Consider the following 57131-nt stretch of genomic DNA (forward strand, 5'->3'; position numbering starts at 1 on the left):
TGGATGGATAAGGAAACAAATAAGCCATTCATGGTTGACGGAAAAGAAGTAACAGTAGAAAAAGAATTCGTAGCAGAGCAAGAAAATGGAGAAGTAGAATTAAGTACAACTGTGGATGCTAAACATTTTGAAAAAGATACAACACTAGTAGCTTTTGAAGAAGTGTATAAGGATAATACTTTAGTAGCATCACATAAGGATATTAATGATGCGGATCAAACAGTAAAGGTTAAACAACCAAAACCAGAACTAAAGACAGAAGCAAAAGTTAATGGAAAGAAAGAGGCAGATTTAGAAAAAACATTGACTTTAACAGACTATGTTTACTACAGTAATTTAGTTGTTGGTAAGGAATATACAGTTAAACTAGTATGGATGGATAAAGAAACAGGAAAGCCATTCTTAGTAAATGGGAAGCCATTAACTGTAGAAAAAACTTTTGTTGCTGAAAAGAGCAGTGGAAAAATAGAGTTAAGTGTAAATGTTGAGGCAAAAGATTTGAAAGGTGGAAAACTTGTAGCCTTTGAAACACTTTATGAAAAAGGTGTAGAAATAGGTTCTCATAGAGATATAAACGATCCTGCTCAAACAATATCGTTGAGAAAACATAAATTGCCTAAGACAAATATATCTTCAAACTTATATTTTGTAAAAATGCTATTAGCATCAGGAGTTATACTTTACCTAATTGATTCTAAACGTAAAAAGATAGAAGGATAAATATAAAAAATGAAGGTCAAATGACCTTCATTTTTTTTGTATTTGAATAGAAACATTTCACGTCATAGCCCTTTAAAGAGAAATGTTCTCAACACGTCATCTCGACAAAAACCAAGTGAAGCTGAGTGCAGTGGATCTAGCCCTAACTTTGTTTACTTTAAACAAACAAAAGTAGGTTTGTTGGGTAGTTATAATAGAGATTTCCTAAATCTAATTTTCTATAAAAATTTCCTAAATACAAAAAAAGAAGGCATTTCAACCTTCTTTTTGTCTTTTATAATGCTTTTTTCTTTATTTGTCCCATATTTCTTGGAAAATTATCCGGAGTTTTTCCTATCTTTTTAATAATCAAAATATTTCTTTCTGAAATTTCTCCACTTTGCTCAATTTTAAAATTCAAAACATTCTCCAATTTGCAGTTTAGTTTTTTAAAAGCATTTTTTGAGGTTTCAACTTCTTCAAGATATGAAGGCCCTTTCATTGCAAGAAAAAGTCCGTTTACTTTTAAAAATGGAATTGTAAATTCCAAAAGTAAAGATAGGGAAGCGACTGCTCTTGAACTCACTATATCAAAACTTTCTCTAAAACCTTCTTTTCTTCCGACTTCTTCTGCACGTCCATGAATAGCTTTTATATTTTTTAAATTCAAATCGTCAATTACGATATTTAAAAATCTTATTCTCTTATTTAAACTGTCGAGCATTGTTACTTTTAAATTTTCATTATATAGTTTAAGTGGAATAGCAGGGAAACCCGCACCTGTTCCCACATCTAAAACAGATTTATCATTATCAAAAAGATCTGTTTTTGTAAGCAATAGACAATCTAAAAAATGTTTTGTATTCATAGCTTCTTCATCTGTAATGGCTGTTAAATTTATTTTTTCATTCCATTCCAGAATTAGTTTTCTGTAAATTTCAAACTTTTCTAAAGCTATATCATTTAAAATAATATTTTCTTTTTGAGTTAAACTTTTTAAATTATCCATTTTTTCTCCTTTGAGTTTCAAGATGAATAAGCAAAACATTTATATCTGCGGGGCTTACTCCTGAAATTCTACTAGCTTGTCCCACCGTTTCAGGTCTGAATTTTGAAAGTTTTTGAACAGCTTCAATTCTAAGACCAGATAGGGAATTATAGTCGATATTTTCAAGTTTTTTATTTTCTAATTTTTTAAATGCCTCAATTTGTTGACTTTGTTTTTCTATATAACCCTCATATTTAATCATTGTTTGAACTTGCATTTTTATCTCTCTATCCAAAGGTTCACGAGTTGTGTCTAAATCCTTGATTATTTCATAGTCAAGCTCAGGTCTTTTTATTAAATCATAAAGGCTTACTGCAGTTTTAAGTTTCATACTTCCCAAATCTTCTAAGGCTTTATTTGTATTTTCTTTTGGTGTTAAGATAGATGACTTTAATCTTTCAATTTCGTTTTCTATTAAAGTCTTTTTATTTAGGCATTTTTCATAACGTTCTTTAGTCGCTAAACCTATATTATAACTCATTTCTGTAAGTCTTAAATCCGCATTATCCTGTCTTAAAGAGAGTCTGTATTCAGTTCTTGAAGTCATCATTCTATAAGGCTCGTCAGTTCCTTTTGTAATCAAATCGTCGATTAAAACGCCGATGTAGGCATCACTTCTAGTTAAAACAAAAGGTTCTTTTCCTAAAATATTCATTGCTGAATTTATCCCTGCGATAATACCTTGACTTGCAGCTTCTTCATAACCGGAGCTTCCATTAATTTGACCTGCAAAGAAAAGATTTTTAATATCCTTATGTTCTAATGTTGCTCTTAAAATAGTTGGATCAATACAATCATATTCAATTCCATAAGCAGGACGCATAATTTTAACATTTTCAAGTCCTAAAATACTTTTATACATCTGTTTTTGAACTTCAAGGGGAAGAGTACTGCTGACACCTTGAACATACATTTCAGAAGTATCTAAACCCTCAGGCTCAATAAAAACTTGATGTTCGTCTTTTTCATTAAAACGTACAATTTTATCTTCAATAGAAGGACAATATCTTGGACCTACACCATTTACAATTCCCGCATACATAGGACTTCTATGAAGATTTTTTTCAATAATTTGTTTAGTTTCCAAAGTTGTATAAGTCAAAAAACAATCTTCCTTATGATTCCCTATATCTTTTCCCTCATTCATAAAAGAAAATGGAATAATATTTTCATCTCCCTTTTGAATTTCCATTTTTGAATAGTCAATTGAGTCTCTATGAACTCTTGCAGGAGTTCCAGTTTTGAAACGTCTAAGTGGAATACCTAAATTTCTCAAACTTTCACTTAAAAAAGTAGAGCATTTCCAGTTGTTAGGACCACTTTCATAACAATTTTCTCCCATTAAAATCATAGATTTAAGATAAGTTCCCGTACAAACAATAACTGCTTTCGCAGGAAAGATTTCATTGGAAGTCGTTAAAACTCCTGTTATTACATTGTTTTCAGTTAGAATTTCCTTAACTTCTGCTTGAATTAAATCTATATTTTTTTCATTTTCCAAAACTTTTTTCATTTCAGTATGATACATCTTTTTATCTGCTTGAACACGTAAACTGTGAACAGCAGGACCTTTTGAAGTGTTTAACATTCTGGATTGAATAAAAGTTTTGTCTATATTTATTGCCATTTCTCCGCCAAGAGCGTCAACTTCACGAACTAAATGGCCTTTTCCCGTACCACCAATATTTGGATTGCAGGGCATATCTGCTACTGAATCCATGCTTATTGTAAGAATAGCTGTTTTAAGTCCAAGCCTTGCACTTGCAAGACCTGCTTCACAACCTGCATGACCTGCGCCAATTACAACAACATCATATTTTTCATCTATAAAATTTGTCATTTTTTCTCCTTGTTAAAAATCTACATAAATATACATATTATATTTTACCATAAAATTGTAAAAATTTCATAAAAATATACAAAAAAAGAACTCAAAGAGTCCTTTTTGAAATAATAGGGGATAGAAATATAATTGCAAAATTGATTTAGGAAATATCTAGTACAGTTATATATTGTTTTTTATACAAGTCCTTAGCAGGACTTACAATTATTTGTAACAAATAATTGTAATGAGATCTCTCCGTTCCACTCAGCTTCGCTTCGTTACAGTCGAGATGACGTGTAAAGAGAATACTTCGTTTTATAGCTAGACGTTAAAAGCAAATAGAATTTAAAGAATATTTAAAAATTTTATATAAAATTAAAATTTTTCACGTCATAGCACCAAGAAGAGTAAAGCCCCCAAACACGTCATCTTGAGCGAAACGTAGTGTAGTCGAAAGATCTCAACTATTGCTTGTTTACAAGCAATAGTATTTCTGAAAGAAATCTAAACTTATTATGTATCTACGATACATTCTGTTGGTATCTAAACACTACAACTCCCTAACATCTATTTCATTTGCTATAAACTTAACTTTAAGTTTTTTCTTTGCTATTTTGTAATACTCCTTAACTGTATCTTCCTTTATTTTCATTTTCTCTGCTATTTCTCTATTTTTTAGATTTTCATAAAATTTATATTCTATAACCATTCTTTGCTTTTGGGGGAGAGTAGATACAATTTCTCTTACCTTTTTATTCATTTCATTTGTTTCAATCTCTCTTTGTGTATCTGCATTTTCATCAACAATAAGCTCCAAAACTTCAATTGTTTCGTCATCCTTTGTCTGATATATTTTCGTATATGTTTTTTCATTTTCTTTTTTTCTTTTAAAAAATTTTTGCATATAAAAAAATTTTAATTGATATTTTAAATAACATTCAAGCGAAACTTTTCCACCACCTTTATAGCTATCCAAAAGCTCTAAAATTTTTACAACTCCGTCTTGATATGCATCTTCATAACTTATGTAATTTGCAAAATACTTTTTTATACTCGCTTTTATCAAAGGGCTAAAATCTTCTATAATCTTCTCTCTATCGTACATCTTTCCTCCTGATTTTAAGACATGACGGTATTTTAAGTTGTTGGGTTAAGTTTGCTAATTCTTGGTATTATTATATCACTTTTTTAACCTAAGGTCAATTATAAAGTTACTAAAATTTATATTACTTACTAAATAGTAGCTTTATAAGTTACTGCTTGACTATACTTAAGAAATATATTATTATTAGTTATATTAAATAGCAATTAAGGAGAGTTGTATGAAGATAATAATTGGTAATGATCATTCAGCAGTTGAAATGAAAAATGAATTAGTAAAATTTTTAGAAGAATTGGGGCATGAAGTTATAAATGTAGGAACAGATGAAACTAAAAGCGTGGATTATCCACTTTTTGGACAAGCTGTTTGTAAAAAAGTTTTAGAAAATAAAAATTCTTTAGGAATTGCAATCTGTGGAACAGGTATCGGAATTTCAATAGCTTGTAATAAGGTTAAGGGAATTCGTGCAGGTCTTTGCAGTGAAAGTTTTTCAGCAAAAATGACAAGAAAGCATAATAATGCAAATGTTCTTTGCTTGGGTGCAAGAGTTATAGGAATTGAACTTGCAAAAGATATTGTAAAAACTTTTATTGAAGAGGACTTTGAAGGCGGTCGTCATCAAAATAGAATAGATATGTTAGAAGAAAAATAGGAGATTTTATGAAAATTGCTGTTATAGGCTGTGGAAGATGGGGAAGTTTCATAGCTTGGTATTTAGATAAAATAGGAAAAGAAGTTACTTTATATGGAAGAGAAACTTCAGAAAAGATGAAAAACTTTTTAGAGAATAGAAAAAATAATTTTCTTGAACTTCCAAAGTCAATTTCTTTAACAACAAATATTAATGATGTTTTTGATAAAGATTTAATTATCATCTCAGTTGGAACACAGGGCTTAAGAGAATTGTTAAATGAAAATAAAGCTCTTTTTAAAGAGAAAAATATTCCAATTATTCTCTGTATGAAGGGAATTGAAATTAAGACGGGCTTTACTCCTACAAAAATCGTAAAAGATATTCTAGGAGAAAATTACTCTTGTGGTGCTTGGATAGGACCTGGTCACGTTCAAGACTTTACAAATGGAATTCCGAATTGTATGGTTATAGATTCTGACGATAGGGAATTGGTAAAAAAATTAGTTGATTCTTTTTCAAGTAATTTAATCAGATTTTACTATGGAACCAATCTTTTAGGAAATGAAATTGGAGCGGCTTCAAAAAATGTAATAGGTATTGCTGCAGGAATGCTTGACGGATTCAATTTAAGCTCACTAAAAGGAGCTTTGATGTCAAGAGGAACAAGAGAAATTGCAAGACTTATAGAAAAAATGGGTGGAGATAAAAGTTGTGCATACGGGCTTTGCCATCTTGGTGATTATGAAGCTACAGTCTTTTCTGAATTTAGCAATAATAGGAAATTTGGAGAAAAATTTGTAAAGGGAGAAAAATTTGAAAAACTTGCAGAGGGCTATTATACAACAAAGGCATTAATGGACTTATCCGAAAAATATGATGTTGAATTGCCTATAACAAATGCAGTTTATGAAATAATATATGATAAAAGAGATCCAAAAGAAGTTTTGGACAATCTTTTTAAAAGAAGTATAAAAATGGAATTTTAAGGAGAAACTATGTTACCGTTAATATTAATTCCTTTACTTTTATGTCTCTTTAACATTTATCGGAGACTAACTTGTATCATAAAAGTAAAGTTTACAAAATTTACATTAATGACTCTTATAATCGCATTAGCTCTTATGCTATTTGCAGGATATAAAGTAAAAAATGACTTAGTGGGATATATAATTGTTTTATCTTGGTGGCTAGCTTTCTTTACAAGCATTATAAGTGCTGGGATAAGTGAAAGAGGTATTATTCATCCATGGCAATTAGTTGGGAAACTCTATAGATGGGATAGAATAAGAAGCTTTTCTATTGAAAAAAAAGAAAAAACCATAATGGTAAATTTCAAAATCTTTAGAGATTTAAGGCAAGAATACGAAAACAGCGACTTGGATAAAATCAAAAAAATTGCTAAAAAGAATAAATTAATATAAAAAATCACAAAAAACACATTTTTTTGTGATTTTTTATATGTATTAAGGGTATATATGACGGGTACCGCTTGAAATTAATGTGAAAATACATTATTATACTACGGAAAGTATATAAGGTTTGAGCTTTTATTTATAATTAATTATTTGTTACTAAATAAAATTTTAATTGTTTTTAAGCTCATTTTTTATATAAAAAATTTTTTAAGGAGTAGAGTTACAATTTATGAAAAAGTCAAAATTATTAGTCTTTATTTTGTTATTCAGTTTTGTAATTAATTTTTTACCTAAACAAGCTTTTGCAGAAGAAGGAAATTCGTCAAAAAATAAAACTGTTGAAGAAAAAAAGGAACTTGTGGTAAGAAAAGAAGGAACTGACAAAACAATCTCTGATAAGGACAAAAACGTAAAGAAAAGAGATGTTGATCAGACAGAATTGTTTGATATTATGAAATCAGCTGTTGTTGGAGAGGATAAGTCAATAACTGTTACAACAACAATAACACCAAAGCAAATTCATAATGGTTCAGATGTTATCATCCTTTTGGATACATCTAAAAAGATGACTGAAGAGTCTAAGAAACTTGCAAAAGAAAAAATCAAAAAAATAGTTAAGACTCTTTTAGAAGATGATGCACATAAAAATCTTAATTCAGTTAGATTAATCAGTTTTTATCGTCAAGTTAAAGATGCAGTTGAATTAAAACCTTCAAATGTTGAGCAAATGGTAGAAAAAGCATTTGATGAAGCTAAGAAAAACACTAACTATGGTGTAAGTATGCAAGCTGCTATTTATAAAGCTGAAAATATTTTTGATAAAGAGAAAAAGAATGGGAAGCGTCAACATATTGTACTTGTGTCTCAAGGAGAAGCTACTTTTAGTTATGACATAAAAGATAAGGAAAAAGCTAAAACTACAACAATCAAAGGAGACAGTGTAGTAAGTGAAAGTCCATATCTTCCATGGCCTTTTTATCTTGAACAAAAAACTAAAAAAGCTAATATGATTGAAGACTTTAAAACATTTTTAAATACTTTAAACAAGCTTGGAATTCATAATTTTGATAATATAAAAGATAAACTTGGATTAACTGATATATTAAAGCTTTTTGGATTGGATTCTGTATTTGACTATATAAAATTAAAAGAATATGCAAGTAATGATTTTGATTCTTCAAAGTTTGATTACTCAAAAACTATTGGAGAGGGATACCATAATCACAGTTATCATAGAAAAAAAGTCGTAAGCAATGAAATGCCATTTAAAAAGTTGATTATGGATAATATTAAAAAAGCAATAACAAAAAAAGATGCTGGAAGTGCTAGAAAATTACTTGATAATGTAACTATAAAGGCAATTGAAACTGCATTAGATACAATTTTCTATCAAAGAGACTATATCTACTATAATCATAATTTATCAGCACAAGGTGAAGCAAAAATTGCTAAAGGAAAAAATATAAGTTTTTATTCTGTAAATGTTACTGATAAAAATAATAAGAAAAAAGATGAATTAGAAAAATATTTAAAAGATATGTCTGAAAATAGAAGCTTTTTAAACACTGATGACAGCAAATTAGGCGATAAATTTAAAGATATCTTAAAAGAAATCTTAATTGAAGATAAAATTAATAAAGATTATGAAGCTGAAATTGTTGAAAAAGACGGTAAGGCTGAATTTAACAAAGGTAGTAAGGGATTTTTCTTCTCAAGTGATCCAAAAGTTAGCTGGACTTTAAATGCAGAAGAGGTTAAAAAAGCTTTTGAACAAGGTAAAACTTTAAAATTAGTTTACAAGCTAAAACCTAAAAAAGATATCGGTAATGATGAAATAACATTAGCAGAATCTACTGCAAAATACAAAATAAATGATGGCAGACAAAGTAGTGAAAAAGCAGGAAAATTATTCTTAAAACTTCAAGATGTTGTCGTTGAATCAAATGTAGTTGATACAGATGAAAATTCAGCAAACGGAACAAATGGCAGTTATCCTAAGGGAACAGATTTAACAACTACTGAAGATACTAAACCAGAAGATAACAAAAAGGAAAACAACAAGAAAGAAGATAATAAGAAACAAGACAATAAAAAAAATAATAACAAAAAAGAAAATAACAAAAAAAGAAACAAGAAGGAAGATAATAAAAAGCAAAAAGATAGTGCAAAAAATCCTAAGAACAAGGGTGATAATAAGAAAAATGGCAAAACTAATAAGAAAAAAAGAACTAAATTGCCAAAAACTGCAATTGCAGGATCTTCCACATTATTATTAGCAGTAGGAATTTTAGGAATGTATATTTCTAAAAGAAAAAAAGCTAAATAAGATTAATTAAATAAAATGTAAACATAAAAAGGAGCGAAAATTCGCTCCTTTGTTGTTTATTTAAAACATATTGAATAGCATATATAAAATATGTGCTGATATTCCTGCAACGATTCCGCCTATTGTATGGCTGATTAATGCTTTTCCTGTGGCTTCTTTTGTTCCAAGTGCATCCATCATTGCGATGTGAGTTGAGATATATCCACTCCAGCACATACAAATTGCAGTAAATACTGCGATGTCATTTCCTGTAACTTTGCCAACTTGTGCCATTTTTGCAACTGTTCCGATTGCTGCACCTGTTGAGCCTAATGCAGTTATTGGAACTGCTATTGCTTCAGGAGAACTGAAACCGAAAAGTGGGGTAAGTATGAAGGATAATTTTTCTCCAATCCATGGAAGAACAGCGACGCCTTCATTAGCTGCTCCAGTATAGATTCCATCTGCTCCAGGTCCTTTTGTAAGCATAATAACCAAAGTACAGATAATTACAACTCCTGGGATGATTGAAACTCCCATATCAACTCCAACTTTTCCTCCGTCAAGTATAGATTGGATAAATCTTGAACCTACACTTCCTTCTCTAACTATTCTTGAGTTTTCAGGAATTTTTTCTTTTGAGTGTACTTCAACGTATTCGGTAGTTCCGTACATTTTTTTAGTAGCATGTATCATAAGTCTAACTGAAACAATACTACCTATAACTGCTCCTAAATTACCTATTAAGGCACTTGTAACTGCACCTTTAACATTCATTCCCATCATTGTTGTGGTAGTGATAAGTCCCATACCAAAAGCTGTTCCGAGGTTTGTAAGAGCCGGCATTTGATATTTTTTATAATAACGTCTAAAATTATCATCATGTGCTAATGTTAAAATAGCCGGATTGTCTGAAAGATAGCAATTTAACATACCTAGGGAAGATGCTCCTGGTAAGTCATAAATAGGTTTCATAATTTTTGACAGAAGTTTATTTACAAGAGCTATTACTCCAAATTCTGAAAATAAGCCCGAAACAGCTCCTGCCAATACAGCAATTGCCATTAAATAAAAACAAACATTCATAAGCAGATCAAAACCTGTATTCATCATGGTTTTAACCATATTTATTCCACCCATTTTTCTACCAATCAAAATAAAAAATGTTAGAAATAAACCAAGACATAGGAAGTTTTCCAGTCCAATATCTTTTTTGAATTTTCCAATATTCTTTTCTTCCAATTCAATATACCTCCGATAAATAAATGCTGAGATTATTTTAACATAAAAGGTATAAAAAAACAATGGAAAAAACAGTTTTTTGAAAATTTTTTAACTAAATGTTTTTTGATATTTTTATTGATATATAGGGGAAGAATTAATATTAAAATAGTTTTAGGAGATTTCTAGAGCAATTGTATCAAAAGATACAATGACCTCATCAGACTTACTTTTGTTTGCAAATAAACAAAGTTATGGCTAGATTAACTTCGTTTCACTACGCTCGTGATGATGTGTAAGAGAAGATTTTTTTGAAGTGTTATGATGTTAAATATTTAGCCATACACATCATCTCGATTGTAGTGGTAGCGAAATGGAGAAATCTCATAAATCTCCAACAAAAAAACGACTGAATTCAGTCGTTTATATTAAAATTAATCCAAAACCTGTTATTAAAAGGTATGTCGCAATTGTGTAAGTCAATGTTGTACAGATATTAAAAAATCTGTTATTTTTAATAACTGCAGCGAATAAAAATAGTGAGTTTGAAATTAGGAATAAATTACTTCCAAAAATCAAATACCATACTCCAATTTTATAAGTTGAAATAGCTGTTAAAATCGCCATAATGCAAAGTGTTGCGTTTAAAAATGCAAAGGTGAACAGAAAAATTATATCTTTTTTGAAGTATTCACTTGCATATTCATAGGATATTATGATTTCAAAAAATACAAGTCCAAAGTACAGTACCATTATTAATATGGTTAGTAAATAATTTAAATTCGGTATTTTTATAAATGTTGCAAGTTTGATTATATAAAAAGCTATACCGATAATAAATAGTGGTAAGCCCAAAATTATATTTTTTTTGTTTCTTCTAGTGAATAAAATATCTCCAATCCAAAAGAAAAATATAGCAAGATATATTAAAATATCATGATTTTTAAATCTTAATAGATAAAATAATGCCAATAACGGCATCAAAAATATATTGAAAAAATTTCTTTCTGTATTCTTTTTTTGTAATATCATATATAAATTACTAATGGTAAATACTGTATAAATAAATAAAATTATGTACGAAAAAATTCCGAGTAATCCGTTGTTCATACTGCCTCCTAATCTTTTAGTATCAAATATTTTATCATAAAATAGTATATCATACAAGTTAAAGGAATAACAGATAAACCTTATCCCCCCTTTTTTTTAAAAATTTTTATTATATAAGTGTAAGGCTTACAAAATAAATAAAAAGGAGAAAAGATATGGCTAAAAAGTATTTAAAGGTTAGTTTTAACCTTGCTAATTCTAAAAAGAGAAGTGTAACTGTTAAGAATATTCAAAGTGAATCTTCTGATGAAAATTTAAAGAAATTAGGAGAATTCGTTGAAAAATTTATTGATGGTACAAGAAAAGAAATAATTAAAGTCGTAGAAACAGCTTTAGAATAGGAGGTAAAGTATGAAAAAGACATTGAGTATGACTCTAATATTAGAAAATGGGAAAAATATGGCATTTACAATTTCAAATATTAAAAATATATCAGCCGATGAAGCGTCTGATGTTATAAAAACTTTTGATTATAAGTCAGTTTTGGCTAAAGATAATTTAAAAGTTACAGGAATTAAAAAGGCTAATATTATTTCAACAAGCTATGAAGAAATAACAGTAATCTAGTAGAAAAAGACCTTTGGGTCTTTTTTTGCTAAAGATAGGAGGAAAAAATGGAAAATATAATTTCAAGTATTTCAAATGTAGGCTTTCCTGTTGCTCTTTCTGTATTTTTATTACTTAGGTTTGAAAAGAAGATTGACGAACTTACAAAGGCTATAAATGAATTGGTTGTTAAACTTAAATAGGAGTTTTTATGATAGATATTGAAAAGGCTATAAAGTGGTTTGAACACAGAAAAGGCAAAGTTTCATATTCTATGCAAAATAGGAATGGATCTTCCAGTTATGATTGTTCATCTTCTGTATATTATGCACTTAGGTCTGCGGGTGCAAAAAGTAATGGTTGGACTATTGATACCAAACATGAACATTACTGGCTTACAGAGAATGGATTTGAAAAGATAACGGATAATATTCCTTGGAATGCTAAAAGAGGTGATATTTTTATCTGGGGAAAAAAGGAAAATAATAGTTCAAGTTATGGGCATACTGGAATTTTTATTGACAAAAACAGAATTATTCATTGTAATTATTCTGCAAATGGAATTTCTGTGGATAATCATGATAAACTTTGGGTTTATGCAGGCAGACCTCATTATTTTGCCTATAGATTAAAAGAATTTCAAGATGAAGGAGAATATATGGAGCTTTTGGATATAAAGAGCAAGATTAAAGGCTTCTATTCAATCGATAGCTTGCCTTGGTTTTGTGAAGATAAAAGTATGATTGGAACGACTCAAAATCATCAAGGCGAAGAAGTAACTCTAACTCGAAAATGGGGAAGTTACTATTATGTAAAGGAGCTAAAAGGTTGGGTTGACTATAGAGCTTTTATAAATGAAAAGGCAATAAGAGATGTTGCCAAAGAAGTTATACAGGGAAACTGGGGCAATGGCGAATTAAGACGTGCAAGACTAGAAAATGCAGGTTATAATTATGATGAAGTTCAAAAGGAAGTCAACAGATTATTAAAAAGTAAATAGTTTTATATTATAAAAAACAATTAATGATTAGTTATCGTTAATTGTTTTTTTGTGAAATAGCAAAAAATATTTTTACTTTTTTGTTAATTTGAGTTATAATATAATTGTAGTTAATAATAATTATTATTTAGAAAGAGAGGTTTGTTATGTGTACTACAATTCTTATAGGTAAAAAAGCAAGTTATGACGGCTCAACTTTGGTTGCTCGTATTGAAGATTCTTCAGCGGGAATGTTTAAATCAAAAAAATTTATCGTTGTTGAGCCTAAGGATCAACCAATTCATTATAAATCTGTTCGTACAGATTGTGAAATTGAATTGCCTAAAAATCCTATGCGTTATACTTGTCTTCCAAATGTAAAAAAATGGCGTGGAGTTTGGGGAGCTTGTGGTGTTAATGAAAAAAATGTTTCAATGACTGCAACAGAGACTATTACTACAAACGAAAGAGTTTTGGGAGCAGATCCTTTAGTAGAATTTGAACCGGGCATTATAAAAAAAGGTGGAATAGGTGAAGAAGATTTTGTTGTAATTACTCTTCCTTATATAAATAGTGCTAAAGAAGGTGTTGAAAGACTTGGTGCATTAATAGAAAAATATGGAACTTATGAAAGTAACGGAATTGCTTTTCAAGATGTTGATTCTATTTGGTGGTTTGAAACAATCGGCGGTCATCACTGGATAGCAAGAAGAGTTCCTGACGAGGTTTATGTTGTAATGCCAAATCAATTCGGACTTGATCATTTTGATTTTGAAGATGCTTATGGAGCAAAAGAAGAATTTATGTGTTCATCAGATTTAAAAGAATTTGTTGAAGAAAATTTCCTTGACCTATCTACTGATATGTCTCTTGAAAAACTTCTTGATGATTTTGAAGAAGGTTTTGACTATGATGAAGATGAAGACTATAAAGAACCTTTCAATCCGAGAGTTGCTTTTGGAAGTCATTCCGATGCGGATCATACTTACAACACACCTCGTGCTTGGGTAATGCTAAGATATTTCAATCCAAATACTTTTGATTGGGATGGCGAAGATGCTGAGTTTAAGCCACATAGTGATAATCTTCCTTGGTGCATGATTCCTGAAAAGAAGATTACAATAGAAGATGTTAAGTATATTATGTCTAATCACTATCAAGGAACTCCTTATGACCCATATCTAAAGAATGGAGATTTATCACAAAAGGGTAAATTTAGACCTATAGGGATAAATCGTAATGATGTTTTGGCTTTGGTTCAAATAAGACCTTATATGCCTGAAGAAATTAGAAGTATTGAGTGGCTATCCTTCGGTTCAAATGTATTTAATGCAATAGTTCCATATTATGCAAATATTACAAAAACACCTGAATATTTGGAAAATACAACTCTTACTCCTTCAACAGATAATTTCTATTGGATAAATCGTATTATTGGAGCACTTTGCGATGCGCATTTTCCATCAACTGCTTCTCATGTTGAAAGATATCAAAATGCAGTTCAATCAAAATGTCGTACATTCTTGAATAAATATGATAAAGAATTTTTGAAAAATAAATCAAAGATAAAGAATGTTCACGAATTTTTAGAAAAAGCAAATGATGAGATAACAGATTTTGTAAAAGACCAAACAAATGATTTACTTGATAAAACTCTTTTCACAGCAAGTTGTGAAATGAAAAACGGATTTTCAAGATCAGATGCTTAAAAGACTTTAAAAAATATTAAATTGCCGTCAGAAATGACGGCTTTTTTTATGTTGAGATACATCCTTTTAATCAGTTGTTTAAATTTTTACTTAAATTGAAAAATATGGTAAAATATGTAGAGCTAGAACATACAAAGGAGAAACAATGAGTATTTTAACTGTAAAAAATTTGAGCCACAGTTTTGGTGGTCGTCAAATACTTAAAGATGTAAATTTTAGACTTTTAAAAGGTGAACATATAGGACTTGTTGGACCGAATGGTGAGGGTAAGAGTACCTTTTTAAATTTGGTTACGGGAAAACTTGAAGCTGAAGAAGGAAGTATCGAATGGGCAAAGAGAGTAAGAATTGGCTATCTTGACCAACATTCTGTAATTGGTGCGGATATGACTGTTCGTGATGTTTTAAAATCAGCCTTTTCATATCTTTTTGAAGTTGAAAGTGAATTAAATGATATTTATATGAAGATGGGCGAGTTATCAAGTCAAGAACTTGATGATATAATGATGGATGCAGCGGAGCTTCAAGAATTACTTGAAACGAATGACTTTTATATGATTGATTCAAAGATTGATGAAATTGCACATAATATGGGAATTAAAGATTGGCTTGATAGACCCGCTTTTGACCTTTCAGGAGGACAACGTTCAAAGATTTTACTTGCAAAATTGCTTTTAGAAAAGCCTGATATTTTGCTTCTTGACGAGCCTACTAACTATTTGGATGAGGAGCATATAAATTGGCTTAGAAGATATTTACAAAATTATGAAAATGCATTTATTTTAATTTCTCATGATATTTCATTTTTAAATTCGGTAATAAATTTGATTTACCATGTTGAAAATTGTGAAGTAAATAGATATGTTGGAGATTATGACGAGTTTTTAAGACTGAAAGAGTTGAAACAAAGACAAATTGAAGCGGCTTATAAAAAACAACAACAGGAAATTCAAGAACTTGAAGACTTTGTGCAACGTAATAAGGCGAGAGTTGCTACAAGAAATATGGCGATGTCAAGACAGAAAAAACTTGACAAAATGGAAAAAATTGAGCTTGTAAGAGAAAAACCAAAGCCAGAATTCTATTTTGAAACAGCTCCTTCTACAAGTAGATTAATTTTTGAAACAGAAGATTTGGTAATAGGTTATGACAAGCCTATAAGTAAGCCTTTAAATCTTCGTATGGAAAGAGGAGATAGAATTGCTATCGTAGGAGCGAACGGACTTGGTAAGACTACTCTTATAAATACAATTCTTGGAAATATTAAAGCCATTTCAGGCTCCGTTTCTTTCGGTCAAAACTTAGCAATAGGTTATTTTAAACAAGAGGAACATTACGATAATAACAACACTCCAATTGATGAGATGTGGGAGAGATTTCCAAGTTGGGAACAATTTAAAATACGTGCAGCCCTTGCAAAATGTTCTCTTACAACTGTACATATCGAATCACAGATGAAGGTTTTAAGTGGTGGAGAACAGGCAAAGGTTAGACTTTGTAAGATTTTAAATGAAAAGACAAATATTCTAATGCTTGATGAACCTACAAACCATCTTGATCCAGAGTCAAAGGAAGAATTAAAAAGAGCCTTAAAGGAATATAAAGGTGGAATATTTTTAATCTCTCATGAAAAAGACTTCTACACGGATATAGCGACAGAAATTTGGAATATGGAAGATTTTTCACTATTATAGAATGCCGTCAGCAATGGCGGTTTTTTGTTTGTATTTATCTCTTGTATTTTTTTGTGAAAAATAATATAATCATAGTTAAGTGTTTTTAAATTATTTAATAAATTTTAATTTAACTGATATTAAATAATGAATATTTTAAGGAGTTTTTATGAGTGATATAGATATAAATAATTCTAAAAGAAAGACCAAAAAGAAAAGTAATTGGCCTTTTATTTTAGTTTTTTTACTTGGATTTGGAATACTTATGTACCCTATAATCACAAGATGGTATTATAGAGTAGAATCAAAAAATGTTATCTCTACTTTTGATAGTGAAAAAGAAAAATTGTCAAAAGAAGAAGTTAAAAGAAAAATGGAATTGGCAAAGGCATATAATAGTACTTTGCATAATGAAGTTACTAAGGATCCTTATTCAGATGAAAAAAAGAAAGAGGGCAAGGTAGAATATGCGAGGATGATAGAGCTTCGCGAGTATATTGGACATGTTCAGATTCCCGCTATAGATGTTGATGTGCCAATTTATGCGGGAACTGATGAAGAAGTTCTTCAAAAGGGTGCTGGTCATTTGGAGGGTACATCTCTTCCTATTGGAGGAATTAATACTCATACTGTTATAACTGCACATAGCGGACTTCCAACAGCAACTTTATTTTCAAATCTTTCAAAACTTCAAATTGGAGATAAGTTTTATATTCATAATTTTGCAGAAACTTTGGCTTATCAGATTGATCAAATCAAAGTTGTTGAGCCATCAACTTTTGATGATTTACTTATTTCTGAAGGGAAAGACTACGCAACCCTTTTGACTTGTACACCTTATATGATTAATACTCATAGATTATTAGTCAGAGGTCATAGAGTTGAATATGACAAAGACCTTGTTGATAAGGAGTTGTTAGAAGGCAAAAAGAATATTTGGTATATGTATTTATTCTACTTTATTTTATTTTTACTTGTAATTTTAATTATTTCTACTTTGTATTATATTAGAAAGAGAAAAAAATTTAGTAAAAAACTAGAAAAAATAGATGTAGATAATATTAAATAGAGGTTTTTATGGAAATTAATGATAATAAAGCTAAATACAAAAGCTCTAAAAAGGTAAAACTTCCTTTTATCTTCATTTTTCTAATCGGATTTTGCATTATGATTTATCCTTTTGTATCTCAGTGGTATTATAGAGTTGAAAGTGGAAAGCGTATTGAAAATTTTGAAAAGGAATCATCAAAGCTCTCTAAGGAAGAAATAGAAGGAAGAATAAAACTTGCTAAAGCATATAATTCAACACTTGACCCGTCCAAACTTTCTGACCCTTATTCTAAGGAAGAAAAAAATCGAGGAGTTGCTGAATATGCAAGAATGTTACAAGTTGGAGAGTTGATAGGTCATGTTGAAATACCTAAAATTGATGAAAATTTACCAATTTATGCGGGAACTTCAGAAGATATTTTACAAAAAGGAGCAGGGCACTTAGAAGGTTCTTCACTTCCAGTCGGTGGTGAAAGCACTCATTCGGTAATCACAGCCCACAGAGGTCTTCCAACGGCTGCACTTTTTACAAAACTTGATAAATTACAAAAAGGGGATGTGTTTTTCATTCACAATATTCAAACTGTTTTAGCTTATGAAGTTGATCAAATTAAAGTTGTTGAACCGACAGATTTTTCTCCGATTTTAGTTGAAAGTGGAAAGGATTATGTAACTCTTTTGACTTGTACACCTTATATGGTTAATTCGCATAGACTCTTAGTTAGAGGCCATAGGATTGAATACACACCACTTGATAAGGCAAAAACTGTTAGTAAGAGAAGAAGTTTTTTCAGAAAATATTTTTATTGGTTACTTATGATTTTTATTATAGTACTAATTATTTTTTTATATAATTTGAAAAAATATTTAGATGTTAGAAAAAGAATTAAAGAGCTTGAGTTATAAAGAATGGGTTAAATTAAATGAAAAGTAAAAAAGTAAGAATGATTGGATATTTGGCTATGATTATAGGGATTTCACTTCCGATATATACCTTTACTAATTTAGTAGTTAATGATTATAGGCAAAAATCAATGTATGAAGAGTTTAAGTCTCTTCAAGAAAAGATGAGTGAAGAAGAAAAAAGTCAATTGGAAAATTCAATAAAAAAGTATAATAATAATGTAAAAAGTTCAAACATAGTAGATCCTTTCAGCAATGAAGAGTATAATACTGTTTATGAATTTAAAAAAGATGATCCGGATGGGATTTTTGCGTATATTAGAATTCCAGCTATAAATCTATATAAACCTATAAGACTTGATGCATCCTATAAACATCTAGATAAAGGTGTTGCTCACATTGATGGAACAGCTCTTCCAACTGGAGGAATGGGTAATAGAAGTGTAATCGCAGGGCATAGAGGTTGGTACAAAGATGTAATGTTTTTAAATATTTCCAAATTGAAAAAAGGAGATAAAGTTTATATTGAAAGAGCAGGAAAAACTTTAACTTATGTAGTTTCAAATACTGAAATTATAAAGCCTTATGAATGGGAAAAATTAGAGGCAGAAAAAGATAGAGACATTTTGACATTACTTACATGTGATCCAGCAATACCACCAAGTCCTTATCGAATGCTTGTAAATTGTGAAAGATTAGTAGAGAGCACACAAGAACAAGTAAAAGAGAAAGATGAAGTAAATAAAGATGTAAAGAATGTGTCTATTTTAGTATATTCTATTACTGGTGGATTGTGGATTGTATTTATCTTTACAGTTTATAAATTTATAAAATTTTTAATAAAAAGAAAATAAAAATAAGAACCCCACCCTTCCACGATGCTTTGCATCGGGTGGGTACCCGGGAACCTTGTTGTTTCACAATAGAAAAGACCTTGAGTTTTAAAACTTAAGGTCTTTTTTATAGTTTTTTTGTTTACTATATTGATTTTTTCTTTTCAATCATATAGTATGCTCCAATAGAACCTATCATAAACAATACTCCTGTTACGATAAATAAAGCTATACCACGTCCACCTGTATGTGGATAAGTTGCTTTTTCATTTGTGATGTTAAGAGTTTTAGTTTCTATATTATCTCCATTTTCCTGATATAAGATAGTGTTTTTAACAGTAGAAACCCCATTTTGCACTTCTTTTTCTAAGATTATTTTTCTTTCTTCATTATCAATCTTTAGATGATATTCAATATTTGATTTTTTATATCCCATTGGAGCAGTTTTTTCTGTAAGTATATAATTACCGCTTTTGAAGTCAGATGGGATTTCAAACTTAAAGCCATCTTTTGTACTTTGAGTTAAATCGTAAACTTCAGTTTTTTCTGAACTTCCCTTTAATTCTAACTCCAATTTTCCTTCTTTAATCAATTCATCTAAAAGATTTACTTTATTTAACATAAAATACATTGTACTAAATTTTTTGTTTTCAATATTATAAAAGTCATCATCAGATTTGAATTTTGAAGTATCATATTCTATTTTACCTGAATTTGTTACTTTAAAAGTTCTTACAAAATCCTTAGGAGTAATGTAGCCCTCTGGAGCTTTTAATTCTTTAATAGCATATTCTCCAGCTTCAAGTCCGTTAAATTTGAATTTTCCATCATTCCCAGACTTTGAAATAACATTCTTATTATCTCTTGTTACAACCTCGAAATTTCCATTTTGAGCTCTTTTATATAGTTCAAACTCAATATTTTGAGCAGGAATTTTGTTGTTTCCTTCTTTTTTGTATTTCAAAAATTCAATTTCTATATCTTTTATATTTGTTATCTTAACATTTCCAGATGTCGATTGTATGAAATTTTTATTATTTGAATATTCTATTTTAGTTTCAAAGTCTTTTGCCAAAGCTTCTTCCTTAACATAATATTCAAAAGCGTATCCATGATTGTCAAAAGCTATTAATTTTTCAAATGTAGTCTTCCAATCGCTGGCTTTATTTAATGTTTTTTCAGCAATTTCTTTCTCTTTTTCAGAGGATTTAAGATTTGGATTGGTTGACTTTCTGATAAGTTTTACTTTAATATCTTTTTTCATTTCTTCTGGTAAGTCATTACCACTTTTATATTTCCAAATCTTTTCTACATTGATATCCAAAGAATCTGCTTTTACAGAAGGTATTGGAAAATCTATAACTCGATCAGGATTTACACTATTAGGTGCTAATTTTGTAGGACCGTTTGTTTGATAGAAAAATCCTGGTTTGAAATCTTTATCTTCAGTTCTTAAATTAACTTTATATCTCAAGTTAATCCATTGACCTTTACCTAGATGTAATCCAGATAAAGAAAGTTGTCTTGAAACTTTATTATAACTAACATCTACATCTTCTAAAAGTGAATTATCTGATGCTGTAAGAGTATAATCCGATGGATCCCAATCTTTATTAGCACCTAAGTTCAAATCAACCATATTTCCAATTTCATCTGTTACAGATCCGTCAACAACTGTATTATGAATATCTTTTTCCAATTGGCTAAGTATATCACTCAGCTGATTTACATTCTTGGAATCATAATAATGCCTTGGAGAACTTGAAATACTTTTCATCAATTTTACTATATCCGCTCTTTCGAGTTTTCCTCCTGGGAACCAATTTTCATTAGTATTACTACTTTTGCTATCATATTCTTCTTTTTTCAATTCAATTCCAATAGTATAAGTTGAAAATTTGTTAACAAATTTTTGAGCTTCATAATATGTAGGAATACCATGATTAGTTACATGCACATCTCTACCTGTTACATCATTTTTGACATTATAATCTGCATGTTCTTCTTTATTTCCATCACCTTTTCCTCTTTCCAAAAAGTAAGTAGTTCCTCTTCCTTTTAAGTAATCTGAAAATTCAGCTCCACTTTGTTTTATGGAAGTCATTTTGTGGGAATAAGTAGGCATACCATCTGTTAAATGGACTATTATCTTCTTTTTTGCATTACTTTTATCTAAAATACTCGCAGCTTCTCGAAGAGCAGATTGTGTGAATGTCCCACCAATTCTCTTTTGGCCAAAACGGTCTTTTGGAACATTTCTAGGGACTTTATTTATTATTTTGTTAGCATCAGTTGTAAAGTCTTTAACACAATAATCCGGAGCGTTGCCTGTGAACTTACCATTATTGATATATCTTCCGTCAAATACATCTGAACCATATGTTACCAATGCAAATCTTACTTTTCCATTACCATTTTCAAGTACACTTTTTACGAATTTACTTAGAACTTTTTTAGCTATTCCAACACGGTTATTATCTTTCATTGAAGAGGAATTGTCCAAAACAATAACAATATCTTTGGTTACATCTTCTTCATAACTTTTTCCTTCGATTTTTAAGTCAATAAAAAACTCTCCATCCTTATCGCCTTTGCTTGCAGTCTTGGACAGTTTTGCTTCTTCATAATCTATAGGTTGATTTTTAAAGTTTCTAATAATACCGTCGCTTTCATTATAATCAGTTGGGAATTTTCCCTCATGATTTGTTGTATATCCCATATCAGCATTAATAAAGGCTGATATAGTAACTTGAAATAAAAGTATTAACACCAAAAAACAACTAATTAAGACTTTTTTTGATTTCATTTTATTACCTTCCCCAAAAATAAATATATATTAATAATTACAATTACAAGTATCAAAAAAACTGATGTTAAATATGTTCTATAATTTTTCAATAATTGTACATAAGATTTTGCTTCTAATTTTTTTCTATAAAACTAACCATTATTAGTTTACAATATATTTTAAATAAAATCAATCCCTAAAATAGAAAAATTATAAACCTCAAAAATTATTATTAATAGTTATACAATTTTCAACTTTTAAAAATTCTTTTAAATTTTTCAACTTTTCTATTGTTTTTTATTCAAATTAATGATATACTTATCATGAAATTGTAGAATATTTAGACAAATATTCTTAAACTTGAATTTATTATAAGAGTAGAATATGAAAAATTTGACGGTTTACAAGTCAAATTTTAATTATGTATACTCAAAGAATTTATAATAATTTATTTATTAGGAGGAGAGATTAGTTATGAAAAAAACAACTAAGGCGATTGTTTCAAGTATATTAGCATTTGCAATGATTATCGGAATATTTTCATCCGTGTTTTTACCTGCAAAAGTAAGTGCTGAAGCAAATGGAACTAAAAAAGTAACTTTGCATAAATTACTTTTAAAATCGAAAGAAGAATTAGAAAAATGGGATAGCGAAAAAGTTCAAAAAGGTGGTTACAATGGAACTCAAGATCTTAGCCAATTGAACAAAATCCTAGAAAAAATTGGTAATGGACATCCTAATTCTGTGAAAGAAATTTCTGGTGTTTATTTTGCTTGGCAAAAGAAGAATGATGCAGGCGAATGGAAATACATCAAAAATGACGGATCAGAAGCTACTGGATTAGAAGATGCTGAAATCTTGGGTGGACTTACAACAGCTAATGGTAAAGACTTTGATGTTACAAATCTTCCAGCAGGAGAATACCAAATAGTTGAAGTTAGAGAAAAATCAACTTATGTTGGAGAAAAAGGAGAAACATTAACTTCTCAAAAAGCTGTACCAGTTCTTATAACTTTACCTTTAGTTAAAGAAGACGGAGTTATTGAAAATGGGCATGTTTATCCAAAGAATATTCAAGAAAAACCACAAGTTGATAAGAATATTGAAGGAAAAACAGATTATAATAAAGCTGATAAACCAAAAGATAAAGTAAATAAGATGATTGGTGATGAAATTCCTTTTGAAGTAAAAACTAAGCTTCCTAAAGACGCTAAGTATAAGACTTTAAGATGGGAAGATACAATGACTAAAGGGCTTACTTACAAAAAAGGATTAGATTTTAAAGTTAAAGTATTAAATCCTGCTGAAGATGTAGCATTAACAGCTGGAACTGATTATGAATTAAAAGAAAATGGTAGTGGATTTGTTTTAAAGTTCAATGAAGCTGGACTTAAGAAAATTGAAGATGCTGCTACAAAAGGTGAAGTTGAATTTGTTTTAAAATACAAAGCTATTTTAAATGGTGAAGCTGTAGTTGATACTCCGGATAAAAACCAAGTTAAATTCGATTATGATAATAAAACAAGAGAATTCAAAGACCCAAGGGATAATGAAGTAACTCCTAAGAATAATGCTATAGAAGTTACAAAGAATTGGGCTGATGGAAATGCTCCTGCAGGAGCTTCTGTAACATATTACTTATATGAAAAAGGGGCAACTGCTGATCAAGATAAGGTTGTAGATAGTGTTACTAAAAAAGACAATTTTAATCATAAATTCGAAGGCTTAGATGCTAATAAAAAATATTATGTAAAAGAAGTTGTGGCAGGATATACTCCTGAATATACAGTTGAAGCAGGAAAAGTTACTGTTAAGAATACAAAAACTCCTAACAGTCCGACACCTGTAATTCCAACTTCTCCAGAAGTGGTTACTTATGGAAAGAAATTTGTTAAGACTAGTGAAAATGGAACTGATAGATTAGCTGGAGCTGAATTTTTAGTTGAAAATGAACAAGGTAAATTCTTAGGATTAAAAGATGCTGCTACAGTTCAAGCTGACAGAGATGCTTATAATAAAGCTCAAGAAGAATATGACAAGGCAATCAAAGCTTATAATGAATTACCTACAGACCAACAACAAGGTCAAGCAGGAACACAAGCTAAAGAAAAAATTGAAGAAGCTAAAGTAGCTCGTGATAAAGCTTTCTTAAAAGTAAGAACTGACTATGAATGGACTACTGAAGACAAGGCTGTTAAATTCACTTCTAATAAAAATGGTCAATTTGAAGTTTCTGGTCTTTTAGCTGGAAATTACAAATTAAAAGAAGTTAAAGCACCGGAAGGATATGCATTATTAAGTGGAAAAATTGAATTTGAAGTTAATGCAGATTCTTATTCAAAGGGTGGCGATATTAATTATGCTGTAGATCAAGCAGATAAAAAAGATGCTACAAAAGTTATAAATAAAAAAGTTACTATTCCTCAAACTGGTGGAGTAGGTACTATAATCTTTACTGTTGTTGGTATTACTCTAATGGGAGTTGCCGTTTATGCAATGAAGAGAAGAAATGCTGAAGAAAAATAATTTATAAATAGGTAAAAAATTATATCAGGAGTTTTCTCCTGATATAATTTTAATTGAAGGAGAAGAAGCATTGAAAAAATTTACGAAAAATTTAATATCTATTGTAATGGCTTTTGTATTGCTTCTGAATATAGGCTTAATTAGCAAAACGGTATTTGCATCTGAAACCATAGATATTTTCTTGATTTCTCAAAAAGGGAAAGAAGAGAAAAAACCTATAAGAGATACTAAATTAAAAGTTTGGAAGCTTAAAGACAGTTATGCTAACAAAGAAAAAAGTGAAATTATTGAAAAGCTAAAAGATTTAAAAGATGAAGATATAAGTAAAGAACACGGAAATTATACAGAAACATCAAAAAGTGATGTGGACGGAAGAATTACTTTAAGTCTTGAAAAAGGAACTTATTATGTTAGAGAAGTTTCAGACGATTCAAGAGATTATAAAATATCTCCTTTTACTTTCAAAGTTCCAGATGACGGAAATACAATTTATTCTAAAACAACTATAAAAATTCCGGATGCTTTAGGAAAGGTACGACTATTAAAAGTGTCTGAAGGAAATAATCCTCTTGAAAATGTAGGCTTTAAATTATATATGAGAACTGCTAATGGAGATGTTGAAGTTCCACTAACAGAAAATTCCTATGACAAAGATGGCTCATCAAGAATACTTTACACAGATAAGAATGGACAGATTTTTATTGATAAATTACCTCTAGGAGAATATATTTTTAGAGAAGTTAAGCCACTTTTTGGTTATACTGTAGATAATAGTGATACTTCATTTAAAATCGTTGATGAAAATGAAATCTCTCTTAAAGTTATAAACAAAAAAGCTGAAACAGGCGATAAGTTGTTTGTTAAAGTTTCAAGTGGTAACAAACCAAAATTCCTAGAAGGTGCTCATTTTAAAGTAATGATGAAAGACGGAGATAAATTTATCCCTGTTAAGAGAGATGGTAAAGATTATGTAGTTGTTTCAGGAAAAAATGGAGGTTTTAAAGTTGAAGATCTTCCTTTTGGAACTTACTACTTAGTAGAAACAAAGGCTCCAAAGGGTTATAGTTTACTTTCAGGAAGTGTTGAATTTAAAATAGATGCAAATTCAAAGAGTAATGAGGCAACTATTATAAAAAATAAAACTTTCAGAAGAGGGCTTCCGAAAACTGGAGATATTCTCTTTTTGATAATGACTCTTGGTGGTTTAGTAATTTTTACTACTGGATATTTTATTAGCAGAAAAGGAAAGAGCAAACAAAATTAATAGATTTTAATTTTAATAAAAATATTAATAGAGTTGAGTAGAACAAACTACTCACTCTTTTTTTAATTTATAAGCAAAAATATTTGAAAGGAAAAAATCTTTTTCGTATAAAAATACAAAGCTTCTTAATACAGCATATTAATAATTGACAACTGGTAAGATTTATAGTATATTTAATGTAGTTATTCTTATAAAAGAATAAAGAAAATAAAGGAGGATTTTATGAAAAAGAAATTGTTGTCAATGTTAATGGTGGGATCTATAATTCTACCAAGTGTAGTATTTTGGAATAATCCAAAACACGAAGTTGTTGCAGAAAAGAAAGAGGATACTGTTAATTTGAATGTCGTTCCTTATGTAAATGGACATAAGTTGAAAGATTTTTCTAAAATTGATGCAGATGCTTTAAAAGTAGGTGTTAGTTATTATGATTACACTACATATGAACAGTTTAAGTTATTTTCAGAACAAAATGATAAAAATTTAGTTGTAAAGAAAATTCCTAAAAATACTCAAGGAGCTATGTTATATGCAGATAATCAGGAAGAAGTTAATGATTATGGAGTTAAAGTGAAGAGTGCAGATTTTAAATACTATGAAGGGAAGCCATTCCCAATATTTGAAAGTCTTGACAGTGAATTTCCTCAAGAACCTCATTACTTGAATACAAAAGAAGATAGCATTTTAGCCATTAATTATGAATTAAAATATGATTTAAAACTTAATTTTGAAAATGAAGAGTTTGCAAAGAATGTAGAGATTGAACTTTTAGATCATAACAATAAACCTTTGGATATTCAAAAAGAAGTTAAAGGAAACTCAGTTATTATAAAAAATGTTGAATATAATCCGACTAAATCTGCTTTAAAATTGAAATTAGGAAATAAAGTATTTAGACTTAAATCTAATGATAATACCTCAGCTAATGAACAAGAAACTAATGTTTTTAAATTAGATCCTAGTTTCAAAAATAAAAAAGTTAATGCTGAAAAACATCTAGAAGTATCTATAGATGTAGAAGAATTTAAAAAGGAAGTTTCAAAACCTTTAAATATTCCTGACAAAGCTTTAAGACAAGAAATTTATAAAAACAATTTGGAAGTTCTTAAACATATTCCTGCTGATGTAAATGAAGCAGAAGCAAAGGCTAATTATTATATTTATGAATCACAAGTAGAATATATCAAAAAGTTAAAAATTTCAGAAAACACTGATACAACTGGTGTTGAAAAACTAACTAATGTATATCTTTTAGAAATAAAGGGAGAAAAACACAAAAACTTTAATTTTACTACATTTAAAAAGCTTCAATATTTAAATGTTGAAAAAGTTGGGATAGAAACTTTAGGTTTAAGTACTTTAGAGCTTTTAAAATCAGTAAAAGCTAATGATAACAATCTTAGAGAAATTAAATTTAATGATAATAATAAGATTGAATGGTTGGATTTAAAGGGAAATAATTTTAAAAATGGATTAGATTTTTCAAAATTAACTTCTCTTAAACATCTTGATTTGTCAGATCAAAAAGAAAAACTTGAAAATATAGATGTTACACCTCTTGTTAATTTAACTGAACTTAAACTTGAAAGACATAATTTGAAAAAATTAGACCTTTCTAAAAATACTGAATTAGGATCTCTTTCTTTAGATAATAACAAAGAAGATGATATGGGACTTACTGAGCTTGATTTAAGCAATAATAAGAAACTAACAGCAATTTATCTAAAAGAAAATAAATTGTCAGAATTAAAGATTGAAAATTTAAAATTATTTGGATTAAATATTCATGGAAATAGATTGACTACTATCGATTTATCTAAAATTGAATTTAACAGTGAATCTTCATATTTTGATTCAATCCAAAGAGTAAAATATAAAACTAATAATTTTGCAAAAATAGATATGAGTAAGATTGTAGGGAAAGAAAATTTAGATAAAGTTAAATTCGATGAAAAAGATACAAATCTTTCTTATGATAAGAATACAGGAATTTTAAATATTAGCTCAGATAAGGTAAAAAGTTTCACTTATTATTATAATACTAAAAATACAGGTGTTTTTAGTGTTATGGTTGTGAATGTTGAATTAGTTTTAGACGAAGAAAATAAACCAAAAACTTATGAATGGGTTCAAAATGAAGATGGAACATGGACATATCAGTCAACTGATGGAAAAGAAAAAATTAAAGACTCTTGGAAATTTATAAATAATGAATGGTATTTATTTGACAAAGATGGAAAAATGATAGCTAATAGCTGGTTTGAAGAAAATGATAAATGGTACTATCTTGAAGCGAGTGGTTCAATGTCAAAGAATGAATGGACAATAATAAACGGAAATTGGTATTATGCAAACGCAAGCGGAAGAATTTCACAAAACGAATGGGTATTAGTAGATGGAAATTGGTACTATGCAAATGCAAGTGGACGTATTGCTGCTAATGAATGGATTTTTGTTGACGGTAAGTGGTATTATGCTGAAAGTGATGGACGTATCACTCAAGGCAAAACCCTTAGAATTAATAATGTATACTATACATTTGATGATAATGGCGTTTGGATTAGATAAATTTTAAAAACTAATCATTTTAGTATTAATACATTGGATTGCAACTATAAAGAATGCGAAAACAGATCAGGTGGCTTAAGTTATAGTATAACTTCAATCATAGCTTTGTAAGTATCTGGTGTTGTTATATTTAAGAAAAAATATTAATAAAATAGTAAAAAGGCTGGTATAAACTAGCCTTTTTTATTGCGAAGCAACAAGGTTCCCGGGACCCACCCGATGCAAAGCATCGTGGAAGGGTGGGGTTCTTATTTGTAAAAATTAATTTGTTTTAAAATTGCTTGATTTTAATTTTTGCTAATTTGTTAAACATTAAATTTATAAATTGTATCATAACACGAGTAAGGAGAGTAAAAATTGCACAAAAAGGTAAATTCATGTTATAATATAAATTACTATTGTAACAATTTCTTATATTAGACAGATTTTATTTTGTTTGTCTTAAAATAATGTAATTGATTTTCAATAGCAAAATATTTTAACAAAAAGGAGGAAAAATGAAGAAGATAATTTCAAAAATTCTTATTCTTGCAATGTTATTTGCAGTATTACCGAAAGTTAGTTTTGCAGAGCAAAAAAATGGCGAAAAAACACATAATGTTGGTACAAATTCTATTAATCGTGGAGAGGCTAAGGAAAAATACGATGTAATACCTAAATTTGTATCAGGAACAGCAGGTAAGGATTTGCCAGATGGAGTAGAAAACCAAATTCCACAATCAGCTATTGACGCACCTAAAGGGTTTAAATATCAACTTAAGACTGATTTTAAAGAAGTAAAGGTTGATGGTGGAATTTGGAAGTTCAAAAGATGGGAAAAAGTTAATGCAGACGGAACTAAAACAGTAGTAAATAATGAAGTTCAAATTGTAAATGAAGATATCAATTTAAATGGAGTTTGGGAATTCGAAAAAGATGGTCAAGCAAATAAATTTAAGGTATTATATAGATTTGTTGCAGTACCTGATGACAGAGAGTTACCAGAAGCAGTTAAAAATAAAAAACCTGCAGATAGATATGATGTTCCAAATGGGACAAAAGTAACTCTTCCAAAATTTGATGATGTAAAAGTAGAAGGAGGAACTTGGAAGTTTATAACTTGGACGGTTCCTAAAAATAATAAAGTTGAACCAATAGAAAATGAAGCAATAGTTGAAAATGAAGATTTAAGATTACAAGGCGAATGGAAATTTGTAAAAGACGGTCAAGAACAACCAAATCCACAAAAATATAAATGGGTTCAAAATGAAGATGGAACATGGACATATCAATCAACTGATGGAAAAGAAAAAATTAAAGACTCTTGGAAATTTATAAATAATGAATGGTATAGATTTGATAAAGATGGAAAAATGATAGCTAATAGCTGGTTTGAAGAAAATGGAAAATGGTACTATCTTGAAGCGAGTGGTTCAATGTCAAAGAATGAGTGGGTATATAAAGACGGAAACTGGTATTATGCAAATGCAAGTGGAAGAATTTCACAAAATGAATGGGTATTAGTAGATGGAAATTGGTACTATGCAAATGCAAGTGGACGTGTTGCAGAAAATGAATGGATTTTTGTTGACGGTAAGTGGTATTATGCTGAAAGTGATGGACGTATCGCTCAAGGCAAAACTCTTAGAATTAATAATGTATACTATACATTTGATGATAATGGCGTTTGGATTAGATAAGTATAAGATTCTAAATAGAGACTGAGTAAAATTTTACTCAGTCTTTTTAGTGTATAAGTTAATAAATTTAAGAATAGATTGTTTTTTCTAAGTATAGCAGATAAGGATATGTATGTTTTTTAATTATCTTGCAAAAATATTAAGTATTTTTATAAAAAATTATGTTTAATAATTAAATTTTTGTGGTAATAAAAAAGAGATATTTTGAAAAGGTTAAAAAATAAAAAAGAAAAGGAGAGCCTACGTGAAATAATAAAACAACAATATTAATTAAATAATGTACCTAACATTTCATGTAGCAAAAATCAAAATATGAAAAAATCAGTAAAAGCAATGTTACTATTAGCATCTATTATGTCTGCTTCAGTTGCAACTGTAGCAGTGAACACATCACATGCCGTATATGCAGAATATGAAAATCCTACAGACGATTTTCTTAATGATTTATATACTTTGAAAATTGATGTACAAGATATTAAACCAGAAACTGAAGAACAAGGAAAAAAGAAAGCTAATCTATTAGTAGATATAGAAAAATTAACAAATCAAGTGATGTTGGTAAGAAATAATATGAAAGATTATGAAGACCAAATTAAAAAAGATTTTGACGGTTTAGCTCAAAGAGCTTTTGATTTAAAAATGGGAATTGAAAAACTTAAAGAAGAAAATAACAAGTCAAAATTTAAAGTAAAGTATAGATTTGTTGCAGTTCCTGATGAAAGGGAACTGCCTGAAGAAGTAAAAGCAAAATTACCAAAGGATAAATCAGATGTTGAAAAGGGCACAAAAATAGCTATTCAAAAATATGATGATGTTAAGGTTGACGGAGGAACTTGGAAATTTATAAATTGGAAAATTCCAAAGGATAATCAAATGGTTGCTGTAGAAAATGAAGTTACAGTAGAAAATGAAGATTTATTTTTAACTGGTGAATGGAAATTTGTAAAAGATGGTCAAGAACAACCAAATCCACAAGCTTATAGATGGGTTCAAAACGAAAATGGAAAATGGAGTTACCAATCAGCTGATGGTAAAGACAAAGTTAAAGATAGCTGGAAATTTATAAATAATGAATGGTATTTATTTGACAAAGATGGATATATGATTGCTGATAACTGGGTTAAAGAAAATGGAAAATGGTACTATCTTGAAGCGAGTGGTTCAATGTCAAAGAATGAATGGGTATATAAAGACGGAAACTGGTATTATGCAAATGCAAGTGGAAGAATTTCACAAAATGAATGGGTATTAGTAGATGGAAATTGGTACTATGCAAATGCAAGTGGACGTATTGCTGCTAATGAATGGTTCATGATAGGTGGAAAGTGGTATTACGCTGAAGATGACGGACAAATCGCTCAAGGGAAAACACTTAAAATCAACAATGTAAATTATACATTTGATGGAAATGGAGTTTGGATTAGATAAATTTTAAAATTTATATAAAAAAGGCGAAAACAAATCAGGTGGCTTAAGTTATAGTATAACTTCAATTTGGAAGTAGCTGGTGTTGTTATATTTAAGAAAAAATATTAATAAAATAGTAAAAAAGGCTGGTATAAACTAGCCTTTTTTATTGTGAAACAACAAGGTTCCCGGGACCCACCCGGTGCGAAGCATCGAGGAAGGGTGGGGTTCTTATTTATAAAAATTAATTTGTCTTAAAATTGCTCGATTTTAATTTTTCTAAAGTATTTCTTACAATTGGTATTAAAAGCAGTGCGACAGTTAAAGCTCCTTCAGCCCCAATATATGAAAAATTATACCAGATTGAATAATTTAATGGATACCAACCTTGTGGTGCATAAGAGCTGAAAAACACATATCCTGATAATGTAGCAAAGATAAATCTTCCTGTAATTGAAATAAGGTATGCAGGTATTAATTTATCTTTTTTATTTGCAAATAATCCGCTAAGTCCAAGAGAACCAAAAGCTAAAATATAGTCGATGATTGCTTGAACGGGAGTATAGACTTCTGGCTTAATCAATAAATTTAGAAGTCCAAAAGTTATACCGGCTATAAGTCCTACTCTAAGTCCGAACATATAACCAATGAAAACAATAAAAATCATTGAAAATAAAGTAACGCTTCCACCTTGTGGTAGTCTTAAAAACTTTATCTGATTTGCACTGATTCCAAGTGCCAATAAAATGGCTGAATAAGTTAGTGCTTTTGTAGAAAATATTTTTTCATCTCTTTTAAAATAAAAGACAAAAAATAAAAATGCAAAGGAAATCAACAATATAATAGTTGTTTTTCCTGCAGTACTTGAGAAAAATTTTCCAAAATTTTCCATAAAAAAACCTCCTAAGATATTCACTAGAAAGTCCATAAAAAAGACTATTCAACTTCCCTACGTCAGTATTAACTGAATCAGGTACAAAGGGTATTTCTCAGCTTAGTAGCACCCCTAGCGAATAAAATATTTTGTATTTGTATACTTTAAATTTTTACCCCTTTGCTAATTCATTAAACATTAAATATTATTGAGTAAATTTTGTAAAAGTGATATACTTTAGTCGTATATGTTTTAAAATTAAGGAGATATTATGAAAAAAATATTAAATTTGGCTCATAGGGGTTTTTCAGGGCAATATCCTGAAAATACAAAAATTGCTTTTTTAAAGGCCATTGAACATTCTGATTGTGATGGTTTTGAAACTGATGTCCATATGACTAAAGATAAAAAACTTGTAATAATCCACGATGACACTGTTGACAGAACTTGTTCAAATGGAAGTGGTTTTATAAAGGATTTGACTTCTAAAGAACTTTTGCAAATGGAATTTGGTTCACATAAGGGAAGTGAGTTTTTAGGAGAAAAGATTATATTTTTAGACGAATTTTTACAAATTGTAAAGGACAACAAACTCTTTGTAAATTTAGAGCTTAAGAATAATTATGTATTTTATTGTGGACTTGAAGAGGTTGTTATCAATATGATAAAAGAATTTGGACTTAAAGAAAATGTAATTTTATCCTCATTTAATCACGAATCAATGGAACTTTGTAAAGAGATTGACCCAAGTTTTAAAACGGGACTACTTTTTGAAAGTCCAATGATGAATACAGTTGAATATATGAGAGGAATTAAGCATGAAGCGGTTCATCCTGGATATTATATGCTTTTGCAAAAACCTTCTTGGGTTGAAGACTTTAAAAAAATGGGACTTGATATTAATACTTGGACAGTAAATGACGAAAAAACAATGAAGTATCTTATTGACATGGGAGTAGATGCCATAATTGGGAATTATCCCGATTTAACATCAAAAGTCTTAAAATCATAAAATTGGAAAAGTAATTTGACAAAAACTTTAAATTAGTATAGAATATGAGTGTTAGAAATTTTTGTAAAAAATTTTTAATAAAAATAAATAAAATTAGGAGGAATTATGAAAAAATCTTTAAAATTATTTGCATTATTGCTTATCACTATTATGGGTTTTAGTGCTTGTTCATCAAAAAATAACGAAAATGCAACTGAAAAGGCAAAGAAAGAATCCGAGAAAGCTTTAGAAGATGCTAAGCAAAAAGGGAAAGATGCTCAGGATAAAGTAAAGGAAGAAGTAGAAAAGAAAACTAAAAAAGCAAAAGAAGAAGCTGATAAAGCCTTAGAAGATGCTAAACAAAAAGGAAAAAATGCTCAGGATAAAGTAAATGATGAAGTAGAAGATCAAACTAAGAAAGTAAAAGAAGAAGCTGAAAAAGCAAGAAAAAAAATACAAGAAGAAATAAAAAAAGCAAAGGAAAAAGCTGAAAAAGATGCAGAAGATGCTAAAGGAAACTAATATATAAATTGCAAGAATAAGTTAGCCAATTGAAAAAACTTCAAAAGATGTTTTAAGAGAATTGTAAAAAGTTATTAAAAGTATTGTATTTTGTGTATATATATGGTATAATAACCGGGTATCACTTTTGGATACATGATATTTAAAAAGCCTTGTCTTTTTACAATATCAATCGCATAGCAGTCGAGGTTGCGATTAACAAGTCCTCGCCTACAAAATCGCTGGGTAGCGATGTCTAAATAACCCAATATTGTAAAAAGAATTAAGGAGGAAAAAATGAAGAGTTACGTAGCAAAACCTTGCGATGTAAATCGTAAATGGTATGTAGTTGATGCAAAAGATGTTGTTTTAGGTAGACTTGCAACTGAAGTTGCTTCAATTTTAAGAGGAAAGAAAAATGTTAGATTCCAACCATCATTCGATATGGGAGATTATGTTATTGTTGTTAATGCTGAAAAAGTTAAATTAACTGGTAAGAAATTACAACAAAAAGAACATAGATACTATACTGGATATTCAAATGGTTTAAAAGCTATTTCTTATGAAAAAATGTTACAAACTAAACCTGAAAAAGTTATTGAATTAGCTGTTAAGGGAATGCTTCCAAAGAATACTTTAGGAAGACAAATGTTCAAGAAATTAAAGGTTTATGCAGGTCCAGAACACAATCACGAAGCACAACAACCTGAAGTTTTAACATTAAATAAATAGGAATAGAAAGGAGATTAACATATATGGCAACTCAATATATTGGAACAGGAAGAAGAAAAACTTCAGTAGCTAGAGTTTTTTTAACACCTGGAAACGGAAAATTTGTTATTAATAAAAAAGATATAGAAGAATATTTTGATTACGATACTTTAAAGGTTACTGCAAAGGCACCTTTAGAAATAACAGAAAGTCTTGGTAAATTCGATGTTTATGTAAATGTTAAAGGTGGCGGATTTACAGGACAAGCTGGAGCAATCAGACATGGTATTGCAAGAGCTTTATTGGAAGTTTCTGCTGAATTAAGACCTGTATTAAAAAGAGCTGGTTTCTTAACAAGAGACCCTCGTAAGAAAGAAAGAAAGAAATATGGTCTTAAAAAGGCAAGAAGAAGCCCACAATTCTCAAAGAGATAAGAGAATAGTAAATATAAATTTAGAACGTTGGAATTTTTTCCGACGTTTTTTTGTGTTATTTATATTGTATTTAGTATTAACGTCTAGATATTAAACAAAGGAATTTCACTTATACGTCATTTCGACTGTAGCGAAGCGAAATGGATTTAGACCTACTTTTGTTTACTTGTAAACAAAAGTAGGTCTGACGCAAAGATTGTTCAAATCTTTGATTTGAGCACAATCAACTGTGAAAATCTCAACTATTGCTTGTTTACAAGCAATAGTTTTTCTGAAAGAAATAATAGGAGATAAATAGATATATTCATGTCATTAAAAAGGGTATAAAAATATTGTATAGTTTTTAATAAAGGAGGAATTATGTTTAGAGTATTTAGAGCGTTTTTTATTATGTTAAGGGCTCATATCTGGCAAAAAGACAAAGCAGGGAGATGTTATATTTTTCATCCACTTAATGTTGCTTTGGGGGTAAAGGGAGTTAAAGCAAAAACTGTCGCATTATTACATGATGTACTAGAAGATAGCGATTTGTATAGTATAGAGGATTTTAAATTTTTAGACAAAGAACAAATGAAAGCAATTTTACTTTTAACACATAATTCTGATGAAGATTATTTTAACTATATAGATAAAATAAAAACTAACAAAATAGCTTCTGCTGTAAAATTGTCTGATTTAAGACATAATTCAAATTTGAACAGATTAAAGACAATAACAGAAAAAGATATAAGTAGAAGAGAAAAATATTTAAAGGCAATAGAAATTTTATCAAATTAAAGGCAACTATAAATTATATTTTATAGTTGTTATTTTTTTGCATAAAATTATTTTACAATAAACTTTATCTGTAGGTTAAAGGATAAATTTGTTATATTAATAACTTATGCCATAAAATAGACAAAATGTGAATTTTGTGGTATACTATATCGGCGGTATGTTCAAATTAATAGATTAATAAAATTTTTAGGAGGATTTATTTTAGAATGAAAAGAATATTAAGTATTGGATTACTTGTATTTGCAATTTTTATTGGAAGTTTTTCTGGACTTTTTGCTAAAAATGAAGTTTTTGCAAAAAATAATGGAAAATCTTCAGATGAAAAAATTGATATTGCAGTACAATGTAAGTGGGTAGGTGATGATGACAATTCGAGAACTGTAAAGGTAGATTTACTGATTGATGATGTAGTAATAAATACAGTTGCAATTACTAAAGGTTCTGATTGGAAACATGTTTTTGAGGGTTTAGATAAAAACAATCCTGATGGTACACCTATCAATTATAATATTAAATTACATGATGAAAATCATACTAGATATAAAGCGAAAATTACTGGAGATATTAAAAATGGTTTTATTATTAATTGCTGTGAATTAAGAACTATTTATGTTACTAAATATTGGAATAGAGAGCCAGATATATCACCAGCGATGTTAAATCCTGATTTATTAAATAGTAAATCGAAAAAAGCTAGTTTATCTGGAGTAAAACAAATAAATCATGATAAGTTAAATTCTAAAGTTCCAATGCCTGACTCAATAACTATTTATCTTCTTGCAGATGGAAAAGTTATTGATACTGCGGTATTGACTGAAGATGACGATTGGGAATATGCTTTTATTAAAAAACCGTTGTATGATGAAAAAGATGGACATGAAATTGAATATAAAGTTCTAGAAAAACCCGTGAAAGGTTATAAGGCAGAATATGATTATTTTGATATTATTAATAAATCTGTTTTTGATATTCCAGTTGAAAAGAAATGGATTGGTGCTCCTAGGGATGAAGTAGAGGTAACATTATATAGAGATCATGATGAAAGAGAATACAATCCTCAAATCCAAAAATATGAAGTAAAAAAAATAACGGAAACTGTAGCTACAGTGAAGTTAAATAAAGCAAATAATTGGAAATATACTTTCAAAGATGTAGAAGAATTTTTTCTTGATGAAGAATTTACTCATAAGTATAAATATTATATAAAAGAGAAAACTATAGATGGTTATGAAAGTGTTATTACAGGGGATGAAGATAAAGGATTTACAATTACAAATAAGAATAAAAATGAAACATCACCTGCAGTTGTACCAACAATTGATGTTAAGGTAGAAAGCGAATTTTTGGGAGAAGATAGAAAAGAAATGACTGCTCCAGTAGATAAGATAGAAGTTGAATTGTATAGAAATGGTGAACCAACTGGACAAAAACTTGTATTGAGTAAAGCAAATAACTGGAAAGGCGAGTTCAAAGATTTAAAAGTTTATGAATCTGAAGAAAATCAAAAGCCTTATGAATATACAGTTAAAGAAGTTGGAGAAGATAAAAATTTAATTAACCTAGCAAGTAAGTTGTATAATGTAGTTTATTCTGGAAATATGAAAGATGGAATAAAGATACAAAATATTGTTAAAAAAGAGGATAACAAAAAAGTTGTTACACCTGAAAAAGAGCAAAAATTGCCAAAAACAGCTTATGATATTAATGCTATTATGTCTTTAGGTATGATGACTGTTTTAGGAATAGCTTTGGGAATTATTGGAAAAAAGAGAAAAATTAAATAATATTTAAAATTTAAAGTGTCAAACTTATTGATTTGGCACTTTTTTTGTGGAATTTCTACTAATTTAATTTATAGTCATATAAATGTAAACAGTTGTAAACTATAACAAAAAATTGTTATTTAATAAATTACTAACAAAAAATTAACAAAAAGTGAAACATTTTGTTTTTTTTGTGTTATAATTAATATAGTTTTACGCCTGATGGTAAAACTATATTAATTGCATCATAATCTTCATTAAAAAAATAATCAAAAAGAAGATTATGATATATCATACTTTCCATTTAGATAAAAAGTTTAAGGAAAAGTATGATGAAATAGATTTTAAAATTATAGGGAAAAACTAATTTTAATTTAATAGGATTAATTTTTTTTGCTCATTTTAGGTAATGTATGTAATAAAAAATAAATTATATTTATTTTCAGTATAAAAATTGTTTAAATATAGGAGGGTTCTTAATGGGTTATAAGATTTATAAAGACTCTATTGGAGAAATTAAGGTAGAAAGCGACAAACTTTGGGGAGCGACTACACAGAGAAGTTTTGAAAATTTCAAAATTGGAAATTACAAAATGCCAACAGAAGTTATAAGGGCTATGGCGACTGTTAAGTATGCTTGTGCTATGGCTAATTATGAGCTTGGAGATTTAAATATGGAAAAATTTTCTGCAATAGAAAATGCTGTTCGGGAAATTTACAGTGGAAATCTTGATGAACATTTTCCACTTGTTGTTTTTCAAACGGGAAGTGGTACTCAAACTAATATGAATCTGAATGAGGTAATTGCAAATTATGCAAATCAAAAGGCGGGGAAGACTTTAATTCACCCAAATGATGATGTAAATAAATCTCAAAGTTCAAATGATACTTTTCCAACAGCTTTGCATATAGCTTGTTTAGACGTTATTGACAGAAAGCTTATTCCGTCAATGAAAACTTTGATTTCAGCTTTTAAGACTTTTGAAGATGCGAACAAAAATGTTATAAAGATTGGTAGAACACATTTACAAGATGCTGTACCTATTAAGATTTCTCAAGAGTTTAGTGGTTATAGAAGTTCTATTGAAAAATGTTTGGAATATATCGAATTTACAAGAAAAGGTCTTTTAGAAATTTCACTTGGAGCAACTGCAGTTGGTACAGGAATTAATACTAGAGAAAACTTTAAGAACATTGTTGCAAAATATGTTTCAAAAATTACAGGAAAAGACTTTAAACCTGCTGAAAATTTCTTCCATTCTTTGACAATGAAAGATGCTGTTGTAGTTTCTCATGGAGCTATTAAGGCACTTGCAATGGATTTAATTAAGATAGGAAATGATATAAGATTTTTAGCTTGTGGACCACGTTGTGGTTTTTCAGAGATTGAAATTCCTGCAAATGAACCAGGTAGTTCAATTATGCCGGGTAAGGTAAATCCTACTCAAATAGAAGCCTTGACAATGGTTTGTGCAAGAGTTTTAGGAAATGATACTACTATAAGTTTTTGTGCATCTCAAGGAAATTTTGAGCTTAATGTTTATATGCCAGTTATTATTCATAGTTTTGTTGAATCTGTAAATTTACTTTCAGATGCAATGGAATCTTTTGTTAAAAACTGTGTAAGGGGAATAAAGGTTAATAAAGAAGTTGTAAATAAATATTTGAATGAATCTTTAATGCTTGTTACTTCACTTAATCCATATATTGGATATGATAAGGCAAGTCAATGTGCAAAATATGCTTTTAAGGAAAATATAACATTAAAAGAAGCAGTTTTACATTTCGGTTATTTAACAGAGTCAGAATTTGATGAAATTGTTGACCCTAAAAAAATGGTTTAAAATATTTTTTATATAAAGGAGAGTAAAGAAAATATTATGGAAGCAAAACAAGGATACAGAGTTGAACATGATTGTATTGGGGAAAGTTTAATTCCGGAAAATGCTTATTATGGAATTCACACTCAAAGAGCAACAGAAAATTTCAAGATTACAAGAAGAAAAACAAATCCTGAAATGATTAAATCAGTTGCTGAAATTAAGAAGGCTTGTGCTATTACAAACTTTGAAGCTGGAGTTTTAAGCGAAAAGAAAAAGGATGCAATAGTTTATGCTTGTGATGAAATTATCTGGGGAAGATATTTAGATCAATTCATTGTTGACCCAATTCAAGGAGGAGCAGGAACAAGTCATAATATGAATGCCAATGAAGTAATTGCAAATATTGCTATTGAACATTTAGGAGGAAAACTTGGAGATTATTCAATAATACATCCTAATGATGATGTAAATATGGGACAATCTACAAATGACGTTTATCCAACAAGTGGTAAAATTGCTCTTATCAGACTTTTAGGTGAAACAATTGAAAGCTTAAAAGAATTAGAAAATGCTTTAATTTCAAAAGCTGAAGAATTTGATGATGTTATAAAAATGGGAAGAACTCAAATGCAAGATGCTATTCCTATTAGACTTGGACAAGAATTTAGAGCTTATTCAACAGTTATTGCTAGAAATATTAGACTATTCAAAACTGCATGTACAGTTTTAAAAACTGTAAATATGGGAGCAACTGCAATCGGTACAGGACTTAATGCTGATGTAAGTTATATGGATAAGATTGTAAAAAATCTCGCTCAAGTTACAGATATGGAATTAGTACAAGCAGAAGACTTAATTGACGGAACGCAAAACATTGACGTTTTTGTTCACGTTTCAGGTCTTGTAAAGAGCTGTGCAATCAGTATGTCTAAAATTGCTAATGACTTAAGACTTATGTCATCAGGTCCAACTTGTGGATTTGCAGAAATCAATTTACCTGCAAGACAAGCTGGAAGCTCAATCATGCCGGGAAAAGTAAATCCTGTAATTCCTGAAGTTGTATCTCAAGTCGCTTTTAACTGTGTAGGTAATGATGTTGCAGTTACAATGGCTGCAGAAGCAGGACAACTTGAACTTAATGCTTTTGAACCAGTTATTTTCTATAACTTATTTGAATCAGTTGAAACAATTGGTAGAGCAGCAAATACATTTGTTCATAACTGTATTTTGGGAATTACTGCAAATGTAGAAAGAACTAAAAATATGGTTCACAATAGCTATGGAATTGTAACAGCTTTCGCTCCACATATTGGATATGAAAAATCAGTTGAAGTTATTCATAAGGCTATTGAACAAAATTTACCTGTAAAGGCAGTTCTAATTTCAGAAAAAATTATGACTGAAGAAGAAATTGACAATATTTTAGATGTATTCTCAATGACTACACCGGGAATTGCAAAAAGAAACTAAAAAAATATAAATAGAGTCTTTGGGCTCTATTTTTTTGTGAGAAAAAGGTATTGAAATTATGGTAAAAAGTCTAATTTTATGTTAAAATATTTTTGATTGCATTGAATATTATGTAACAATTATTTGGGGGTAATATGAGTTATATGATTTATGCTATTGTTATAGCTGTTTTTATTATTAGATTATTTTTTCTTAAGATTTCAATTAAAAACGAGAAAAAAATACTAAAAGATGGCGGGAGAGAATATGGGGTAGAAAATTCTAAGAGAATTACTATCTTACATATATTATTTTATTTATTCTGTTTTATTGAGGCGATTATTAGAAAGCCAAAATTTGATAAAATCAGTTTTCTTGGTTTGTTTTTAATAGTTTTTTCAATCTTTATGCTCTATACAGTTACAAGATTGCTAAAAGATATTTGGACAGTGAAACTTATGATTTTAAAGGATCATAAATTTGTCAATCACTGGTTATTCAAAAATATAAAACATCCTAATTATTTTTTAAATATTTTACCTGAATTGACAGGACTTGCATTACTTTGTCATGCTTTATATACGGCTTTAGTAATTTCTCCTCTATACATTTTTGTAATGTATATTAGAATAAAGGAAGAGGAAAAATTACTAAAAGAAATTATAATTCCAAACGGGTTAAGAGAAAATTAAAAAAATATAATATTCAGTGTAATTTAAAGGGCATTTCAGACGAAATGCCCTTTTTGTATGTTGTTAATTTTATTTTGTTTTAAGCTTAAGAATATGAAGTTCTGCTTCTTTTGAATCTTTATTTTCTTTAACTAAATAAGAGATGCAGTCATTAGTTACGGAAATTTTAGAAACTATTTTTTCTTTGTTTTCATAAGATTTTTGAAATAATAATTTTCCTTCATCATTATAAACATAGATATTGTTTTTATTATCTAACAAATATAAATTATTTATTTTGTAGGCATCTGTTAAATCATCTCCACCTGTAACATCTGGAATTTCTGTGCTTTCCATATTCTCTAAATTAAATACTTTCCCTGTATTGTATTTTGCTGATTTTGCTACATAGTCGCTTGTAAATAACAGTTTATCATCGCCTGAAACAAATAATAATTTCCTATTTTTTACATTTTCTGGAGTTTTAATCTTATCTAGCTCTAAAACTTTTTTAGATTCATCTTCTGAAATTAATTTATAAACATCTGCTGAACCTTTTTCCATTTTATTATCATTTTGGTAATTTACAACTTGGTAGTATATCTCGTTTCCAACTCCACCTGCAAACATAATATAATTACCGGATATTTTATTATTTTTAATATTCAGTTCTTCTTCTTTAAGTAATCTCAAACTCGCATCATCAACATTAAATCTAAGGATATAGGATTTAAGAGTATCTTTTCCAACATTATTCTCACAAGTTAATATTAAATTACGCCCGTCAACTGCAATGGAAGGAACTTTGTTATATACTTGATAATCACCGGAAATTTCAGCTTTATCTTCATTAAAATATCTTTTAACGATTTTATTTTTATCCACTACAATAAAATTATATTCATAAGAGTCTTTTTTGCCTACAGTATATGTAGTATTATTTGCAATATTTTTGTTATTAACCTTTACTATATACAAAGTTTCACCAATAACACCGTCTTTTGCAATAGTATACATATTTTCCTTTTCGTTACCGGTTATTTCATAAATTATATCAATATTTTCATCTTTTAAATTTTTTGAGGCATAAAAAATATTGCCTTCACTCGTATATGCAAAATAAAGTTTATTATTATCAGGATTATAATTTAAAAAACGAAAATCAGTGGCGTTTTTTGGAATTTCAACCTTTTTTATCTCTTCATCGAAATCGACATTTTCAATAGCTTGTTTTTTCATCTCTCTATTGTCTTCTGCATTTGAACTAGATTCATTAGTTGTTTTATTGGAACAGGAAGTTAAAAATAGAGAAAATACAAATAAACAAATAAATAGTTTTTTAAATTTCATAAAGCACCGCCATTCTTGTTAATTTGATTTTCATTCATTTTATATAAAAAATTTTTATCAACTTTAGGATAACATAGGGGACGTTTATTGTCAATATTTTAAGGTAAAGATATGGCAACATTTATTTAATTTTTTCGCAATAACAACCTTACCTTTCCATGATGCTTCGCATCGGGAGGAACCCGGAAACCTTCTTGCTTCGCAATAAAAAATGGCGATTAAAAATCGCCATATATTTTAACTATTTACTTGTTAATTCTATAAATTCATCAATTTCCTCTTTTATGCTTTCAAGAGATTTTAACCAGAAATCTTTCTTAGTTAAATCAATATTCATAACTTTTGCAACGTCTTCACAAGTATTAATTGTAGTTGCTTCTAAAAGTTCTTGATATTTTTCTACAAATCCATTTGGATTTTCTCTGTAGATTGCATAAAGTCCTCTTGAGAAAAGTCCACCAAATGAGTAAGGGTAGTTATAGTATGAGAAACCAGCAGAATAGTAATGTGGTTTGCAAGTCCACATAAATGGATGGTAAGTTTTAGGATCAAGTCCGTCTCCATAAGTTTCTTTTTGAGCGTTTCTCATAATTTCTTCTAATTCTTCACTCATCATAAAGTGATCAAGTTTTCTTTCAAAAACTTCTTTTTCAAATAAGAATCTTGAATAGATGTCAACAGTTATTTGAGCACAGTCAGAAATTTGAGATTCCATTAAAGTAATTCTGTCTTTTTCTGATGCTTCATTTAATGCTGCAGACATAATTAAATTTTCGTTGAAAATTGATGCTGTTTCAGCAACTGGCATTGGATAATCCCAATTTAAAGGTAGGTGATTTTCAACATGAAGTCCATGATAAGCATGACCTAATTCATGGGCAAGAGTTAAAACAGAAGAAAGACTTCCGTCAAAATTCATCATTACTCTTGATTGTTTTATAAATGGAAGATTGCTACAGAAAGCTCCACCAACTTTTCCTTTTTTAGGGAAGTAGTCAATATAATTTTTATCAAAAGCTTCTTTAACCATTTTTACCATATCGTCTGAAAAAGTTGCAAAATGTTTCAATAAAAATTCTTGAGCTTCTTCAACTGTGAAAGTTCTGTCGCTTTCTCCGATACTTGCAAATAAGTCGTAGAATTTTAATCCACCGTCATATCCTAGAAGTTTAGCTTTATGCTTAAAATATCTTCTAAAATGTGGTAGGTAGTCGTCAATACTTGACCAAAGAGCAGTCAAAGTTTCTCTCTTTAATCTTGCATTTTCTAAAGACTCATCAAGAGCAGTTTCAAAACCTCTCATCTTTGAAGTTGTATTCACTTCTTGTTTAATATTATTTAAAGAAAATGCGATTGAATCCTTTATGCTGTCATAAAGTTTCAATTCACTGTAAAAAGCTTCTTTTCTTATATTTGCATCAGAGGAATAAGCTAAATTTCTAATTTCACTTAAAGTTTTTTCTTCGCCTTTAAATTCTATTGATGCCTTTGATGTTAAGAAATTAAACATAAATTCCCAAGCATTTGAGCTTGAAAGTTTCATTTTTGCGATAACTTCTTCTATATCTTCTGGCAATACATGTTTTAAAGCCTCTTTTTTATTCTTAAAGAAGAATTCATAGTTCTTTAAATATTCATCCTTTGTAATATCAACAGTGATAGAACCTAAAAATTTGTCTATTTTTGTAAAAGTTTTTGCATAATTTGAAAGTTTAGCATTCAAATTATTGCTATAATAAGTTGTTTTTTCATCAGTAGTGTTTATTGCCTGATTAAGTTCTATAAATGAATAAATCCTATAAATTGTAGTATTAACTTCTTCTAAAATCTTTATAACAGCTTTTATGCAGTCAATACTATCTTCTAAATTAATCTTTTCTAAATCAGTTAATAAACAATCTATTTTTTTGAAATCGTTTTGAAATTCATCACTATCATAAGAAGGATAAATTTCAATTAATGAATATTGTTGCTCCATTTTTTTCTCCTTAATAAAAATCATTTTTTGAGTAAAACATTCCAGTCTTTTTCTTTAAAACCGATAAGAAAAATCTTGTTTTCTTCGTCAATTAAGACAGGTCTTTTTACAAGAGAACCGTCATTTGCTAATAATTTAATAGCTTCATCAACAGAAAGATTTTCGAAATTTTCTTTTAAATTCAAATCTCTATAAGTCTTACCGCTTGTATTGAAAAGCCTCTTAATTCCCATGCTACCTTGAACAGCTTTGATTTGAGCTTTAGTTGGAGTTTTGTCTTTAAGGCTGATTTCCTTAAACTCAATTCCATTTTCCTTTAAGAACTTTTTTGCCCTTTTACAAGTTGTACAGTTGGGATATTCAAAAAAAAGTTTCATTATAACACCTCCAATGCTGATTGATTATATATTAATCAAAGTTTTACTAACTTATTTGTCTATTTAGACAAATTTAAATATAAATATGAACTTTATATTCCTGTATCAACGTATCTATTTTATTCTAAAAACCTTAAATTAAGTTTAAAAGAAATTATATTAAAATATTTTTTCTAATTTTTAAGTCATAACATTAAAGTTGAATCTTTTTATATGAGTATTTTATTGATACAATTCTATCATTAATTTTAAATAAAATCAACAAAGGGTTAAAATAAACAAAGAAAAAAGCAAAAAATATTAATAAAAAAGTAAAAATTATAAAAAAACATCAAAAATGTATTAAAAGGTATTGTGTAATGTATAGTACTGTGGTATGATATATATAAGATAATAAAAAAATAATGAATATAATAAATTCCGATATAGAACAAACAACTAGAAAAGGAGGTAAAAATGGATACACAAATTAAAAAAGGTCTGTTGGATCTCTGTGTCTTAAGCTTTTTAATGGACAGAGATATGTATGGATATGAAATTGTTCAAAATATTTCAAAATCCATTGAAGTAAGTGAAGGCACTATATATCCGATTCTCAGGCGACTAAGTAAAGAGGGCTTTTTTGAAACTTATATTGTTGAATCAAACGAAGGCCCTGCAAGAAAATATTATAGAATTACCACTTCCGGAATGGGATATTATGATAATCAGGTGGAAGCGTGGGAAAAGTTAAAAAATGGGATGGATAGTATCTTAAAGAGAGGTGAAAATGATGAATAAGGTAGAATATTTGGATGTCTTAAAAGATTATCTTTTAAAATATTATTCAGAAGAAGAGAGTTTAGATATTTTAAGAGATTATGAAGAATATTTTTTAAATGGTAAATTAGACGGAAAAACTGAGCAAGAGATTATTTTAGAACTTGGTTCTCCAAAAATAATTGTTCAGGATCTTAGATCTGAAGAAAAAACTGTTTTAAATAAACAAGGAATTTTATCAAAATTAACCCAAAAATTTGATAAATGGTTTGAAAAGAATTTGTCAGACAGATATTCAAGTGGAGAAATTGAAATTATGGAAAATAGATGTGATAAGGTGATTGAAAAATATGGAATTTTTGCATTTATGTTTCTTGCTATATTTTCAGTTATAGAAGTATCTGTAGGTCTTAGGTTTTTAACGGGAATTACAGAAATATTAGGTGTATATATCATTTCAATGTCCTTTCTAGTTAGAACTAATAAAGGATTACAGTCAAAAGGAGGAAAAATTTTAACATTTACTAATATTTTATTTATGATATTCTATTTAGTATTGATGTTTAGAGGAACTAGTGATATTTTTAATGTTGGATTAAATTTAGCTTTTTTCATGGCTATTCTTAATTTGATTTTAATATTCCTCTTTTCAAATGGAATGTTTTTCCTAATAATAATTTCTCTATTCTTTGCAATAATGCTAATAATTTTGGGAGGAATCTGGTTTTTGTTTATAGGAATTACCATTTTTGGAGTAGGACTTGCTATTACATTAACTCCGATTACTCTAACAGCATTATCATCATTATCACTTAGCATATTATGGATAATCTTTCCAATAATGCTTGCTATGGGACTTTTCATAGCTATGAGTATTTTAATTAAATACTATTCAATACTCATATATAGATTAGTTTTAAAATATAATGACTGGATAAAAATAAAATTTATGTACTCAAGAGTTTATGGGCGAAAAACAAAGGAGGACGAATATGAAAGGTAAATATTTTAAACTGAAAGTATTGTCAATATTTTCTTTTTCTCTAATAGTTGTCGGTTTTACAGGGTCTTACAAAATGGTTTGTGAAGTTCAAAGGAGAGTTGATGAAGAAATTGATAAAAAATTGACTTATAGCTCTAAAGAAATTTTAAAAACCGAAAAAGAAATAAAATATTTAGACTTAAGCAGATATGAGGGTTACAATGTAGAAATAAAGAAAAGTCAAGATGAATACAATCGTATAACTGTAACTTACAAGGATAAATACTTTGAAAATGAAGCAAATTTTGATGAAAAAAATGAAAATAAAATTGATATTATAACCAAAAGAATTGATAACGAAAAAAATTCAAGATTTGATTATGTAGGAAAAATGATTGAAAACTCTGTAATATATAATAAATTGTCATATTCTTTTATAAAGCCTTCAAAAAAAGAAGATAAAACTAAAATAGTTATAGAAGTTAAAAATCCTATTGAAATTATGGGAACAGTAAAGGGAAGCGAAAAAAATGATTTACTGAAAAAGGAGTTGACTTACAGTGCTTACGATAAAAATTTATTTTCTGGAAGTCCTATTAGGACCATACTTAATCAATTTAACGAATTCACGATTAAAGATGTAAATGATGAAAAAATTGAAATTCCAAATACTCACTTAAAAACTTTGAATTACACTACTGAAAAAATCGAAAAATTATTGATAGCAGGTAGAAGAGAAAATAAAAGCAAAGATTATGATACTACTGTTAATGTAGATACAAAAAATGTCAAAGACTTTGTTGAAGTTGACTTAAACTCCTTAACTACGGATTTGAACATTACAGGTGCAAAAAAAGTTATACTTGAAGGAATGCCAAGTTCAGGAGAAATTGTAGTTAAATATAAAGTTAATGGAGAAGAAAAAAGTTTTGTAATAAATGAGTCTAACAAAAATAAAAAAACTCCAAGAAAAATAATAAATATTGATAGTGAAAAAATATTTAGAACTCTAATGGATAATTCTCTAATTAAAGGAAATTTGGATAAGATATCTGATTTAAAAGAAGTTAAATAATTGTAAAAAATGCAGATAGACTTTTGTTTATCTGCATTTTTTTATCAACAAGCCTCGTTAAAGTTTTAAAAAATAATGCGTTACTAAATATTTACTATATTTTATTTAATTATTAAAATAAAAATAAAAGAAATATACAAACTTTATTAAAAAAGTATTGCAAAAATATTTATTATATAGTATAATATGGTAAAGTTAATAAGGATGTAAGTAAAGAAGTGGATTACACTTCTTAAATTTATATCTTTTGTATAACACAATGCAGTGAATTATTGTTAACGTGATTATTCGCAAAATACACGACGAAAATTTCGTGTAAATACATAAAGGGGGATTTTATTATGAAAAAATTATCTAAAATTGTTGCGTTATACTTAGCAACAACATTTTTATTATCAGGTTGCAGTAATACTGAAAGGGCAAAAGAAAAAGTAGGTATTCAGGACAATATGGTTATCGAAAATGAAGGAACTCCAGTTGAAAATGCAACACTTAAAATTGCTTATGTTAGTGATTCTCCATTTACTGGTATTTTCCATCAAGCTTTTGCAAGTGGTAATCCAGATCAGGAAATTTTGGGATATTCTACAAATGGTACATTCAAATCTGATGAAAATTACAGATTAGTAAATGGTGGTGGAGCTGATATTGAATTTAAGCCAGAAGAAAAGAAAGTAATTGTAACTATTCATGAAAAATATACGTGGAACGACGGAACTCCAGTAACTTCTGCAGATTTCTTAGAATATTATAAAATTATAGCTCATAAGGACTATACAGGTGTTCGTTTTAATGATGACATGAGAAATGTAGTAGGAATAGAAGAATATAATAAAGGTGAAAGCAAAGAAATTTCAGGTTTTAAAACTTTAAGTGATAAGAAATTTGAAATTCACTTTAAAAAATTCAACCCTGGTATTCTTTGGGGTGGTGGAATTCCATATGAACCAGTTCCAAGCCATAAATTAAAAGATATTCCTGTTAAGGAACAAGAAGCTCATGACATTACAAGGAAGAATCCATTATCTCCTGGCCCTTACTATATTAAAGAAATAGTTCCTGGACAACAAGTTGTTTTTGAAGCTAATCCATACTACTATAAGGGTCAACCAAAAGTTAAAAAGGTTATATGGAAAATTGTTCCATCATCACAAATCGTTGCTGCTTTACAATCAGGCGAATATGATTTAACTGTTAGTTTAAATGCTGACCTTTATAACAAGGTTAAAGAATTAAAGAATGTTCAAATCGGTGTCCAAGATGACTTATCTTATACTTATATAGGTTTTAAACTTGGTAAATGGGATAATGAAAAGAAAGAAGTTGTAATGGATCCTAATGCAAAAATGGCAGATGTGAAATTACGTCAAGCTATGGCTTATGCTATTGACAATGACCAAGTTGGAGAAAAATTCTATCAAGGTTTAAGAAGGAATGCAACACAACTTATGATTCCTGCATTTAAAGAATACTATGATGAGTCATTAAAAGGATATACACTAAATATTGATAAAGCCAAAAAACTTCTTGATGAAGCAGGCTATAAAGATACTAATGGTGATGGTATTAGAGAAGATAAAAATGGTAAACCGTTCAAAATTAAATTTGCTTCAATGTCAGGTGGAGCTATTGCTGAACCTATAGCCAATTACTATATTCAACAATGGAAAAAAATTGGATTGGATGTTGAACTTACTACTGGAAGACTTATAGAATTTAACTCATTCTATAATAAAGTTCAAGCTGATGATCCCGAAATAGATATTTACCAAGCTGCTTGGGGAACAGGGTCTAACCCTAATCCTACGGGGCTTTATGGAAGAAAAGCTCAATATAACTTCTCAAGATTTGCAACTCCGGAATTAGATTCGATTTTGGACAAGATTAATTCTTATGAAGCTGTTGATAAAGAATACAGAGCAAAAGCATACAAAGAATTTGCAAACTATATGTTTGAAAATGTACCAGTAGTACCTACTCTATTTAGAAAGGGTATAGTTGCTGTAAATAACAGAGTTAAGAAATGGGATATAACTCCAGGTTCAAACTTTGGGATAGCTGATGTTGAATTAACAGCTGATGCACCTATTAAATAGGAATAGTAAATGTATAAAATTAGCAAAAAGAAACTACGAAAGTGGTTTCTTTTTGCATTTTGCAAAGCAAAATGTAATTGAAATTACAAAAATGTATAAAATATTAAAAAAATGTAACTTTTTCCAAAAATAAATAATTTTTTAATTAAAATAATTAAAAAATTCATAAAAATATTTTTAAGATTGAAAATAAGCCATTTTATCTTATTATTTTTTTTTGCTTAAAATAAAAAACTGAATGAATTATTCAAGTGATAAAGTTATATATCGATTGATTAATATGTTTATTTTTTAATTTATCAAAAAAAACCTTTTATTTTGTACTTTGTTATGCTATAATCCTAATTGTAAAGATAAGATATGTTTCTTGGGGATCGAGTTCATCTCATCTATAATGCGGGTGTTAAAATTATCTCTTATGGCACACCGATTAGAAAACGATTTATCTTGAAAAATAAATATTTTTTCTCGAGGAGGATTTAAAATGAAAAAAGCGTCAAAATTAACAGCTTTAGCTTTAGCTGGGTTGATGATCCTTTCAGGCTGTGGAGCTAAGAATAATAAGGATGAAAAAGATAAACAAACAGGAGTTCAAGACAATATGCTTATCGAAAATGAAGGAACTCCAGTTCAAAATGCAACTCTTAAGATTGCTCATGTAAGTGATTCTCCATTTACAGGAATTTTCCATCAAGCATTTGCAGATGGTAACCCAGATATGGAAATTTTGGGATATTCTACAAATGGTACGTTCAAAGCTGATGAAAATTACAGATTAGTAAATGGTGGTGGAGCTGATATTGAATTCAAGCCAGAAGAAAAGAAAGTAATTATAACTATTCATGAAAAATATACATGGAATGATGGAACTCCAGTAACTTCAGCAGACTTCTTAGAATATTATAAAATTGTAGCACATAAGGACTATACAGGAGTTCGTTTTGATGCAGATATGAGAAATGTAGTTGGTATAGAAGAATACAATAAAGGTGAAAGTAAAGAAATTTCTGGTTTTAAAAAATTAAGTGATAAAAAGTTTGAAATTCATTTCAAGAAATTTAATCCTAGTATCCTTTGGGGTGGTGGAATTCCTTTCGAACCTGTTCCAAGTCATAAATTAAAAGATATTCCTGTTAAGGAACAAGAAGCTCATGATATTACTAGAAAGAATCCATTGTCTCCTGGACCTTACTATATTAAAGAAATAATTCCAGGACAACAAGTTGTTTTTGAGGCTAATCCATACTACTATAAGGGTCAACCAAAAGTTAAAACTGTTATTTGGAAGATAGTTCCATCAGCACAAATTGTTGCTGCTTTACAATCAGGAGAATATGATTTAACAGTTGGATTGAATGCTGACCTTTATAACAAGGTTAAAGAATTAAAGAATGTTAAAATAGGTATTAAAGATGAGCTATCATATACTTATATAGGTTTTAGACTTGGTAAATGGGATCGTGAAAAGAAAGAAGTTGTGACAGATCCTAATGCAAAGATGGCAGATGTTAAATTGCGTCAAGCCATGGGTTATGCCATTGATAATAATACAGTTGGAGAAAAATTCTATCAAGGTTTAAGAAGAAATGCAACACAACTTATGATTCCTGCATTTAAAGAATATTATGATAATTCATTAAAAGGATATACTTATGATATAGAAAAAGCTAAGAAACTTCTTGATGAAGCAGGTTATAAAGACGTTAATGGAGATGGAATTAGAGAAGATAAAAACGGTAAACCTTTCAAAATTAAATTTGCATCAATGTCAGGTGGAGCTATTGCTGAACCTATAGCTAACTACTATATTCAACAATGGAAACAAATTGGCTTAGATGTTGAACTTACTACTGGAAGACTTATAGAATTTAACTCATTCTATGATAAACTAAAAGCTGATGATCCTGATATAGATATTTACCAAGCAGGCTGGGGAACTGGATCAAATCCTAACCCTACAGGTTTTTATGGAAGAAATTCTGCTTTTAACTTCTGTAGATTTGCAACTCCGGAATTAGATAAGATTTTGGATAAGATTAATTCATATGAAGCTGTTGATAAAGACTACAGAGCAAAAGCATACAAAGAATTTGCAAACTATATGTTTGAAAATGCACCTGTTATTCCTACAATGTTTAGAAAAGGTATAGTAGCTGTAAATAACAGAGTTAAGAAATGGGATATAACTCCAGGTTCTGATTTTGGTCTATTTGATGTTGAATTAACAGCTGATGCACCTATTAAATAAGAAGTAAAATTTATAAATATAATTTAAGAAATCACAAAAGTGGTTTCTTAAAGCACAGACAAAACATAAATTTTGTCTGTGCTTTTTTATGTATTTTTGTTGGTTCAGTAACTAAGGTTGGGGAGTAAAAGATCCTCAGCCTTTTAATTTAAAAAAAAGCAAAAAAATTGCACTTATAAAAAAATATCCTAAAATAGTAGTAATCACAAAACCAGAAAGGATGTGTTTAATAAGTGCAATATAATAATATCATAAATTCATTAGATTTAAAAGTGTTAATTAATAAAAAATATGTTATTTTATTATTATAATTTACAAAGTTTTAAAGATTTATCAAAATTCATAAATTATTTAAAATAACCTTTTTTATAATCATTAGTTATGGTATAATAGTATAGAAAAGTAATAAAAAAAGAACTATGATGTAATAAAAAGATAAAGAACTCTATACGGTATGGAAAGATAGATTTATTACATCATAATTCCTTTAGGAAAATTTATGAAAAAAAGAATCAAATTATTCTGTTTTTATTTGTTAAAAAGTAAAATGTAATTAAAATTAGGTTTTCCAAAATAAGTAAACCTAATTTTAATCAATTTTATTGTGAAGCAACAAGGTTCCCAAGCACCCACCCGATACAAGGCATCGAGGAAGGGTGGGGTTCTTATTACTTATAATTTTATACCAAGCCTAAAAAAATCATCAAAAAGGGCTGTGGTTAAATAGGCTGTAAGCCTTAGTTATCATACTCTCCGTTATTTTCTTGGGGATTATTTAGGAGATTATGATTAATTAGATTTGCTTTAAAGTAAATCTAATTTTAAAAAATATTTATTTCTCATGGATAGGATATATATATTTTGCCATAGAAACCTTAAATTAAATTTAAAAAAATAAAAGTTTTAAAATTTTTTAATTTTTTTAAAAATATGTTACAATTAATGTAGGAAGTATTGAAAAATTAATTAAAAATCTAAATGGGGGTAGTTGTATGATAGGTATTATAAGTGCTCTTAATGAAGAGCTAATGGAAATTATAGATAAAATTGAAACAAAAAAAGTTACAAGAGGTTGTTTTACTTTTTATCTTGCAAATATTTCTAATAAGGAAGTTGTGCTTGGTATTTGTGGGGTTGGTAAGGTGAATTCTGCAATTTATACTCAATGTATGATTGACAACTTTTCTCCTGGGATTATTATAAATATAGGTGTTGCAGGCTCTACTGATGAAAGAGTAAAAATTGGCGACTTAGTTATAGGAAGGGAATATTTTTATCACGATTTTGATTGTACTGAAGCCGGTTATGTAATAGGACAAATTCCAGAGCTTAGAGATGTAAAATTTATCGCTGACAAAAAATTATTAGAGATTTCTTATGAAAAGGCTAAAAAAGTTCTTCCCGAAAACAGAATTTTTAAGGGAATTATTGCGACAGGAGATATTTTTGTAGCAAAAAAAGAAATTAAAGATAGGATAAAAGAAAATTTTAATTCTCTTTGTTGTGAAATGGAAAGTTGTTCCATTGTGCATACTTGTCATTTAAATAATGTTAGATATTTAGCTTTGCGTTCAATATCTGATAATGCAAATGAAGAGGCTGATTGTGACTTTGGAACTTTTGTTTTGGAGTCGGCAAAGGTTGTTAAGAGTATTATTTTAGATATTATAGAGGAAATATAAATGATTGAAATTAAGAATTTAAAGAAAAATTATGGCAAATTTGTTGCAATTGAAGATTTTAATTTAGAGATTAAAGAAGGAAAAACCTATGGAATTTTAGGTAGAATTAATTCTGGTGGAACAACTATTTTTAACATCTTATGTAATTATACTTTCAAAGATGATGGGACTGTTTTAATTGATGGAAAAGCTCCTGAAGATGCAAGAGATTTGATTTATATGTGTCCAAAAATGGATTTTTACAACGGATATACTCTAAGACAGGTTCTAAAATCTATATCAGATTTTAATCGTGAGTTTGACCTTTTGTATGCCTTTGAATTATGTAGGTCTTTTAAACTTGAGCTTGATAAAAAGTTTAAGGTTGAGGAAAATTTTCAAAATTGTACTATTTTTAAGACTCTAGTTACAATTTGTATGGAAAAGAAATATCTTCTTTTTAATAAACCGGAAATTGGACTTTCAAGTTTAGATATTAGAAAATTAAGTGATGTTTTAATGGGGAATTATAGAAGAAATGGTTATACCCCTATTATTCATAGTAAAAATGTAAATTACTTTTTTGACTATTTAGACTATATAATTATTATTAAAGATAAAAAAGTTGTGCTTTATGAAAGTAGGGAAAAACTTGAAAAACTGCTTTATTCTATCTCTGCTTCATCCGAAGTAATGGGTGATATTACAAAGGAAAAGAATGTTTTGGTAGTAAGAGATGTTAAAAAGTTCTCCAAATTGAAAGTAGCTTATATTTTAGCAAAAGACGAAGATGAAATTAGGGAAAATGGAGGCAGAAGTGTTTCCTTAAAGGAAATTTATGAGGCGATTACAATGTCTGAAGGAGGTCATTAAATTGAAAAAAGGATTGATATTTTCTTTAAAATTATTATCTCAGACTTTTTTAATCGGAATTTTATTTTCCGCTTTGTGTGAGTTTGTATTTTTATTCTTCATAAGACTTTTAGGCCTTAACATTGACTTAAGTACTGACGTTTTTATGACTATTTTAGGTGCAAGCTTTTTAACTTTCATTTTTTCAAGACAAAATATATTAAATCACCTTTTTATAAATGGATTTTCTAGAAAAGATATTTTAAAGATTAAAACATGGAGCAGTTTGATTTATGTTGGAATTTTCTTTTTAATATTCTTTATATACGAAATAATTTGGGGGGCATTAATTTCTAATTTCTTAAACTTTGACACTATCTTACGTTTGATTGTGGCTTATTTGTCCGTAAGCTTTTTTGTAGAATTTGCGACATTTTTAGACTTACTTTACAAAAATATATCAATTAAGAAAGGAAAGGGAGTAAATAAGACTTTATATAAATACGCCTACTCAATTCCTATTATAATTTTTACTTATGTATATAGGCTTATTTATCCAAATATTAGAGGATATTATACGAGTGTCTTTTTGCTTCTTTCAATTGCAGTGATTTTTACATTGCAATATGTTCTTGCACTAACTAATCACAAATGGATACTAAGTATGGATATAAGAGCTTAGGAGGTTTTATGGACGGATATATTTTGGCATTAGATCAAGGAACCACAAGTTCAAGAGCTATTTTGTTTGACCATAGTGGAAATATAAAAGGTGTATCTCAAAAGGAGTTCAGACAAATTTTTCCAAAAGCAGGATGGGTTGAACATGATGCGATGGATATTTGGGGAACCCAATCTGGAGTTTATAGAGAAGTTTTGGAAAGAAATTTTGTAAGGCCTACTGAAGTAAAGGCAATTGGAATTACAAATCAAAGAGAAACTACAATTATCTGGGAGAAGTCAACTGGCAAACCTATATATAATGCAATTGTTTGGCAATGTAGAAGGACTGCTGAAATTTGTGAACAAATAAGAAAAGATGGATATGAAAATTTAATTTTTGAAAAAACAGGACTAAAACTTGATGCTTATTTTTCCGCCACAAAAATAAAATGGATATTAGATAATGTTGAGGGAGCTAGAGAAAAGGCTGAAAATGAAGAATTGTTATTCGGGACAGTTGATACTTGGATAGTTTGGAATTTGACAAGAGGAAAAGTGCATATAACTGACTATTCAAATGCTTCAAGGACAATGTTATTTAATATAAATACTCTACAATGGGACGAAGACATTTTAAAAATTTTAGATATTCCAAAATCTATCTTACCCGAAGTTAGAGATTCAAGTGATATTTATGGATATACCGATGAATATACATTTGGGGGAGCTAAAATTCCTATTTCTTCTGTAATTGGAGATCAACAATCTGCTCTTTTTGGACAAAATTGTTTCGAAAAAGCTGAAGCTAAAATAACTTACGGAACGGGTGCTTTTCTTTTAATGAATATAGGAAAAGAAGTTTTAAAATCCAAAAACGGACTATTGACTACAATAGCTTGGGGATTAAACGGCGAAGTTACATACGCCTTAGAAGGAAGTATCTTCATTGCAGGAGCTGGAATACAATGGCTTAGAGATGAGTTAAGACTGCTTTACGAAGCGAGTTTGTCTGAGCAGTATGCAAATTTAGTAGATGACACTGACGGTGTTTATATCGTTCCTGCATTTACAGGACTTGGAGCACCTTATTGGGATATGAATGCCAAAGGAGCGATATTTGGACTTACTAGGGGAACTAAAAGAGAACATATAATTCGTGCAATGCTCGAATCCATAGCTTATCAATGTGTGGATGTCTTTAATTGTATTGAAGAAGATACAAATATCAAAATTCAAAATTTAAAAGTTGATGGTGGAGCTAGTGCTAATGGATTTCTGTTGCAATTTCAATCCGATATGTTAAATACAGAGGTTACAAGACCTGAAGTTTTAGAAACTACTGCAATGGGTTGTGCATTTCTTGCTGGACTTGCTGTTGGATTTTGGAAAAGTACAGATGAAATAAAGAAAATTTGGAAACTTGGTAAAAAAATTGAGCCTAAGATGTCGAAGGAAATTAGAGTTGAAAAACTAAAAGGCTGGAAAAAAGCAGTGTCAAGAACATTAAATTGGGATTAATAGAAAAATCGGAAAGAAAAAACTTTCCGATTTTTTATTTGTGAAACAACAAGGTTCTTATGAAAAATTATTTAATTATTATAATAAAGAACAAAAGATATTAAAAAATCTAAAAAAAGGTATTGACTGAAAGGGAAAAGGCTGATATAATGTTAAGGCACTTAAGAAGTGATATAATAATAAGATATCAAAAAAGAAGTTTGAAAGCATAAAAAGATAAAAAAAGTGTTGACAGACAAAAACAAAAGTGATATAATATTATGGTCGCAACAAAAGTGACATGAACCAAGAAAAG

47 protein-coding genes and 1 riboswitch are annotated in these 57131 nt (G+C 28.9%); of the genes, 37 read left to right on the forward strand and 10 right to left on the reverse strand.

The window, feature by feature from the left end; genetic code table 11:
- Positions 1 to 720: VaFE repeat-containing surface-anchored protein (locus tag VJI95_RS07025; protein WP_324010841.1), on the forward strand; the 720-nt coding region annotated here is incomplete at its 5' end.
- A gap of 274 nt (positions 721 to 994) precedes the next feature.
- On the opposite strand, the gene rsmG is transcribed toward VJI95_RS07025, so the two are convergent.
- From rsmG to VJI95_RS07040, 3 genes are all read right to left on the reverse strand, one after another.
- Positions 995 to 1708, reverse strand: coding sequence for a 16S rRNA (guanine(527)-N(7))-methyltransferase RsmG (gene rsmG, locus VJI95_RS07030; RefSeq protein ID WP_324010842.1), 714 nt, complete (start codon positions 1706 to 1708; stop codon positions 995 to 997).
- Entirely contained in the window at positions 1701 to 3587 is a 1887-nt protein-coding gene (gene mnmG, locus VJI95_RS07035) for a tRNA uridine-5-carboxymethylaminomethyl(34) synthesis enzyme MnmG (protein WP_324010844.1), read from the reverse strand. The genes rsmG and mnmG overlap by 8 nt, the downstream gene beginning before the upstream one ends.
- Positions 3588 to 4122: 535 nt before the next feature.
- Positions 4123 to 4677 (reverse strand): sigma-70 family RNA polymerase sigma factor, encoded by a 555-nt coding sequence (locus VJI95_RS07040; protein ID WP_324010846.1) that lies wholly within the window; start codon positions 4675 to 4677, stop codon positions 4123 to 4125.
- A gap of 217 nt (positions 4678 to 4894) precedes the next feature.
- Here VJI95_RS07040 and rpiB point away from each other — a divergent pair, with 217 nt between their 5' ends.
- From rpiB to VJI95_RS07060, 4 genes are all read left to right on the forward strand, one after another.
- Positions 4895 to 5326, forward strand: a complete 432-nt coding sequence (rpiB, locus tag VJI95_RS07045) for a ribose 5-phosphate isomerase B (protein ID WP_324010848.1) — start codon at positions 4895 to 4897, stop codon at positions 5324 to 5326.
- An 8-nt stretch (positions 5327 to 5334) separates the two neighbouring features.
- Positions 5335 to 6294 carry an NAD(P)H-dependent glycerol-3-phosphate dehydrogenase gene (locus VJI95_RS07050; protein ID WP_269754167.1) on the forward strand — a complete coding sequence of 320 codons (960 nt, stop codon included), beginning with the start codon at positions 5335 to 5337 and terminating at the stop codon, positions 6292 to 6294.
- Between the two features lie 9 nt (positions 6295 to 6303).
- Positions 6304 to 6729 carry a hypothetical protein gene (locus VJI95_RS07055; protein ID WP_324000244.1) on the forward strand — a complete coding sequence of 142 codons (426 nt, stop codon included), beginning with the start codon at positions 6304 to 6306 and terminating at the stop codon, positions 6727 to 6729.
- A 223-nt stretch (positions 6730 to 6952) separates the two neighbouring features.
- Positions 6953 to 9049, forward strand: a complete 2097-nt coding sequence (locus tag VJI95_RS07060; protein WP_324010850.1) for a serum opacification factor — start codon at positions 6953 to 6955, stop codon at positions 9047 to 9049.
- 60 nt (positions 9050 to 9109) lie between these two features.
- Here the strand turns inward: VJI95_RS07060 and VJI95_RS07065 are convergent, their stop codons facing one another.
- Positions 9110 to 10270: a CD0519/CD1768 family membrane protein gene (locus VJI95_RS07065; RefSeq protein WP_324010852.1), complete on the reverse strand. Its 1161-nt coding sequence runs from the start codon at positions 10268 to 10270 to the stop codon at positions 9110 to 9112.
- 402 nt (positions 10271 to 10672) lie between these two features.
- Positions 10673 to 11359, reverse strand: coding sequence for a lysoplasmalogenase family protein (locus VJI95_RS07070; RefSeq protein WP_324010854.1), 687 nt, complete (start codon positions 11357 to 11359; stop codon positions 10673 to 10675).
- A 155-nt stretch (positions 11360 to 11514) separates the two neighbouring features.
- On the opposite strand from VJI95_RS07070, the gene VJI95_RS07075 reads away from it, so the two are divergent.
- The 9 genes from VJI95_RS07075 to VJI95_RS07115 all read left to right on the forward strand — a co-directional run bounded on the left by VJI95_RS07075 (position 11515) and on the right by VJI95_RS07115 (position 19072).
- Positions 11515 to 11700: a hypothetical protein gene (locus VJI95_RS07075; protein ID WP_324000239.1), complete on the forward strand. Its 186-nt coding sequence runs from the start codon at positions 11515 to 11517 to the stop codon at positions 11698 to 11700.
- A 10-nt stretch (positions 11701 to 11710) separates the two neighbouring features.
- Entirely contained in the window at positions 11711 to 11926 is a 216-nt protein-coding gene (locus tag VJI95_RS07080; RefSeq protein ID WP_324000238.1) for a DUF2922 family protein, read from the forward strand.
- A gap of 47 nt (positions 11927 to 11973) precedes the next feature.
- Entirely contained in the window at positions 11974 to 12108 is a 135-nt protein-coding gene (locus VJI95_RS07085; protein ID WP_324000237.1) for a YvrJ family protein, read from the forward strand.
- Between the two features lie 8 nt (positions 12109 to 12116).
- Positions 12117 to 12905, forward strand: coding sequence for a peptidoglycan amidohydrolase family protein (locus VJI95_RS07090; RefSeq protein ID WP_324010856.1), 789 nt, complete (start codon positions 12117 to 12119; stop codon positions 12903 to 12905).
- Between the two features lie 146 nt (positions 12906 to 13051).
- Positions 13052 to 14593 (forward strand): C69 family dipeptidase, encoded by a 1542-nt coding sequence (locus VJI95_RS07095; RefSeq protein WP_281703840.1) that lies wholly within the window; start codon positions 13052 to 13054, stop codon positions 14591 to 14593.
- A 145-nt stretch (positions 14594 to 14738) separates the two neighbouring features.
- Positions 14739 to 16286 (forward strand): ABC-F family ATP-binding cassette domain-containing protein, encoded by a 1548-nt coding sequence (locus VJI95_RS07100; protein ID WP_324010858.1) that lies wholly within the window; start codon positions 14739 to 14741, stop codon positions 16284 to 16286.
- 148 nt (positions 16287 to 16434) lie between these two features.
- Positions 16435 to 17334 carry a class C sortase gene (locus VJI95_RS07105; RefSeq protein ID WP_324010860.1) on the forward strand — a complete coding sequence of 300 codons (900 nt, stop codon included), beginning with the start codon at positions 16435 to 16437 and terminating at the stop codon, positions 17332 to 17334.
- Between the two features lie 8 nt (positions 17335 to 17342).
- Positions 17343 to 18221 carry a class C sortase gene (locus VJI95_RS07110; protein ID WP_324010862.1) on the forward strand — a complete coding sequence of 293 codons (879 nt, stop codon included), beginning with the start codon at positions 17343 to 17345 and terminating at the stop codon, positions 18219 to 18221.
- Positions 18222 to 18238: 17 nt separating this feature from the next.
- Positions 18239 to 19072 (forward strand): class C sortase, encoded by an 834-nt coding sequence (locus tag VJI95_RS07115; RefSeq protein WP_324010864.1) that lies wholly within the window; start codon positions 18239 to 18241, stop codon positions 19070 to 19072.
- A gap of 124 nt (positions 19073 to 19196) precedes the next feature.
- Here VJI95_RS07115 and VJI95_RS07120 read toward each other — a convergent pair whose 3' ends face one another.
- Positions 19197 to 21857, reverse strand: coding sequence for a SpaA isopeptide-forming pilin-related protein (locus VJI95_RS07120; RefSeq protein ID WP_324010866.1), 2661 nt, complete (start codon positions 21855 to 21857; stop codon positions 19197 to 19199).
- 456 nt (positions 21858 to 22313) lie between these two features.
- Here VJI95_RS07120 and VJI95_RS07125 point away from each other — a divergent pair, with 456 nt between their 5' ends.
- The 5 genes from VJI95_RS07125 (at position 22314) to VJI95_RS07145 (ending at position 31304) form a co-directional block, all read left to right on the forward strand.
- On the forward strand, positions 22314 to 24365 hold the full coding sequence (locus VJI95_RS07125) for a SpaA isopeptide-forming pilin-related protein (protein WP_324010867.1): 2052 nt from the start codon (positions 22314 to 22316) through the stop codon (positions 24363 to 24365).
- Between the two features lie 70 nt (positions 24366 to 24435).
- Entirely contained in the window at positions 24436 to 25629 is a 1194-nt protein-coding gene (locus VJI95_RS07130) for an MSCRAMM family protein (RefSeq protein WP_324010869.1), read from the forward strand.
- Positions 25630 to 25851: 222 nt separating this feature from the next.
- On the forward strand, positions 25852 to 28197 hold the full coding sequence (locus VJI95_RS07135) for a hypothetical protein (protein ID WP_324010870.1): 2346 nt from the start codon (positions 25852 to 25854) through the stop codon (positions 28195 to 28197).
- A gap of 497 nt (positions 28198 to 28694) precedes the next feature.
- Positions 28695 to 29876 (forward strand): SHIRT domain-containing protein, encoded by a 1182-nt coding sequence (locus VJI95_RS07140; RefSeq protein ID WP_324010871.1) that lies wholly within the window; start codon positions 28695 to 28697, stop codon positions 29874 to 29876.
- A gap of 312 nt (positions 29877 to 30188) precedes the next feature.
- Complete coding sequence (locus VJI95_RS07145) at positions 30189 to 31304, forward strand: SHIRT domain-containing protein (RefSeq protein WP_324010873.1); 1116 nt, start codon at positions 30189 to 30191, stop codon at positions 31302 to 31304.
- 223 nt (positions 31305 to 31527) lie between these two features.
- Here VJI95_RS07145 and VJI95_RS07150 read toward each other — a convergent pair whose 3' ends face one another.
- A complete protein-coding gene (locus VJI95_RS07150; RefSeq protein ID WP_324000230.1) occupies positions 31528 to 32175 on the reverse strand; it encodes an energy-coupled thiamine transporter ThiT in 648 nt (215 codons plus the stop codon).
- A 37-nt stretch (positions 32176 to 32212) separates the two neighbouring features.
- Positions 32213 to 32301: riboswitch (TPP riboswitch) on the reverse strand.
- Between the two features lie 127 nt (positions 32302 to 32428).
- Between VJI95_RS07150 and VJI95_RS07155 the strand changes: the two genes are divergently transcribed.
- The 9 genes from VJI95_RS07155 (at position 32429) to VJI95_RS07195 (ending at position 41298) form a co-directional block, all read left to right on the forward strand.
- Positions 32429 to 33169 carry a glycerophosphodiester phosphodiesterase gene (locus VJI95_RS07155; RefSeq protein WP_324010874.1) on the forward strand — a complete coding sequence of 247 codons (741 nt, stop codon included), beginning with the start codon at positions 32429 to 32431 and terminating at the stop codon, positions 33167 to 33169.
- Between the two features lie 105 nt (positions 33170 to 33274).
- Positions 33275 to 33670: a hypothetical protein gene (locus VJI95_RS07160; protein WP_324010875.1), complete on the forward strand. Its 396-nt coding sequence runs from the start codon at positions 33275 to 33277 to the stop codon at positions 33668 to 33670.
- A 276-nt stretch (positions 33671 to 33946) separates the two neighbouring features.
- A complete protein-coding gene (gene rplM / locus VJI95_RS07165) occupies positions 33947 to 34381 on the forward strand; it encodes a 50S ribosomal protein L13 (RefSeq protein ID WP_324000227.1) in 435 nt (144 codons plus the stop codon).
- Between the two features lie 23 nt (positions 34382 to 34404).
- Positions 34405 to 34794, forward strand: coding sequence for a 30S ribosomal protein S9 (gene rpsI, locus VJI95_RS07170; RefSeq protein WP_324000226.1), 390 nt, complete (start codon positions 34405 to 34407; stop codon positions 34792 to 34794).
- 360 nt (positions 34795 to 35154) lie between these two features.
- Positions 35155 to 35571 (forward strand): GTP pyrophosphokinase, encoded by a 417-nt coding sequence (locus VJI95_RS07175; protein ID WP_324010876.1) that lies wholly within the window; start codon positions 35155 to 35157, stop codon positions 35569 to 35571.
- Between the two features lie 206 nt (positions 35572 to 35777).
- On the forward strand, positions 35778 to 37355 hold the full coding sequence (locus VJI95_RS07180) for a Cna B-type domain-containing protein (RefSeq protein WP_324010877.1): 1578 nt from the start codon (positions 35778 to 35780) through the stop codon (positions 37353 to 37355).
- A gap of 458 nt (positions 37356 to 37813) precedes the next feature.
- Positions 37814 to 39178, forward strand: coding sequence for a class II fumarate hydratase (gene fumC, locus VJI95_RS07185; protein ID WP_324010878.1), 1365 nt, complete (start codon positions 37814 to 37816; stop codon positions 39176 to 39178).
- A 36-nt stretch (positions 39179 to 39214) separates the two neighbouring features.
- Entirely contained in the window at positions 39215 to 40627 is a 1413-nt protein-coding gene (locus tag VJI95_RS07190; protein ID WP_324000222.1) for an aspartate ammonia-lyase, read from the forward strand.
- Positions 40628 to 40761: 134 nt separating this feature from the next.
- Positions 40762 to 41298: an isoprenylcysteine carboxyl methyltransferase family protein gene (locus tag VJI95_RS07195; protein ID WP_324000221.1), complete on the forward strand. Its 537-nt coding sequence runs from the start codon at positions 40762 to 40764 to the stop codon at positions 41296 to 41298.
- A 69-nt stretch (positions 41299 to 41367) separates the two neighbouring features.
- Here the strand turns inward: VJI95_RS07195 and VJI95_RS07200 are convergent, their stop codons facing one another.
- From VJI95_RS07200 to VJI95_RS07210, 3 genes are all read right to left on the reverse strand, one after another.
- A complete protein-coding gene (locus VJI95_RS07200; protein WP_324010879.1) occupies positions 41368 to 42627 on the reverse strand; it encodes a hypothetical protein in 1260 nt (419 codons plus the stop codon).
- 241 nt (positions 42628 to 42868) lie between these two features.
- A complete protein-coding gene (locus VJI95_RS07205) occupies positions 42869 to 44605 on the reverse strand; it encodes a M3 family oligoendopeptidase (protein WP_324010881.1) in 1737 nt (578 codons plus the stop codon).
- A gap of 20 nt (positions 44606 to 44625) precedes the next feature.
- Positions 44626 to 44982, reverse strand: coding sequence for a Spx/MgsR family RNA polymerase-binding regulatory protein (locus tag VJI95_RS07210; protein ID WP_324010882.1), 357 nt, complete (start codon positions 44980 to 44982; stop codon positions 44626 to 44628).
- A gap of 456 nt (positions 44983 to 45438) precedes the next feature.
- Between VJI95_RS07210 and VJI95_RS07215 the strand changes: the two genes are divergently transcribed.
- From VJI95_RS07215 to glpK, 9 genes are all read left to right on the forward strand, one after another.
- Positions 45439 to 45762, forward strand: coding sequence for a PadR family transcriptional regulator (locus VJI95_RS07215; protein WP_324000217.1), 324 nt, complete (start codon positions 45439 to 45441; stop codon positions 45760 to 45762).
- Entirely contained in the window at positions 45755 to 46744 is a 990-nt protein-coding gene (locus tag VJI95_RS07220; RefSeq protein WP_324010883.1) for a DUF1700 domain-containing protein, read from the forward strand. Before VJI95_RS07215 ends, VJI95_RS07220 begins: the two co-directional genes overlap by 8 nt.
- Positions 46734 to 47798, forward strand: coding sequence for a hypothetical protein (locus VJI95_RS07225; protein WP_324010884.1), 1065 nt, complete (start codon positions 46734 to 46736; stop codon positions 47796 to 47798). The genes VJI95_RS07220 and VJI95_RS07225 overlap by 11 nt, the downstream gene beginning before the upstream one ends.
- A gap of 341 nt (positions 47799 to 48139) precedes the next feature.
- Complete coding sequence (locus VJI95_RS07230; RefSeq protein WP_324010885.1) at positions 48140 to 49894, forward strand: oligopeptide ABC transporter substrate-binding protein; 1755 nt, start codon at positions 48140 to 48142, stop codon at positions 49892 to 49894.
- A gap of 484 nt (positions 49895 to 50378) precedes the next feature.
- The gene (locus VJI95_RS07235; RefSeq protein ID WP_324010886.1) at positions 50379 to 52142 is read left to right on the forward strand and encodes an oligopeptide ABC transporter substrate-binding protein; all 1764 of its coding nucleotides are present in this window, start codon (positions 50379 to 50381) and stop codon (positions 52140 to 52142) included.
- 992 nt (positions 52143 to 53134) lie between these two features.
- Positions 53135 to 53824, forward strand: a complete 690-nt coding sequence (locus tag VJI95_RS07240) for a 5'-methylthioadenosine/adenosylhomocysteine nucleosidase (protein WP_324010888.1) — start codon at positions 53135 to 53137, stop codon at positions 53822 to 53824.
- Entirely contained in the window at positions 53825 to 54676 is an 852-nt protein-coding gene (locus VJI95_RS07245; RefSeq protein ID WP_324000211.1) for an ATP-binding cassette domain-containing protein, read from the forward strand. It begins immediately after the preceding gene.
- A gap of 1 nt (position 54677) precedes the next feature.
- Complete coding sequence (locus VJI95_RS07250; protein ID WP_324010889.1) at positions 54678 to 55337, forward strand: hypothetical protein; 660 nt, start codon at positions 54678 to 54680, stop codon at positions 55335 to 55337.
- A gap of 8 nt (positions 55338 to 55345) precedes the next feature.
- Positions 55346 to 56836 carry a glycerol kinase GlpK gene (gene glpK / locus VJI95_RS07255; protein ID WP_324010891.1) on the forward strand — a complete coding sequence of 497 codons (1491 nt, stop codon included), beginning with the start codon at positions 55346 to 55348 and terminating at the stop codon, positions 56834 to 56836.
- Positions 56837 to 57131: the final 295 nt, after the last annotated feature.

This window comes from Parvimonas sp. C2, from assembly GCF_035282405.1.
In the GTDB taxonomy this organism is placed as follows: domain Bacteria; phylum Bacillota; class Clostridia; order Tissierellales; family Peptoniphilaceae; genus Parvimonas.

Excerpts from the sequence above, each read along its gene's own strand:
- rpiB (WP_324010848.1), top strand. The coding sequence starts at position 4,895 with ATGAAGATAATAATTGGTAATGATCATTCAGCAGTTGAAATGAAAAAT.
- VJI95_RS07140 (WP_324010871.1), top strand. The coding sequence starts at position 28,695 with ATGAAGAAGATAATTTCAAAAATTCTTATTCTTGCAATGTTATTTGCA.
- VJI95_RS07160 (WP_324010875.1), top strand. The coding sequence starts at position 33,275 with ATGAAAAAATCTTTAAAATTATTTGCATTATTGCTTATCACTATTATG.
- rsmG (WP_324010842.1), bottom strand. The coding sequence starts at position 1,708 with ATGGATAATTTAAAAAGTTTAACTCAAAAAGAAAATATTATTTTAAAT.
- VJI95_RS07180 (WP_324010877.1), top strand. The coding sequence starts at position 35,778 with ATGAAAAGAATATTAAGTATTGGATTACTTGTATTTGCAATTTTTATT.
- VJI95_RS07145 (WP_324010873.1), top strand. The coding sequence starts at position 30,189 with ATGAAAAAATCAGTAAAAGCAATGTTACTATTAGCATCTATTATGTCT.
- rpsI (WP_324000226.1), top strand. The coding sequence starts at position 34,405 with ATGGCAACTCAATATATTGGAACAGGAAGAAGAAAAACTTCAGTAGCT.
- VJI95_RS07040 (WP_324010846.1), bottom strand. The coding sequence starts at position 4,677 with ATGTACGATAGAGAGAAGATTATAGAAGATTTTAGCCCTTTGATAAAA.
- VJI95_RS07120 (WP_324010866.1), bottom strand. The coding sequence starts at position 21,857 with ATGAAATCAAAAAAAGTCTTAATTAGTTGTTTTTTGGTGTTAATACTT.
- VJI95_RS07115 (WP_324010864.1), top strand. The coding sequence starts at position 18,239 with ATGAAAAGTAAAAAAGTAAGAATGATTGGATATTTGGCTATGATTATA.
- VJI95_RS07125 (WP_324010867.1), top strand. The coding sequence starts at position 22,314 with ATGAAAAAAACAACTAAGGCGATTGTTTCAAGTATATTAGCATTTGCA.
- VJI95_RS07220 (WP_324010883.1), top strand. The coding sequence starts at position 45,755 with ATGAATAAGGTAGAATATTTGGATGTCTTAAAAGATTATCTTTTAAAA.
- VJI95_RS07090 (WP_324010856.1), top strand. The coding sequence starts at position 12,117 with ATGATAGATATTGAAAAGGCTATAAAGTGGTTTGAACACAGAAAAGGC.
- VJI95_RS07070 (WP_324010854.1), bottom strand. The coding sequence starts at position 11,359 with ATGAACAACGGATTACTCGGAATTTTTTCGTACATAATTTTATTTATT.
- VJI95_RS07055 (WP_324000244.1), top strand. The coding sequence starts at position 6,304 with ATGTTACCGTTAATATTAATTCCTTTACTTTTATGTCTCTTTAACATT.
- VJI95_RS07190 (WP_324000222.1), top strand. The coding sequence starts at position 39,215 with ATGGAAGCAAAACAAGGATACAGAGTTGAACATGATTGTATTGGGGAA.
- VJI95_RS07210 (WP_324010882.1), bottom strand. The coding sequence starts at position 44,982 with ATGAAACTTTTTTTTGAATATCCCAACTGTACAACTTGTAAAAGGGCA.
- VJI95_RS07225 (WP_324010884.1), top strand. The coding sequence starts at position 46,734 with ATGAAAGGTAAATATTTTAAACTGAAAGTATTGTCAATATTTTCTTTT.
- VJI95_RS07100 (WP_324010858.1), top strand. The coding sequence starts at position 14,739 with ATGAGTATTTTAACTGTAAAAAATTTGAGCCACAGTTTTGGTGGTCGT.
- VJI95_RS07105 (WP_324010860.1), top strand. The coding sequence starts at position 16,435 with ATGAGTGATATAGATATAAATAATTCTAAAAGAAAGACCAAAAAGAAA.
- VJI95_RS07095 (WP_281703840.1), top strand. The coding sequence starts at position 13,052 with ATGTGTACTACAATTCTTATAGGTAAAAAAGCAAGTTATGACGGCTCA.
- VJI95_RS07235 (WP_324010886.1), top strand. The coding sequence starts at position 50,379 with ATGAAAAAAGCGTCAAAATTAACAGCTTTAGCTTTAGCTGGGTTGATG.
- VJI95_RS07085 (WP_324000237.1), top strand. The coding sequence starts at position 11,974 with ATGGAAAATATAATTTCAAGTATTTCAAATGTAGGCTTTCCTGTTGCT.
- VJI95_RS07200 (WP_324010879.1), bottom strand. The coding sequence starts at position 42,627 with ATGAAATTTAAAAAACTATTTATTTGTTTATTTGTATTTTCTCTATTT.
- VJI95_RS07060 (WP_324010850.1), top strand. The coding sequence starts at position 6,953 with ATGAAAAAGTCAAAATTATTAGTCTTTATTTTGTTATTCAGTTTTGTA.
- VJI95_RS07155 (WP_324010874.1), top strand. The coding sequence starts at position 32,429 with ATGAAAAAAATATTAAATTTGGCTCATAGGGGTTTTTCAGGGCAATAT.
- glpK (WP_324010891.1), top strand. The coding sequence starts at position 55,346 with ATGGACGGATATATTTTGGCATTAGATCAAGGAACCACAAGTTCAAGA.
- VJI95_RS07050 (WP_269754167.1), top strand. The coding sequence starts at position 5,335 with ATGAAAATTGCTGTTATAGGCTGTGGAAGATGGGGAAGTTTCATAGCT.
- VJI95_RS07150 (WP_324000230.1), bottom strand. The coding sequence starts at position 32,175 with ATGGAAAATTTTGGAAAATTTTTCTCAAGTACTGCAGGAAAAACAACT.
- VJI95_RS07175 (WP_324010876.1), top strand. The coding sequence starts at position 35,155 with ATGTTTAGAGTATTTAGAGCGTTTTTTATTATGTTAAGGGCTCATATC.
- VJI95_RS07230 (WP_324010885.1), top strand. The coding sequence starts at position 48,140 with ATGAAAAAATTATCTAAAATTGTTGCGTTATACTTAGCAACAACATTT.
- mnmG (WP_324010844.1), bottom strand. The coding sequence starts at position 3,587 with ATGACAAATTTTATAGATGAAAAATATGATGTTGTTGTAATTGGCGCA.
- VJI95_RS07245 (WP_324000211.1), top strand. The coding sequence starts at position 53,825 with ATGATTGAAATTAAGAATTTAAAGAAAAATTATGGCAAATTTGTTGCA.
- VJI95_RS07215 (WP_324000217.1), top strand. The coding sequence starts at position 45,439 with ATGGATACACAAATTAAAAAAGGTCTGTTGGATCTCTGTGTCTTAAGC.
- VJI95_RS07075 (WP_324000239.1), top strand. The coding sequence starts at position 11,515 with ATGGCTAAAAAGTATTTAAAGGTTAGTTTTAACCTTGCTAATTCTAAA.
- VJI95_RS07080 (WP_324000238.1), top strand. The coding sequence starts at position 11,711 with ATGAAAAAGACATTGAGTATGACTCTAATATTAGAAAATGGGAAAAAT.
- fumC (WP_324010878.1), top strand. The coding sequence starts at position 37,814 with ATGGGTTATAAGATTTATAAAGACTCTATTGGAGAAATTAAGGTAGAA.
- VJI95_RS07205 (WP_324010881.1), bottom strand. The coding sequence starts at position 44,605 with ATGGAGCAACAATATTCATTAATTGAAATTTATCCTTCTTATGATAGT.
- VJI95_RS07135 (WP_324010870.1), top strand. The coding sequence starts at position 25,852 with ATGAAAAAGAAATTGTTGTCAATGTTAATGGTGGGATCTATAATTCTA.
- rplM (WP_324000227.1), top strand. The coding sequence starts at position 33,947 with ATGAAGAGTTACGTAGCAAAACCTTGCGATGTAAATCGTAAATGGTAT.
- VJI95_RS07195 (WP_324000221.1), top strand. The coding sequence starts at position 40,762 with ATGAGTTATATGATTTATGCTATTGTTATAGCTGTTTTTATTATTAGA.
- VJI95_RS07240 (WP_324010888.1), top strand. The coding sequence starts at position 53,135 with ATGATAGGTATTATAAGTGCTCTTAATGAAGAGCTAATGGAAATTATA.
- VJI95_RS07110 (WP_324010862.1), top strand. The coding sequence starts at position 17,343 with ATGGAAATTAATGATAATAAAGCTAAATACAAAAGCTCTAAAAAGGTA.